Raw genomic sequence first — 55751 nt, forward strand, 5'->3', positions numbered from 1 at the left:
GCGCCGCGTAGTCCTTCAGCTCCTGGGTGATCTTCATAGAGCAGAACTTCGGCCCGCACATCGAGCAGAAGTGCGCGGTCTTCGCCGGCTCGGCCGGCAGCGTGGCGTCGTGGTAGGCCCGCGCCGTCTCCGGGTCGAGCGCCAGGTTGAACTGGTCCTCCCAGCGGAACTCGAACCGGGCCTTCGACAGCGCGTCGTCCCAGGCCTGCGCGCCCGGGTGCCCCTTGGCCAGGTCGGCCGCGTGCGCCGCGATCTTGTAGGCGATCACGCCGGCCTTCACGTCGTCGCGGTCCGGCAGGCCGAGATGCTCCTTCGGCGTGACGTAGCAGAGCATCGCGGTGCCGAACATGCCGATCATCGCCGCGCCGATCGCGGACGTGATGTGGTCGTACGCGGGGGCGATGTCGGTGGTCAGCGGGCCGAGCGTGTAGAACGGCGCCTCGTGGCACCACTCCTGCTGGAGGTCCACGTTCTCCTTGATCTTGTGCATCGGCACGTGCCCCGGCCCCTCGATCATCACCTGGACGTCGTGCTCCCAGGCCACAGTGGTCAGCTCGCCGAGCGTCCGCAGCTCCGCGAGCTGCGCCTCGTCGTTGGCGTCCGCGATCGACCCGGGACGCAGCCCGTCGCCGAGGGAGAACGTCACGTCGTAGCGCGCGAGCAGCGCACACAGCTCACGGAAGTTGGTGTAGAGGAAGTTCTCCTCGTGGTGCGCCAGGCACCAGGCCGCCATGATCGACCCGCCCCGGGAGACGATGCCCGTCACCCGGTCCACGGCCAGCGGCACGTACGGCAGCAGCACGCCGGCGTGCACCGTCATGTAGTCGACGCCCTGCTCGGCCTGCTCGATCACGGTCTCGCGGAACACCTCCCAGCTCAGCTTCACCGGGTCGCCGCCGACCTTCTCCAGCGCCTGGTAGATCGGCACGGTGCCGATCGGCACCGGCGCGTTGCGCACGATCGCCTCGCGGGTCTCGTGGATCCGCTTCCCGGTGGACAGGTCCATCACGGTGTCCGCGCCCCACCGGGTGGCCCAGGTCAGCTTCTCCACCTCCTCGGCCACCGACGACGTCACCGCCGAGGTGCCGATGTTGGCGTTCACCTTCACCAGGAACGCCTTGCCGATGATCGCCGGCTCGCACTCCGGGTGGTTGACGTTGAGCGGCAGCACCGCCCGGCCGGCCGCGATCTCGTCCCGGACGAACTCCGGCGTCACCCCCTCCCGGATCGCCACGAACTCCATCTCCGGCGTGACGGTCCCGGCCCGGGCGTACGCGAGCTGGGTCGGCCGGGTCCCGGCCAGCGGGCTGCCCGCGCCCCGCACCGGCGCGACGTCCCCGCGCTCCGCGATCCACGGCCCGCGCAGCGCGGGCAGGCCCACCTCCGGGTCCGAGCCGGGGCCGGAGGTGTCGTAGAGCCGCACCGGCGGGTTGTCCCCGGTCAGCGTCACCTCGGCGAACGGCACCCGGACGTCCGGCCGGGTCCCCTCCACATACACCTTGCGACGTGCCTGCATGACAGCCTCCCTGTCGCTCAAGCGGACCAACCGAAGTGGTCCAGCGGGCCGCGTCCCGCGCCCAACTCCCAGTCCCGCGCGCCGGTCAGCGCGCGGGTCACGTACTCCTTGGCGGCGGCCACCGCGACCGGCACCGCGTCGCCGGCCGCCAGCCGGACCGCGACGGCCGCCGCGAACGAACAGCCGGTGCCGTGGTTGTGCCGCGTCGCCACCCGGGGCGCCCGCAGCAGCCGCGTCGTGCCACCGCCGGCCAGCACGTCCACCGACTCACCGGCCGCGTCGATGTCGCCGCCGGTGACCACCACGAACGCCGGGCCGCGCGCCGCCAGCGCCTCCGCCGCGGCGACCATCTCCTCGACCGTCTCCACCCGGCGTCCGGTGAGGGCGGCGGCCTCCGCGCAGTTCGGCGTCGCCACCCGGGCGTACGGGAGCAGCCGCTCGACCGCCTCCACCACGCCGAGCCGGTGCCCGCTCGTGGCGACGAGCACCGGGTCGACGACGAGCCGGGGCAGCCGACCGTCCCGGGCCGCCTCCGCCACCGCCTCGGCGACCGCCGGGGTGCCGAGCATCCCGGTCTTCACCGCGCGCACGTCGAAGTCGCCGAGCACGCTGTCGAGCTGGTCGCGCACCGTCTGCGGGGGCAACGGCAGGACCGCGTCCACGCCCCGGGTGTTCTGCGCGGTGACGGCCGTGAGCACGCTTGTTCCGTACGCCCCGAGCGCGGCGAACGTCTTGAGGTCGGCCTGGATGCCGGCGCCACCCCCGGAGTCGGAGCCGGCGATGGTGAGGATGGTCCTCGGCGTCACTGTCTTTCCTCCGGGGTTGCGGTGGGGGGCTCCTCGAAGGCGCTGCCCAGCGTGGCAGCGACGCCCCTCGGGTCGGGGGCGCGCATGAGCGCGCCGAGGACGGCGACGCCTGTGGCGCCCGCGTCGACGCAGGCCCGCACCTGGTCCGGGGTTTCGATGCCGCCGAGGGCGAGCACCGGGACCGGGCTCGCGTCGACAAGCGCGCGCAACCCTTCCGGCCGCAGCGGCGGGCCGTAGCCGGGCTTCGTCCGGGTGGGAAAGGCCGGCGACAGGGTCGCGTAGTCCTCGGTGGTCAGCCGGGCCAGTTCGTCGGCGTCGTGGCAGGAGCGGCCGACCAGCCCGAGTCGCGGCGGCGGGTACGGGCCGGCGGCGGGCAGGTGCACGGCGTCCCCGTCGAGCGGGTCGGGGCCGGCGACGACAAGCGTGCCGCCGACATCGGCGAGCACCGCCCGCAACTCGACGGCGAGGGCGAGGCGCTCGGCACGTGGCAGATCCTTCTCCCGCAGCACCACCCACCGCACTCCCCCACCCACCGCCGAGGCGACCACCTCGACGAGCGCCCCCCGAGCCACCCGCCGATCCGTCAGCAGCACCAACCCGCTCGGACGCCGGCGGACCTTGGTACGCATCCGCCCCTGGAGGGGCGTGCGCATACCAAGATCGCCCTCGATGGGCGGGGGCTCGGCGGGGTTGGTCACAGGTTGGGTCGTCCCTCGTCGGGGGTGGACGGGAGGGCGTGGTCGCGGCGGGGGATGCGGCCCGCGTGGTGGGCCAGGTGGCCGGCCTCGACGGCGTGGCGCATCGCGGTGGCCATCGCCACCGGGTCGACGGCCCGGGTGACGGCGCTGGCGAGCAGCACCCCGTCGCATCCCAACTCCATCGCGAGCGCCGCGTCGGAGGCGGTGCCGATGCCGGCGTCGAGGATCACCGGCACGTCCACGGCCTGCCGGATCAGCCGGATGTGGTGCGGGTTGCCGATGCCCAGGCCGGAGCCGATCGGCGAGCCGGCCGGCATCACCGCCGCGCAGCCCACGTCCGCCAGCCGCCGGGCCAGCACCGGATCGTCCGAGGTGTACGGCAGCACGGTGAACCCGTCGGCCACCAGGTCCTCGGCGGCGCGCAGCAGTTCCACCCCGTCGGGCAGGAGCGTGCGCTCGTCGCCGATCACCTCGAGCTTCACCCAGTCGGTGTCGAACGCCTCCCGGGCCAGGTGCGCCACCTTCACCGCCTCCACCGCGGTCCGGCAGCCGGCCGTGTTCGGCAGCAGCCGCACCCCGCAGCGTTCCAGCAGGTCGAGCAGCCCACCCGGCGTGCTGCCCACCCGGCGCAGCGCCAGCGTCACCAGCTCGGTGCCGGAGGCGTGGATCGCCGCCTCCAGCACGTGCAGGTTGGCCGCGCCGCCGGTGCCGAGCACCAGCCGGGAGCCGAACGCGACGCCGCCGATCTCCAGAGGCATCCCGCTCACCCGCCCTGCGCGGCGCTGAGCACCTCGACGCGGTCGCCGTCGCGCAGCACACTCGCCGGCCAGCCGCCGCGCGGCACCACCTCGCCGTTGACCGCGACCGCGAGGCCGCGCTGCTGCCCGGTGACCGCACGCACCACGTCGGCGACCGTGACGCCGTCGGGTAGCGTCCGCTCCGCGCCGTTGACGATCAGTTCCACGTGCGCTCCTTCCCGAACCGGTCGGGGCTGAAGGGGGCGAGCGCCGGATCCGGCTCGCCGGTGATGATCAGGTCGGTGACCAGGTCGGCGGTGACCGGGGTGAGCACGATGCCGTGCCGGTGGTGGCCGGTGGCGACGAGCACGCCGGGCCGTCCGGGCAGCGCCCCGAGGATCGGCGCGTTGTCCGGCGTGCCGGGGCGCTGCCCGGCGACGGTCTCCACCAGCTCGTACTCGGTCAGCTCCGGCACCAGCTCGACGGCGGCGCGGAGCAGCGTCAGCACCCCGCCGGCGGTGACCTCGGTGTCCGCGCGTTCCTCCACGGTCGCGCCGACCACCACCTCGCCGCTGTCCCGGGGCACCAGATAGACCGGCTCGCCGTCGGCGTACCCCCGGATCACGTGCCGGAAGCCCGGCGGACCGCCGCCGGGCGCGCGGAGCCGGAGCACCTGACCCTTCACCGGCCGCACCGGCAGGCTGGTGAGCGTGGCCGCGCCGCAGCCGGCCGCGACCACCGTGACCCGGGCGTCCACCTCGGACAACGCGCCGACGTGCGCCGGCCGCAGCGTCACGCCGGCCCGCTCGGCCGCCGTGCGCAGCGCGGTGACCAGCCGGCGCGGGTCGACCTGGTGGTCGCCGGGCGCGACCGCGCCGCCGCGTACCCGGGTGGTCAACGCCGGTTCGAGGTCGCGCAGCGCCGACGGGCGCAGCCGGGTGATCGGCAGCCCCAACCCCTGTTGGTACGCCCACAGCCGCCCCGCCACGGCCACGTCGTCGGCGGTGAGCCCGACCACGAGCGTGCCGTCGGTGCGGTGGCCGAGGTCGACGCCGCTCGCCTCGGCCAGCTCGGCGGCGAAGCCGGGCCAGCGCTTCGCGGACTCGACGAGCAGCCCGGTCAGCTCGTGCTCACCGAAGTACGCCTCGGCGACCGGGGAGAGCATCCCGGCGGCCACCCGGGACGCGCCCGACCCGGGCCGGTCGTCGTGCACCACCACCCGCAGCCCGCGCTGCGCGCACCGCCACGCGACCGCGAGTCCCACCGGCCCCGCCCCCACCACCCCCACATCGGTAAGGAAGGGGCCCCGCTTAACGCTTTTGGTAGAGGAAGGGGCCCCGCTTAACACGTCAGCGCCCGCAGCAGCTCGGCGGTGGCGCGCGCCGGGTCGGCCGCTGCGCTGAGCGCGCCGACCACCGCCACCCCGTACGCCCCGGCCGCCCGCAACGCCGGCACCGACCCGGCGGTCACCCCGCCGATGGCGATCACCGGCACGGTCACCGACCCGGCGACGGCGCGTACCCCGTCCGGGCCGATCGGCGCGGGCAGGCCCGACTTGGTGGTGGTGGCGTGGCAGGGGCCCACGCCCAGGTAGGTCGCCCCGGCGTCGACGGCCGCGCGGGCGGCGCCCGGCTCCCGGGCGGTCGCGCCGAGCACCGCGCCGGCGCCGAGCACCCGACGGGCGGCGGCCACCGGCAGGTCGTCCGCCCCGACGTGACCGCCGGCTGCGCCCACCGCGAGCGCCACGTGCAACCGGTCGTTGACCAGGCAGCACGCCCCGTACGGCAGGCACGCCCCGACCACCCGGCAGGCCAGGTCGTACGCCTCCCGATCGGTGGCGTCGTCGGTCACGCGCACCTGCACGACGAGGTCGTCGCGCGCCACCGGCAGGGCGGCACGCAACACGGCGAGCGGATCCCGCCCCGGCCGGGTGTCGGTGATGAGATGCAGTCGTCCCAGGGACGGCACGGCAACGCTCCTCCCTGCGCCGGCATTACCCGGATCAGGTTCGACGGTCGGGGGCTGGCAGCCCCCCTCTCAGCCCGGTCCACACCGGGCTCCCGTGGGTCACTTGCGGCCTACCGTACGACGCGCCCCCGGCCGTACGGAAGACCAGGTGACGTTTTTCCCAGGACCACACCACTCGGCGGACCGGGGCGACGGGTGGGTGTCGCATCCCGACACGCTGTCCTGGTGGCCATCTCCGCTCGCGTCCCGCAGTGCCTTTCCCACCTGCCGTTCCGGGGCAGCCACGCGGTCGCCGCCGGGCTCCTGACCCGCACGATGCTGCGCGGTCCGACGTGGCTGCGGCTGCTACCTGACGTGTACGTGCACCGGGACGCGCACCGCGCCGACGACCACCGGACATGGTGCGAAGCGGTCGCGTTGCGGTTGCCGCCGGACGCGGTGCTCGCCGGCCGCAGCGCGGCCTGGCTGTACGGTGTAGACCTGCTCACCCGGGGTGATCCGGTGACGGTGCTCCTGCCGACGACCGCCCGCCTGCGCCCGCATCCCCGGCTGTCGCTCGTGCGTTCGCCGCTGCCCGAGCCGGATCGCACCCGCTTCGCCGGGCTGCCGGTCACCACCGCGCTGCGTACCGCGTTCGACCTGGGTCGGCACGGTGCCCGCGTCGAGGCCCTGGTCGCCGTGGACGCGCTGCTGGGCCGCCGGGTGGTGGAGCTGCCCGCCCTGCGCGACTACGCCGCGGCACGCGCCCGCTGGCCGGGATCGCCCCTGATACGCGAGGTGCTGGCGCTGGCCGAGCCACTGAGCGAGTCCCCGATGGAGACGAGGCTCCGACTGCTCCTTCTCGACGCCGGTCTCGGCCCGCTGACCGCCCAGCACGAGGTGCGCCACGGCGGGCGCTTCGTGGCCCGGGTCGACCTGGCCTGGCCGGCGCTGCGCATCGCGGTCGAGTACGACGGAGACCACCATCGGGAGCGGGCACACTTCCGGCGGGACGTGGCCCGGCTCAACGCGCTCCGCTCAGCCGGCTGGACCGTGCTCCGGTTCACCGCCGACGACGTGCTGCGCCGTCCGGAGGCGACGGTCGCGTTGGTCCGCCAGGCCCTCGCGGAACGCCACACCACCCCGACGCGCTGACGCACGCCCCGGTTCACGCTGACGCCCGCCCCGCTACGCGCGCTGCCGCGCTCATGCGTACCCGCCGCGCTGAGCGCGCCACGCCGCTCAGGCGGGCACGCCGCGCTGAAGCGGGGCGTCACGCCCCAGATGCCCCGCCGCGCTCAGGTGTGCCCACTGGAACGCCACGGGTGTCAAACCCGCCCGCAGAGACCCCTACCGTTCCACTCATCGACGCCATCGAACTGGAGTGGAACGGTATGGGTGTCTCACCGCCCTTTTGACACCCATACCGTTCCACTCGTCGCCAGCGCCGTCTGCGGGTGGAACGGTATGGGTGCCTCGAGGGCGGATGGGCTGAGGGCGGTCAGGCCAGTGGCGAGGGCGAGCAGCACCACCGCAAGCAGCGCGAGGCAACGCCCGACGCACAACGCGCGGCCGGGCAACCGGGAGAGGGCGAAGGCGGGGGGCGGGGCGGCTAGAGGAGGGCGTCGAGGGCGGTCAGGTCCTCGTCGGTGGGCTGCCAGGTGCCGGCGTCGGCGTTGGCGCGTACCTGGTCGGCCGTGGTCGCGCCGGCGATCACCGAGGTCACCGCGGGTCGGGCGGCGAGTCCGCCAATGGCCACCTTCAGGATGCTCACTCCGCGCTCCGCCGCGTACGCCTCGATCGCCTCGATGGTGTCCCAACGCGCCGCGGCCAGCCGTTCGGCGTACCGGCCGCCACCGGCGAGCCGGCTGCCCGCCGGTGGCTCCTGGCCCCGCTTGTACTTGCCGGTGAGCAGCCCGTTGGCGAGCGGGAAGAACGGCAGCATGCCGAGGCCGAACCGCTCGCAGGCCGGGATGATCTCCTCCTCCACGCCCCGTTCCAGCAGCGAGTAGTGGTTCTGCGCGGAGATGAACCGGGTGCGGCCCGCCGACGACGCGGTCCAGTCGGCGTCGGCGATCTGCCAGCCGGCGAAGTTGGAGTTGCCGAGGTAGCGCACCTTGCCGGCGGTCACCAGGTCGTCGAGCGCGGCGAGCGTCTCGTCGATCGGCGTGCCCGGGTCGGGCTCGTGCATCTGGTAGAGGTCGATGTGGTCGGTGCCGAGCCGGCGCAGCGACGCCTCGACCGCGCGGGCGATGTAGCGGCGGGCGCCCCGGGCGCCGTGGTCCGGCCCGTTCGCCCCGTTCATCTCCATGCCGAACTTGGTGGCGACCACCACGTCGTCCCGGCGGCCCTTGAGCGCCAGGCCGAGCAGTTCCTCGGAGCCGCCCTGAGGCTCACCGTAGATGTCGGCGGTGTCGAAGAAGTTGATCCCGGCGTCGAGCGCGGCGTCCACCACCGCCCGGGTGCCGTCGAGGTCGAGCTTGCGGCCGAAGTTGTTGCAGCCGATGCCGACCACGGACACCACGAGCCCGGAGTCGCCCAGCCGGCGATAGGTCATCTCACTCACGAGATCCACCCTATGCCCGCCGCCGTGCCGTCACCGGGCGAGCGGACCATCGCCGAGCTGAGTCGTCCACGACATCACGTTCCTAGCCGCCACCGCCCACCGTCCGGACGTCGAACCTCCAACCGACGCCGGCCTGCCGGCCGAGACCGTACCGCCGGCCCGCACCAGCAGGCGACGGCGGCTCAGCCGAGCACGTCGGCGGCCAACGTCCGGGCGGCACCGACCGTCGCCGACAGCTCGACGGGGGTACGCCCCACCGCGCCGAGCAGCGCCTGCGCCCGGTCGGTGAAGCCCGTGGGCGCGCCGGGCAGCCGACCCGCGGAGGCGAGCATGCCCTTCTCGTTGACCAGCCACCGGCCGGCCCGCCCGTGCAGCGCCTGCGTCAGCACGCCGACCGCCCGGAACAGGCAGCCGGCCACGTACCCGGCGTCGCCGGAGGCCGCGCCCTTGGCCGCGGCGTCCAGCAGCAGGCCGGTCTCCCATCCGCCGACCAGGAGCGCCGCGCCGAGCGCCGGTGGGTAGTCGACGGTCTCGGCCCGCAGCGTGGTCAGCTCGCCGGTCGGGTCGCCGAGCACCCGGCCGAGCGCCACCTCCCCGGCGTACGCGTGGGAGTAGAACCCGAGCGGATGCCCGGCCTGCGTCGCCACCGTGTAGCGGCCGGCCCGGCAGTCGGCCCAGACCCGGCGTACCCGGTCCAGGTCGCGGTAGATCCAGTCCACCGCGACCCCGCCGACGCGCAGCCATCCGCCGCCGTCGACCCAGGGCCCCCAGCCACCGGGCGCGGTGAGGTCCACCGGGCCGTCGGCGATCGAGGCGGCGACCGCCCGCAGGCCGGCCACGTCCGGCGTACCCCGGTAGTAGAGGCCGATGTCCCAGTCGGAGTCGGGCCGGTGGTCGCCGCGGGCCCGGCTGCCGCCGAGCGCCACCGCGACCACGCCGTCGACCGCGCAGAGCCGGTCGACCAGCTCCTCGTCGATCACCCCACGTCCCAGACCGGCTCCGGCGTCTCCACCACGTCCCCGTCGCCGCGGAACAGCACGAACCGGTCGAAGGTGCGGGTGAACCACCGGTCGTGGGTGACCGCGATCACCGTGCCGTCGAACGCGGTCAGGCCGGCTTCCAGCGCCTCGGCGGAGGCCAGGTCGAGGTTGTCGGTCGGCTCGTCGAGCAGCAGCAGCGTGGCCCCGGACAGCTCCAGCAGCAGCACCAGGAAGCGGGCCTGCTGGCCGCCGGAGAGCGTGCCGAAGCGCTGGTCGCCCTGCCCGGCCAGCTCGTAGCGGGACAGCACCCCCATGGCCGCGTGCCGGTCCATGCCGGCCCGGTGCTCGTCGCCCCGCCAGAGGATCTCGACGAGCGTCCGCTCCATCAGTTCCGGCCGGTCGTGGGTCTGCGAGAAGTGACCGGGCCGGACCCGGGCGCCGAGCCGGACCACACCGTCGTGCGCGACCGGCGTGAGCGCGGCGGCGCCGTCGACCGGGGTGTTGCCCGGGTCGGGGTCGGTGCCACCGCGGGCCAGCAGCCGCAGGAAGTGCGACTTGCCGGTCCCGTTCGCGCCCAGCACCGCGACCCGGTCGCCATACCAGATCTCCAGGTCGAAGGGGTAGGTCAGGCCGTCCAGCTCGAGCTGCTCGGCGATCACCGCGCGCTTGCCGGTCCGCCCGCCGGTCAGCCGCATCCGGATGTCCTGGTCCTTCGGGGGTACGGGCGGCGGCCCGGCCTCCTCGAACTTGCGCAGCCGGGTCTGCGCGGCCTGGTAGCGGGAGGCCAGCCCGTCGTTGTATGCGGCCTTCTGCTTGTACATCAGCATCAGCTCGCGCAGCTTCTGGTGTTCCTCGTCCCAGCGCCGGCGCAGCTCGTCGAGGCGGGCGTGCCGGGCCACCCGCGCGTTGTGCCAGCTCGCGAAGCCGCCGGGGTGCACCCACGCGCTGCCGCCTTCGACGGCCACCACCCGGTCGGCGGTCTGGGCCAGCAGCTCCCGGTCGTGCGAGACGTAGAGCACCGACTTGCCGGACTCGCGCAGCCGGGCCTCCAGCCAGCGTTTGCCCGGCACGTCCAGGAAGTTGTCCGGCTCGTCGAGCAGCAGCACCTCGTCCGGGCCACGCAGCAGCAGCTCCAGGGCGAAGCGTTTCTGCTGGCCACCGGAGAGGGTCCGGACCGGCCGGTCGCGGGCGTCGTCCCACGGCAGGTCGAGCACGATCGTGCTGACGGTGTCGAAGAGCACCTCGGCGTCGTACCCGCCGCTCTCGCCCCAGGCGGCGAGCGCGTCGGCGTACGCGAGCTGGGCCTTGCCGGCGGCGGAGCTGTACTTGCCGCGGACCTCGGCCGTCCGCATGGCCGCCTCGGTCTCGACGAGCCGGTGCCCGGCGTCGCGCAACGCGGGCGGGGCGAGCGACAGGGCCAGGTCGGCGAGCGTCGACTCGTCGCCGATCATGCCGATGAACTGCCGCATCACGCCCAGACCGCCGGAGCGGGCGATCGCGCCGGTGCGCACCGGCAGGTCGCCGGCGACCATCCGGAGCAGGGTCGTCTTGCCGGCGCCGTTGGGGCCGACGAGCGCCACCTTGGCGCCCTCACCGACCCGGAACGACACCTCGCCGAACAGCTCCCGCCCGTCCGGGAGGATGTGCCCGACCCCTGCCACGTCCACGTATCCCACGCCGGCATCCTGCCCGAGTCGGTGGTGCGGGCGACACCCGATTACCGGGTGACCCGGAGCACCCGGTAGCCCTTCTGGCTGGCGTGCCGCTCGACCCGCCATCCCTGCTCGACCAGCCAGCGGTGCAGCGAGTCGCCGCCGAGGTGGCGGGCGACGACCAGCCATGCCACGCCGTCCGGGGTGAGCCGGGGCAGCCAGCGCAGCAGCAGGTCGTGCAGTTCCGCCTTGCCGATGTGGATCGGCGGGTTCGACCAGATCTGGGCGAACGTGACGTCCGGCGGCAGTTGGTCGGGGGCGACGGCCCGGACCCGGTCGGCGGCGCCGATCCGGTCGGCGTTGGCGGTGGTGAGGGCGCGGGCCCGCTCGTTGACGTCGACCGCCCAGACGGTGGCGGCCGGCGCGACGGTGGCCAGGACGCAGGTGATCGGGCCGAAGCCGCAGCCGATGTCGAGCAGCGGGCCGGTGACGTCGGCGCCCGGCAGGTCGGCCTTGCGCAGCAGCACGGCGGTGCCGGGGTCGAGCCGGTCGGCGGAGAAGACGCCGCTGGCCGAGCTGAGGGCGTAGTCGCGCCCGGCGACGGAGAACTCGACCTCGCGCGGGCGGGCCGGGGTGGCGGGTTGAGCGGTGAAGTAGTGGTCGCCGGTCACGCCGGCATTCTCGCACCGGCCGGGCGAGGGGCCGTCGGCGCACGCCACTCTGCCGGAATTTCCCGATATTCCCCCTGAAAGGGACAATCGGCCCTACTCTATCTCGCATGGTGTATCGGTACGAGTCCGATGAGGACGCCTTCCTGGAGTACCCGCAGCCCGGGTCGGCCCCGACCGGGCCCGCGACGCCGCCACCGGCGGGCCCGTCGCCCTCCCGATTCCCCACGCCGTCGCTGCCGCCGGCCCGGGGCGCCGGCCCGGCCCCCGACGGCGCCCGCGCGCCCGCCCCCGCGCCGCCCGCCCCGACGCCGGGCCGACCCGCGCCGCCACCGGCGCCCGCTCCGGTTCCGCAACCCGCGCCGCCGGTGCCGCAGCCGGTGCCGGCGGCCACCGCACGGCCCACCGTGCCGATCCCGGCCAGCCCGTCCTTCCGTGCCACGACCGTGTCCGAGCTGCCCCGCAGCCGACGGGCCGACCGCCGCGGCGGCGGCCTCTGGCGGACGCTCATCGGCGGCGCCGCCGTGCTGCTCCTGCTCTCACTCACCGGGCTGGCCGTGGCGGCGCTGCTCGACGACCGGGCCACCACGCCACCGGCCAGCGCGCCGACCATCCAGCCGGGCGAGGCCGACCCGGACATCGACCGGTCCGACCTGGACTCCCGGGACACCGACCAGGCGGCGCTCACCACCAAGGAACTCTTCCCCGGCAAGCAACTCGTGGTCACCGACGGCAAGCCCGCCTACCGGGTGCTCAAGACCCAGGCGAGTGCGAACTGCGCGGTGTCGGCCACCGGCGAGATCGCCGACCTGCTGACGCGGCTCGGCTGCAACCAGGTCGTCCGGGGCACGCTCCGCTCCCCCGACGACGACCACCTGCTCACCGCCGGGCTGTTCAACCTGACCGACGTGGCCAGCGCCCAACGGGTACGCGACCGGCTCCGGCCGCTGCTCGACGACCGGCAGGGGCGGTTCCGGGGAATGGCCGCGGGTGAGGGCACCGAGGTGGTGGAGAAGGCCGCCGCCCGGGTCGGCTGGCAGGTACGCGGCCACTACCTCGCCTTCTGCCTGGTCACGCGCGCGGACGGGGAGCGGATCCCGACCGACGACGCGACCGCCCGCGAGATCATGTACGACCTGATCGAACTGCACCTCAACCGGCAGGTGCTGGAACGCCGGGCCTCCGGCGGCACGGCCGGCCAGCCCACCGACGGCCCCACCGACGACAGCGCCGGCCAGCAGGGCTCGGACGACTGACCCGCGCCCGCCACGGCCCGTCACCTGATCCGGTGGCGGGCCGCTCGGCGTCACCGGCGCCGTCCCGGGGCGGCGGGCTCAGCCCTCCGCGACCGGCACCCGGAGCCGGCGGGTGAGATCGGCGCGGCGGGCGTACCCGGCCGGGTCGGCCGGGTAACCCACCTCGACCAGGGCCAGGCCGTGCGCGGGCGCCACGGTGACCTCGCTCGACCGTTCCCGGCGGGTGAGCAGGCCGGCCGGCCACCGGACCGGCCGCCGCCCGTCGCCGGCCACCAGCATGGCCCCGACCAGGCTGCGCACCATGTTCTGGCAGAACGCGTCGGCCTGCACGGTGGCGACCAGGATGCCGTCCGGGTCGCGCCGCCAGTCCAGCCGGGTCACCTCGCGCAGCGTGGTGGCGTTCTCCTTGCGCCGGCAGTACGCGGCGAAGTCGTGCTCGCCGACCAGACCGGCCGCGGCCTCGTTCAACGCCGCCAGGTCCAGCGGCTTCGGCCAGGCCAGGGTGTCCCGCCGGCGCAGCGGCTCGGCGCCCCACGGCGCGTCGGTGACCCGGTACTCGTAGCGGCGGAAGGTGGCCGAGAACCGGGCGTCGAAGTCGGCCGGCACCTCGGTCATCGCGCGTACCCGGGCGTCCGGGGGCAGGAGCCGCGCCAGCCGGCGCAGCAGCCGCCCCTCGTGCGCGCGCCACACCTCGGTCGGCAGGTCGAGGTGGCAGACCTGCCCGGTGGCGTGCACCCCGGCGTCGGTGCGACCGGCCACGGTCAGGCCGGTGACCGTGCCGGCGCCGAGGACGAGATCGAGCGTCTGCATGAGCACCCCTGCCACCGTGCGCCGGGTGGGCTGCGGGGCCCAACCGGAGAAGTCGGTGCCGTCGTACGAGACGTCCAGCCGCAGCCGGGTCCGCTCGTCCACCTCGTACCTCCCGTTGACGGCGTCGGGCCCGGCACCCCGCGAGGGGATGCCGGGCCCGACGGTGCTGCCTGCGATCAGGCCTTGTCGTTCTCGGTGGCCTCGTCGCTGTCCTCGCGGGCGGCGGCGGTGTCGCCGGAGGCGGAGACCGGAGCCTCCGCGTCCTGGTCACCGGCGCTCGCCTTCGGGGCCTCCTCGGCCGGGGCCAGGGCCTCGACCTTGTCCTGCTGGGCGGCCTTACGGGCGGCGGTCTTCCGGTTCGCCTTCGGCTCGGCGACGGCAAGCTCCTCCACCAGCTCGATGATCGCCATCGGAGCGGCGTCACCCTTGCGCGGACCGGTCTTCACGATCCGGGTGTAGCCACCGTTGCGGTTGGCGTACCGGGGCGCGATCTGGTCGAACAGGGAGTAGACCACGTCCTTGTCCTTGACGACGCCCGCCACCCGCCGACGCGAGGCGAGGTCGCCGCGCTTGGCCTTGGTGATGAGCTGCTCGGCCAGCGGGCGGAGCCGCCGGGCCTTCGTCTCGGTGGTCTGGATCTTGCCGTGCTGGAACAGCGCGGTGGCCAGGTTGGCCAGCATCAGCCGCTCGTGCGCGGGGCTGCCGCCGAGGCGGGGGCCCTTGGTGGGCGTGGGCATGCTTGGTGCTCCTCAGGTGTGGCGGCAGCGCGGACTAGAGCTGCTCGGTCTCGCGGTAGTCGTCGGTGTCGTAGTCGGCCTCGCCGAAGGCGTCCACGACGTGCGCCGGGTCGAAGTTCGGAGCCGAGTCCTTCAGCCCCAGGCCCATCCCGGCGAGCTTCATCTTGACCTCGTCGATCGACTTCTGACCGAAGTTGCGGATGTCGAGAAGGTCGGCCTCGGTACGCCCGATCAGCTCACCAACGGAGTTGATGCCCTCGCGCTTGAGGCAGTTGTAGGAGCGGACGGTCAGGTCCAGCTCCTCGATCGGCAGAGCCAGGTCCGCGGCCAACTGGGCGTCCTGCGGGGACGGCCCGATGTCGATGCCCTCGGCGGTCTCGTCCAGCTCACGGGCGAGGCCGAACAGCTCCACGAGCGTCGAGCCGGCGGAGGCCAGCGCGGTACGCGGACCCATCGACGGCTTGGTCTCGACGTCGATGATCAGCCGGTCGAAGTCGGTCCGCTGCTCGACCCGGGTCGCCTCGACGCGGTACGTCACCTTGAGCACCGGCGAGTAGATCGAGTCGACCGGGATCCGGCCGATCTCGGCGCCCGCCTGCTTGTTCTGCGCCGCCGTGACGTAGCCCCGACCCCGCTCGACGGTCAGCTCCATGTCGAGCCGGCCCTTGCCGTTGAGGGTGGCGAGCTTCAGGTCCGGGTTGTGCACCGAGACACCGGCCGGGGGCTGGATGTCACCGGCGGTCACGTCGCCCGGGCCCTGCTTGCGCAGGTACATGCTGACCGGCTCGTCGTGCTCGGAGCTGACGCACAGCTCCTTGATGTTCATGACGAGCTCGACCACGTCCTCCTTGACCCCGGGGATCGTGGTGAACTCGTGCAGGACACCGTCGATCTTGATCGAGGTGACCGCCGCGCCCGGGATGGACGACAGCAGCGTACGCCGCAGGGAGTTGCCGAGCGTGTAGCCGAAGCCGGGCTCCAGCGGCTCGATGGTGAACCGGGACCGGGTCTCGTTGATCGACTCTTCGGAGAGAGACGGTCGCTGGCTGATGAGCATCTTTTCTCTTCTCTTCCGGGGCGCCCGCTATTTGACGCCCACGACACAACTGTTCCGGTGGCCCGCCCCGCCGGGGCGGGCCACCGCAACGAGCCCTACTTGGAGTAGAGCTCGACGATCAGCTGCTCCTGGACCTGGGTGTCGATCACCTGACGGGCCGGGAGCGAGTGCACGAGGACCTTCATCTGGCTGGGGATGGCCTCGAGCCACGCCGGAACGGTCTTGGAGCCGGCCTCGGCCTGCGCGACGATGAACGGGGTGAGCTCCTTGCTCTTGCCCCGGACCTCGATGATGTCGTGCTCCTTGACGCGGAACGACGGGATGTCGACCTTCTTGCCGTTCACCGTGAAGTGACCGTGCTTGACGAGCTGACGGGCCATGTCCCGGGACTTGGCGTAGCCGGCCCGGTAGACCACGTTGTCCAGCCGCGACTCGAGGATCTGCAGCAGAACCTCACCGGTCTTGGCCTTCTTGCCCACGGCCTCTTCGTAGTAGCCGCGGAACTGCTTCTCCAGCACGCCGTAGACCCGGCGGGCCTTCTGCTTCTCACGGAGCTGGAGCAGGTACTCCGTCTCCTTCGTCCGGCCACGGCCGTGCTGCCCGGGCGGGAACGGCCGGGACTCGAACGGGCACTTCGGGCCATCGCACTTGCTGCCCTTGAGGAACAGCTTCATCTTCTCCCGCCGGCAACGGCGGCAGTCAGCACCGGTGTAACGAGCCATCTCTCTCTAACCTCTCAGACCCGGCGACGCTTCGGCGGACGGCACCCGTTGTGCGGCTGCGGCGTGACGTCGGAGATCTGCCCGACCTCGAGGCCCGCGGCCTGCAGCGAACGGATGGCGGTCTCCCGGCCGGAGCCGGGTCCCTTGACGAACACGTCGACCTTGCGCATGCCGTGTTCCATGGCCCGACGCGCGGCGGCCTCGGCGGCAAGCTGCGCGGCGAACGGGGTCGACTTGCGGGAGCCCTTGAAGCCCACCTGGCCGGAGGAGGCCCAGGAGATGACCGCACCGGTCGGGTCCGTGATGGACACGATGGTGTTGTTGAAGGTGCTCTTGATGTGCGCCTGCCCGTGGGCGACGTTCTTGCGTTCCTTGCGCCGGACCTTCTTGACAGCGGCTCCGGCACGAGCCTTCGGTGGCATAAGTCTTCTGCGCTCCTAGTTGACTTTCCGGAACGGGTTGCGGCCTGGCCCACCTCTGCGGCGGCCGACCCGTCATCCGGGTAAGAACTACTTCTTGCCGGGCTTCTTCTTGCCGGCCACGGTCCGCTTCGGGCCCTTCCGGGTCCGCGCGTTGGTCTTGGTGCGCTGACCGCGCACGGGCAGACCGCGACGGTGGCGGATGCCGGCGTAGCAGCCGATCTCGACCTTGCGGCGGATGTCGGCGGCGACCTCGCGGCGCAGGTCGCCTTCAACCTTGTAGTTGCCCTCGATGTGGTTCCGGAGCTCGACCAGCTCCTCGTCCGTGAGGTCCCGAACGCGCTTGTCCGGCGAGATGCCGGTGGCGGTGAGGGTCTCCAGGGCGCGGGTGCGACCGACCCCGAAGATGTAGGTGAGCGCGATCTCCATCCGCTTCTCGCGGGGGAGATCGACGCCGACTAGACGTGCCATGTGCGGGCGTGCTCCTCAAATGTGTGCGGAGGTGTGGACCCGTCCCACCCCGCTGCCCGAGCGGGCCCCGGCCTCCGACCGGGGGTCAACCACGAGGGGGTACGCGCGAAGCGCACCGTCCGCGGCTGGGACGAGCTGTGACGTGTGGGGCGTCAGCCCTGGCGCTGCTTGTGGCGCGGGTCGGTGCAGATGACCATGACCCGGCCGTGCCGGCGGATCACCCGGCACTTGTTGCAGATCCTCTTGACGCTCGGCTTGACCTTCACGGTTGCCTTACTTCCCATCCGGCCCGGAACGCGACGAGTCGCGACCCGGACGTCGAAGACGGACACGGGGACGTCCCGGCCGTCGTCAGGCTTACTTGTAGCGGTAGACGATGCGCCCGCGGGTCAGGTCGTACGGCGAGAGTTCGACGACGACCCGGTCCTCCGGCAGGATGCGGATGTAGTGCTGCCGCATCTTGCCGCTGATGTGAGCCAGCACCTTGTGACCGTTCGCGAGCTCCACCCGGAACATGGCGTTCGGCAGGGGCTCGATGACCCGACCCTCGATCTCGATGGCTCCGTCTTTTTTCGGCATGTACTCCGCTGTCCTGACGTCGGTTACTCCGGACGGCTCACAACGTCTTACACGGATCGCCCAATCAAGATCAGTTGATCCGCGCCAGCCGCGGCTCCGACTCCCACCGAAGCGCAGGGTGGGCATGGCGGAGTGGACGCTGTGCGCCGATCAGAAAGTGTACGCCGGCCGCAGCGCTGCCGCCAAACCGGCCGGGCCGCGCGCCCCGCGTACGTCCGATTTCCGCACTTACTGTGACCAGCGGCACAGCGGCGGAAGGCCGCGACCGTCGCCGCACCCCGCTGGCACGCACGCTCAGCCCCGGCGGTCGTGCCGCTTCCGGCCGTGATCCGCACCGATCAGCCCGACCGACTGCATCAGCACCAGGCCACCCCACGGGCCCAGCACCCAGAGCGGCCAGACGCCCGCGACGTGGCCCGACGCGACCACGCTGATCAGCCAGATCGGCAGCAGAATCGCGGCCACCCGTAGCCAGGGCATCCAGAGCCAGAGCAGCCGGGAGCGGGTCTCCGGCGACCCGGATCCTCCGGACGCCGCCGGCGCTCCGGACGGGCCGGGCCCGGTCGAGGTGGCCGGCTCGGAGCCGGCGGGCGCGGCGGGCGGCGGAGTCGGCGCGGTCGGCGCCAGGGCGGATCGCTCGGCGGACGCCACACCCGGCAGGTCGGCGACCAGCTCGTCCAGCTCGCCGTAGGTCCGGGCGCCGTACGCGCGGGCCAGCCGCTCGTCGTACTCGTGCAGACCGAGCCGGCCCTCCTCCAGCGCCACCCGGAGCCGCTCCGCGACGGCCTCCCGGTCGCGGTCGGCCGCTCGCATCTCCCGCCGCCCGTCCATGCCGGCAAGAATGCCACCACCCCGCCACCGCACGAAACCGCCCGGCCCTCCGTGATCCACACCAGTTCGCTGAAGTGGCCGCATCACACCCACCCCGATACCGCCAGAACGCCGAAACGGAGTTGATCACGCAAGCCGAGGCCCGGAAGCCGGACCGAACCAGAACCAACCGGGCCTGGGTGGGCGGGCCCGGCCGGGTCAGCGCGCCGGGGAGTCGGCGGGCTGGCGGGAGGTGACCAGGTCGCCGAGGCGGGCCCGGCCGCCGTCGGCGGCGGTCAGCACCCACACGCCGTCGGGCAGCAGCGCCATCGAGTGCTCGACGTGCACCGCCATCGACCGGTCCCGCGTCACCACGGTCCAGCCGTCGGACAGCTCGACCGTACGCGGGGAACCCGCCGTGATCATCGGCTCGATGGCCAACGCCATGCCGGGCACCAGGCGCGGGCCCTTGCCCGGGCGACCGTGGTTGAGCACGTGCGGATCCTGGTGCATCTCGGTGCCGATGCCGTGGCCGCCGTAGCCGTCGACGATGCCGTACCGGCCGCCCTTGCGGACTGCGGTCTCCACCGCGTGCGAGATGTCGGTGAGCCGGCCCCGGCCGGAGGCCGCCCCCCGGGCCGCGGCGGCGATCCCGGCCCACATCGCGTCCTCGGCCACCTCGGCCATCCGCAGCAGGGCCGGGTCGACCTCGCCCACGGCAACGGTGACGGCCGCGTCGCCGTGCCAGCCGTCGAGCACCGCGCCGCAGTCGATCGAGATCAGGTCACCGGAGCGCAGCACCTGCTCCGGCGACGGGATGGCGTGCACCACCTGCTCGTTGACCGAGGAGCAGATCGACGCCGGAAAGCCGTGGTAGCCCTTGAACGACGGGACCGCCCCGGCCTCGCGGATGGTGGCCTCGGCGATCGCGTCCAGGTCGGCCGTGGTCACGCCGGGCGCGACCGCCTCCCGCATCCGGCCCAGGGCGCGGGCGACCACCAGACCGGCGGCCCGCATCAGCTCGATCTGTTCGGGGGTCTTCAGCTGGATGTCCAGCTGGGGACGGCGCATGACGGCGACACCTTTCTCGTTACACGGAACAGCGGGGCACGTCAGGCGTACCCCGCTGTTCGTACTCTATCCGCCGGGCGGCGGTGGGCGGTCAGCCTCCGTACGACCGCAGCGCGTCGATGGCGCGGACGGTGACGTCCTCCACCGGCCCGGTCGCGTCGATGCCCACCAGCTTGCCCTGGGCACCGTAGTAGTCGACGAGTGGCGCGGTCTTGTCCGCGTACTCCCGCAGCCGGGCGGCGATGGTCTCCGGCTTGTCGTCGTCGCGCTGGAACAGCTCCGCGCCGCACCTGTCGCAGATGCCGTCCCGGGTGGTCGCGTCGAACTCGACGTGCCAGATCTTGCCGCAGCCACGACAGGTGCGCCGGCCGGAGAGCCGCCGGATCACCTCGTCGTCGTCGACGACCAACTCCAGCACCAGGTCCAGCGAGCCGCCCAGGTCGGCGAGGAGCTTGTCCAGCTCGGCGGCCTGCGGCGTGGTCCGCGGGAAGCCGTCGAGCAGGAAGCCCTCACCGGCGTCCGGCTCGGCGAGCCGGCCCCGGACCATGTTGATGGTGACGTCGTCCGGGACCAGCTTGCCGGCGTCCATGTATCGCTTGGCCTCGACCCCCAGCGGCGTGCCCTGGGTGACGTTGGCCCGGAAGATGTCACCGGTGGAGATCTTCGGCACCGAGAGGTGAGCGGCGATGAACTCCGCCTGTGTGCCCTTGCCCGCGCCCGGCGGGCCAACCAGAACGAGTCGCATCTACCGCAGGAACCCTTCGTAGTTCCGCTGCATGAGTTGGCTCTCGATCTGCTTCACGGTCTCCAGACCGACGCCGACCATGATGAGCACAGCGGTGCCGCCGAACGGGAAGTTCTGGAACTGCTGGTTGTCCAGCCAGATGAAGAAGAAGTTCGGCAGGATCGCGACGATGCCCAGGTAGAGCGCGCCCGGCAGGGTGATCCGGCTGAGGATGAAGTCCAGATATTCGGCGGTCGGCTTGCCGGGGCGGATGCCCGGCACGAAGCCGCCGTACTTCTTCATGTTGTCCGCGACCTCGGTCGGGTTGAACGTGATCGACACGTAGAAGTAGGTGAAGAAGATGATCAGCAGGAAGTAGATCGCGATGTGCTCCGGCGCGCTCGCCTTGACGATGTGGTTCTGGATCCACGCCTGGGTCTTGCCCGGGTCGTTCTGATCGAAGAACTGGAGCGCGAGCGTCGGCAGGTAGAGCAGCGACGAGGCGAAGATGACCGGGATGACGCCGGCCTGGTTCACCTTGAGCGGGATGTAGGTCGACGTGCCGCCGTACATCCGCCGGCCGATCATGCGCTTCGCGTACTGGACCGGGATCCGGCGCTGCGCCTGCTCGATGAACGTGACCGCGGTGATGACCAGCAGCACCAGGGCGATGACGAGGAGGAACATCCCCCAGCCCTTGGTGGTCTTGATCTTCCAGCCCTCGCTGGGGAGCCGGGCCGCGATCGACGTGAAGATCAGCACCGACATGCCGTTGCCGACGCCCCGGTCGGTGATCAGCTCGCCGAGCCACATCACCACGCCGGTGCCGGCGGTCATCGTCATGACCAGCACGGTGAGCGTCAGCCAGTCCGGGATGCCGGTGCCCTTGGGCACGATCGGGAACTGGTCGCACTGGTTGTTGAACAACTGCCCGGAACGGGCAAGCGCCACGAACGCCGAGGACTGGAGGATGCCCAGGCCCAGCGTCAGGTAGCGGGTGTACTGGGTGATCTTCGCCTGACCGGCCTGGCCCTCCTTGCGGAGCTGCTCCAGGCGCGGGATCACCACCGTCAGGAGCTGCAGGATGATCGACGCGGTGATGTAGGGCATGATGCCCAGCGCGAAGACCGAGAGCTGGAGCAGCGCGCCACCGGAGAAGAGATCCAGCAGGTTGAGCACGCCGGTGCTGCCCTGGATGGTGTCGAGGCACTTCTGCACGTTGCCGTACGAGACGCCCGGGCTGGGCAGCGTGGCGCCCAGCCGGTAGACCGCGATGATGCCTACTGTGAACAGCAGCTTCTTGCGCAGGTCAGGCGTACGGAACGCACTGAGAAAGGCGGACAGCAACTTCTTCCTCCTGCGCGACGCGGGCCGCCGGTGACGATCCCTGGCGGGGCGGGGTGAATGTCGGGCCCAGTGCCCGATATCCATGGCTGGGAACGGACTCTAACAGCCCGGACCCCGTCCGGGCAGATGTGCCCGGCTACATAAACCGAATCCGATGTTACCCGGCGCACACGTCGCCGGTAGACCATGGCGCCCGCCCAGTCACGAACAACTGAGCGGGCGCCACGAACATGCCTTACAGCTCGGTGACCGAGCCGCCGGCCGCAGTGATCTTCTCCTTGGCCGACGCGCTGAACGCGTGCGCCGACACCTGGAGCGAGACACCACCGAGGTCGCCGGTGCCGAGGATCTTGACCGGGTGGCCCTTGCGGACCGCGCCGGACTCGACCAGCTCGACCGGGCCGATCTCGCCGCCGTTCGGGAACAGCTCGGCGAGACGGTCCAGGTTGACCACCTGGAACACGACCTTGAACTTGTTCTTGAAGCCCTTCATCTTCGGCAGGCGCATGTGGATGGGCATCTGCCCACCCTCGAACGCCGCCGAGATGTTCTTCCGGGCCTTCGAACCCTTGGTACCGCGACCGGCGGTCTTGCCCTTGGAGCCCTCACCGCGACCCACACGGGTCTTGGCGGTCTTGGCGCCGGGTGCCGGACGCAGGTGGTGCACCTTGATCGTCATTACTCGACCTCCTCGACCTTCACGAGGTGGTTGACCGTGAAGATCATGCCTCGGATCTCCGGCCGGTCCTCCTTGACCACCACGTCGTTGATCCGCTTGAGCCCGAGCGAACGCAGCGAGTCACGCTGGTTCTGCTTGCGCCCGATCCCGGACCGGACCTGGGTGACCTTCAGACGTGCCATCAGGACGCCACCCCCGCACGCGACGCCAGCATGGCAGCCGGCGCGACGTCCTCCACCGGCAGGCCACGACGCGCCGCGACCTGCTCGGGGGACTCGAGCCCCCGCAGGGCCGCCACGGTGGCGTGCACGATGTTGATCGGGTTGGACGAGCCGAGGCTCTTGGAGAGCACGTCGTGGATGCCCGCGCACTCCAGCACGGCACGGACCGGACCACCGGCGATGACACCCGTACCGGCCGAGGCCGGCTTGAGCAGCACCACACCGGCGGCGTCCTCGCCCGTGACCGGGTGCGGGATCGACTGACCGATCCGCGGCACCTTGAAGAAGTGCTTCTTGGCCTCCTCGACACCCTTGGCGATCGCCGCGGGCACCTCCTTGGCCTTTCCGTAGCCCACGCCGACGGTGCCGTCGCCGTCGCCCACGATCACCAGGGCGGTGAAGCTGAAGCGACGACCACCCTTCACGACCTTGGCGACGCGATTGATCGCGACGACCCGCTCGAGGTGCGGGGTCTTCTCGACGGGCGCGTTTCCGCGGCCGCCCTCACGGCGGTTGTCGCGGCGACCACCCTCGTTGCCACCGGACCCGCCGCCACGGCGCTGTTGACCTGGCATCAGCAGCCTTCCTTCTCTCTCGTGACGGGGTTGTTAGAACTCGAGCCCGGCTTCGCGGGCGGCGTCGGCAAGCGCGGCGACACGCCCCGCGTACCGGTTGCCACCGCGGTCGAAGACGACCTTCGAGACGCCGGCGGCCTTGGCGCGCTCGGCGAGCAGCGCGCCGACCTTACCGGCCAGGGCGCTCTTGTCGCCCTCCGCGCCACGCAGCGAGGCGTCCATGGTCGAGGCCGACGCCAGGGTGTGACCCTTGGTGTCGTCCACGACCTGGGCGACCACGTGCCGCAGGGAGCGGGTGACGACGAGGCGGGGACGCTCGCCGGTGCCGCTGACGTTCTTGCGGACCCGGAAGTGCCGACGCGCACGCCCGACGGCACGCTTGGCGGCGACGCCGCGGCGGCGCTTGAGCAGCGTGGCGCTCACTTCTTACCTGCCTTTCTCACGGCCTCACGGCCGGCGGACGACCTCGCCCGGGTGTTGATGGCCGCGGTCACTTCTTGCCCGCCTTACCAGCCTTGCGGCGGATGACCTCGCCCTGGTACTTCACGCCCTTGCCCTTGTAGGGCTCCGGCGGGCGGATCTTCCGGATGTTGGCGGCGATCTCGCCGACCTGCTGCTTGTCGATGCCGGCCACGTGGAACAGCGTCGGCCGCTCGACGGTGAAGGTGATGCCGTCCGGCGCCTGCACCAGCACCGGGTGCGAGAACCCGAGCGCGAACTCCAGGTCCTTGCCCTTGGCGGTGACGCGGTAACCGGTGCCGGCGATCTCCAGGCTCTTGCGGTAGCCCTCGGTCACCCCGACGATCATGTTGGCCACCAGCGTACGGCTCAGGCCGTGCAGCTCCTTGGCCTTGCGCTCGTCGTTCGGCCGGTTGACGACCAGCTCGCCGTTCTCGCTGCGCTCCGCCGTGATCGGCTCGGCCAGCACATGGCTCAGCTCGCCCTTGGGGCCCTTGACCTTGACGGTCTGGCCGTCGATCGTGATGTCGACGCCGGAAGGCACCGGGATCGACTTACGTCCAATACGCGACATTTCTACCTGTCTCCCGTTACCAGACGAAGGCGAGGACTTCCCCGCCAACGCTCCGCTTGCGGGCCTGCCGGTCGGTGAGCAGCCCCTGGGACGTCGAAATGATCGCCACACCCAGTCCGCCGAGCACCCGCGGGAGCCCGTCCGACTTGGCGTACACCCGGAGACCGGGCTTGGACACGCGCTTGATGCCGGCCAGGCTCCGCTCGCGGTTCTGGCCGTACTTCAGCTCGACGACCAGTCGCTTGCCGACGGCGCCCTCCTCGGGGTCATCGACCGACCAGGTGGCGATGTAACCCTCGGCCTTGAGGACCTCGGCGATGTTCGCCTTGATCTTCGAGTAGGGCATCGTCACCCGGTCGTGGTACGCCTGGTTGGCGTTACGCAGACGCGTGAGCATGTCTGCGATCGGGTCGGTCATCGTCATGAAAACTCGTCAACCTTTCTCGCCGGGGTTCCCCGGGCCAGGCCCGGGGCCTACGGCGAAGAGACAGTTCAGCTGACGCGCCGGAGCGCGCCGGGCTATTACCAGGAAGCCTTGGACACGCCGGGCAGCTCACCGCGGTGGGCCATCTCCCGGATGCACACCCGGCAGAGACCGAACTTGCGGTAGACCGCCTTCGGACGCCCGCACCGCTGGCAGCGGGTGTACGCGCGAACCGAGAACTTCGGCTTCGCGGCCGCCTTGAGGATCAGCGCCTTCTTGGCCATCTCAGTTCTCCTTGAACGGGAAGCCCAGGAGCTTGAGCAGCGCCCGGCCCTCGTCGTCGGTCGTGGCGGTCGTGACCACCGTGATGTCCATGCCCCGCTGGCGATCGATCTTGTCCTGGTCGATCTCGTGGAACACCGACTGCTCGGTCAGACCGAACGTGTAGTTGCCGTGCCCGTCCAGCTTGCGCCCGTCCAGGCCGCGGAAGTCGCGGATACGCGGCAGCGCGATGGAGAGCAGCCGGTCCAGGAACTCCCACATCCGGTCGCCCCGCAGGGTGACCTTCGCGCCGATCGGCATGCCCTCACGGAGCTTGAACTGCGCGATCGACTTGGTCGCCCGCCGGACCAGCGGCTTCTGGCCGGTGATCGTGGCCAGGTCGCGGACCGCGCCGTCGATCAGCTTGGCGTCGCGAGCGGCCTCGCCGACACCCATGTTGACGACGATCTTGACCAGGCCGGGCACCTGCATGGGGTTGCCGTAGGCGTACTGCTCCTGCAGCTTCGCCACGACCTCGTTGCGGTACCGCTCCTTGAGACGCGGCAGGGTCTTCGTTTCGGTAGCCGTGGTCATCACAGGTCCTTACCGGTGCTACGCGCGATGCGGACCTTCTGGCCGTTGTCGTCGATCCGGTAGCCGACGCGGGTCGGCTTGCCGTCGGAGTCCATGACCATCACGTTCGAGACGTGGATCGGGGCCTCCTGGGTGACGATGCCACCGGTCTTGGCGCCACGCTGGGTGGTGCTGATGCGAGTGTGCTTCTTGACCCGGTTCACGCCCTCGACCAGGACCTTGTCCTGCCGCGGGTAGGCCGCGATGACCTTGCCCTTGGCACCCTTGTCCTTGCCGGCGATGACGACGACCGTGTCGCCCTTCTTGACCTTCACGGTCACAACACCTCCGGCGCGAGAGAGATGATCTTCATGAACCGCTTGTCCCGCAGCTCGCGACCCACCGGGCCGAAGATACGGGTACCGCGCGGGTCCCCACCGTCCTTGATGATGACGGCGGCGTTCTCGTCGAAGCGGATGTACGACCCGTCCGGCCGCCGCCTCTCCTTGGCGGTCCGAACGACGACGGCCTTGACGACGTCGCCCTTCTTCACGCCGGCACCGGGGATCGCGTCCTTGACCGTTGCCACGATGACGTCGCCGATGCTCGCGTAGCGCCGACCGGAGCCACCGAGAACCCGGATGCACAGGATCTCCCGGGCACCCGTGTTGTCGGCGACGCGCAGTCGCGACTCCTGCTGAATCACGTCTATCTCCTATGTCTGCCGGTTCTCCGGCCGCCGAGGGCGGCCGGAGCCTGGCGGAACGTTCGCCCGACCGATACCGGCCGAGCTCGAGCCTTCGCTACTTGGCCTTCTCGAGGATTTCCACGAGCCGCCACCGCTTGGTGGCGGAGAGCGGCCGGGTCTCCATGATCAGGACCCGGTCGCCGGTGCCGGCCGAGTTCTGCTCGTCATGCACCTTCAACTTGCTGGTACGGCGCATGATCTTGCCGTACAGCGCGTGCTTGACCCGGTCCTCGACCTCGACCACGACGGTCTTGTCCATCTTGTCGCTCACCACGAGGCCCTCCCGGACCTTGCGGCGGGCCCGCACGGTGGCGGTCGTGTTCTCGTCACTCATGATGCAGTCACCTCAGTCGGCGCGGCCGAGAGACCCAGCTCACGCTCACGCATGATCGTGTAGATCCGGGCGATCTCCCGACGGATGACCTGCAGCCGCCGGTTGTTGTCCAGCTGCCCGGTTGCGCCCTGCACGCGGAGGTTGAACAGCTCCGCCTTCGCCTCGCGCAGCTTCGTGACCAGCTCCTCGTCGGAGAGCTCACGCAGCTCGGAGGCCTTGACGCCCGCTGCCATCAGGATTCACCCACTTCGCGCGTAACAATGCGGCACTTCATCGGGAGCTTGTGGATCGCGCGACGCATCGCCTCTCGCGCGATCTGCTCGTTCGGGAAGGACATCTCGAAGAGAACCCGTCCCGGCTTGACGTTGGCGACCCACCACTCGGGCGAACCCTTACCGGAACCCATCCGGGTCTCGGCCGGCTTCTTGGTGAGGGCCTGGTCCGGGAAGATCGTGATCCAGACCTTGCCGCCACGCTTGATGTGACGGGTCATCGCGATACGCGCCGACTCGATCTGGCGGTTGGTCACGTACGCCGGCTCGAGAGCCTGGATCCCGAACTCGCCGAACACCACCCGGTTACCACCCTTGGACGCGCCGTGGCGGTCCGGGTGGTGCGGCTTGCGGAAGCCCTTCGGGGGCTTGCGCGGCATCAGCATCTGTCAGCCCTCCTGCTGCGTTTCTGCCGGCTGCTGGGTCGCGGCTGCGGCCACGGCTCCGGCGTCGACCGGCTCACCGGCCGGCGTCTCCGCCTGCTGCGCGATGGTGGTCGCGGCAGCCCGGCCGGCCTCGGTGCCACCGGCGGTCGTACCCGAGGAGCCCGAACGGCCACGGCGCGGCCGGTCCGGCCGGTCGCCACGGTCACGGCGCGGGCCGCGCGACGGGGCGGTCTCGGCCGGAGTCTCCCGACCCGGGACGGCGTCGCCCTTGTAGATCCAGACCTTCACGCCGATCCGGCCGAACGTGGTACGGGCCTCGAAGAAGCCGTACTCGATGTTGGCCCGCAGCGTGTGCAGCGGGACGCGGCCCTCACGGTAGAACTCGGTCCGGCTCATCTCGGCGCCGCCCAGACGACCCGAGACCTGGACCCGGATGCCCTTGCAGGCCGGGTTCTTCATCGCGGACTGCATCGACTTGCGCATCGCCCGACGGAAGCTGACCCGGCTGGAGAGCTGCTCGGCCACGCCCTGGGCGACCAGCTGCGCGTCCGACTCGGGGTTCTTCACCTCGATGATGTTCAGCTGAACCTGCTTGCCGGTGAGCTTCTCCAGCTCGCCGCGGATCCGGTCGGCCTCCGCACCCTTACGGCCGATGACGATGCCCGGCCGGGCGGTGTGGATGTCGACGCGGACCCGGTCCCGGGTGCGCTCGATGTCGACCTTGGAAATGCCGGCGCGCTCGAGGCCCTTGGACATCATCCGGCGGATCTTGACATCCTCGCCGATGTAGTCCTTGTAGAGCTTGTCCGCGAACCAGCGGGACTTCCAGTCGGTCGAGATGCCGAGCCGGAACCCAGTGGGGTGAACCTTCTGACCCATTACTCGGCACCCTCCGTCGTGCTCTGCCCCTCGGCCGGCGCGGCCGACTCGGCCTGCTTGGCCGGAGCGGCCTTCTTTGCCGACTTCTTCGGCGCAGCCGGCGCCACCGCCTCGACCGCCACGGTGATGTGGCAGGTCCGCTTGCGGATCCGGTACGCCCGGCCCTGCGCCCGCGGCCGGAACCGCTTCATCGTCGGGCCCTCGTCGACGAACGCCTCGCTGACGAGCAGCGCGTCGGGGTCCAGCCGCTCGTTGTTCTCCGCGTTGGCGATCGCGCTCGCGAGCACCTTGAATACCTGCTCGCTCGCAGCCTGCGGCGCGAACTGCAGCACCGTGAGCGCCTCCTTCGCGGGCAGGCCGCGGACGAGGTTGACCACCCGGCGCGCCTTCATCGGCGAGATGCGCACGTGCCGCGCAACCGCCCGCGCGCCCGGAAGCACCGGAGCGTCGCCCTTTCCTGGCATCGCTGTAACCCCTTGTTCCTCTATCCGTATGCCCGCGGCGTCAGCGCCGGCGGCTCTTCCGGTCGTCCTTCTCGTGACCCTTGAACGTGCGGGTCAGCGCGAACTCGCCGAGCTTGTGCCCGACCATTGCTTCGGTCACGAAGACCGGAACGTGCTTGCGTCCGTCGTGCACGGCGATCGTGTGACCCAGCATGTCCGGGATGATCGTCGAACGCCGCGACCAAGTCTTGATCACGTTCTTCGAGCCCTTGTCGTTCTGCGTCTCCACCTTCTTGAGCAGGTGGTCGTCGACGAACGGGCCCTTCTTCAGGCTGCGAGGCATGTCTTATCTCCCTCAGCCGCGCTTACGCGTGGCGTAGCGGCGGCGGACGATCAGCCGGTCGCTCGGCTGGCCCTTACGACGGGTGCGGCCCTCGGGCTTACCCTGCGGGTTGACCGGGTGGCGACCACCGGAGGTCTTACCCTCACCACCACCGTGCGGGTGGTCGACCGGGTTCATGGCGACACCACGGACGGTCGGGCGCTTGCCCTTCCACCGCATCCGGCCGGCCTTGCCCCAGTTGATGTTCGACTGGTCGGCGTTGCCGATCTCGCCGACGCTGGCGCGGCAGCGCACGTCGACGCGCCGGATCTCACCGGACGGCATACGCAGGGTCGCGTACGCGCCCTCCCGGCCGAGCAGCTGGATGCCGACGCCGGCCGAGCGGGCCAGCTTGGCGCCGCCGCCCGGACGCAGCTCCACGTTGTGCACGGTGGTACCGACCGGGATGTTGCGCAGCGGCAGGTTGTTGCCCGGCTTGATGTCGGCGCCCGGGCCGGACTCGACACGGTCGCCCTGCTTCAGGTCCTTCGGCGCGAGGATGTAGCGCTTCTCGCCGTCGGCGTAGTGCAGCAGCGCGATGCGCGCGGTGCGGTTCGGGTCGTACTCGATGTGCGCGACCTTCGCCGGCACGCCGTCCTTGTCGACCCGCTTGAAGTCGATCAGGCGGTACTGGCGCTTGTGGCCGCCGCCGTGGTGCCGCGTGGTGATCCGGCCGTGGGCGTTGCGTCCGCCCTTCTTCGGCAGCGGAGCCAGCAGCGACTTCTCCGGCGTCGACCGGGTGATCTCAGCGAAGTCGGCGACGCTGGAGCCACGCCGGCCCGGCGTCGTCGGCTTGTACTTACGGATAGCCATTGTCTACACCCCTCAGCTGACCGGGCCGCCGAAGGCCTCGATACGGTCACCGTCAGCCAGCTTCACCATCGCGCGCTTGGTGTCCTTGCGCTTGCCGAACCCGGTACGGGTCCGCTTGCGCTTGCCCTCGCGGTTGAGCGTGTTGACCGTCAGGACGCGGACGTTGAAGATCTGCTGGATAGCGATCTTGATCTCGGTCTTGTTCGCGTCCGGGTGCACCAGGAAGGTGTACCAGTTCCGGTTCAGCTCGCTGTAGCTCTTCTCCGAGACGACCGGCGCGACGATGACGTCACGCGGGTCGGCGATCGTGCTCACTTGCCACCCTCCTCGGTGGTCTCGGCTGGCACGCCCAGGAACTCGTCCAGGGCCTCCTTGGTGAAGACCACGTCGTCGGCCACCAGCACGTCGTAGGTGTTGAGCTGGCCGGCCTCGAGCAGGTGCACCCGCGGCTCGTTGCGCAGCGACACCCAGTTCAGCTCGTCGGTGCTGCTGAGCACGACCAGGACCCGCCGGGCCTCGGTCAGCTTCGCCAGCGTGGCCAGAGCGGCCTTGGTCGACGGCTTCTCGCCCGAGACGAACGCCTCGACGACGTGTACCTGGCCGGCGCGGGCCCGGTCGGAGAGGGCGCCACGCAGGGCGGCGGCCTTCATCTTCTTCGGGGTCCGCTGGCTGTAGTCACGCGGCACCGGGCCGTGGACCACGCCACCGCCGGCGAACTGCGGCGCGCGGGTCGAGCCCTGGCGGGCACGACCGGTGCCCTTCTGCTTGTACGGCTTCCGGCCACCGCCGGAGACCTCGCCGCGGGACTTGGTCTTGTGCGTGCCCTGTCGGGCCGCCGCGAGCTGAGCCACCACGACCTGGTGCATCAGCGCGATGTTCGCCTGCGCGTCGAAGATGTCGGCCGGCAGCTCGACCGAGCCGCTCTTGCCGCCTTCGACGTCGAGGACGTCAACGGTGGTCACTTGGCCACACCGCCCTTCTTCACCTTCGCCTTGGCCGCGGTGCGGACCAGGACCAGCGCGCCCTTGGGGCCGGGGATGGCACCACGAACGAGCAGGAGGTTCTTCTCGGTGTCGACCGCCTGGACGGTGAGGTTCTGGACGGTGTAGCGCACGCCACCCATCCGACCCGCCATCCGGGTGCCCTTGAAGACGCGACCCGGGGTCGCGCAGGCGCCGATCGAGCCGGGCGAGCGGTGCTTGCGCTCGACACCGTGGCTGGCGCGCAGACCGTGGAAGCCGTGCCGCTTCATCGGGCCGGCGTAGCCCTTGCCCTTGGTCTTGCCGGTCACGTCGATCACGACGCCGGGCGGGAACTCGTCGACCGTGACCTCCTGGCCCGGTGCGTAGTCCGCGGCGTCGGAGGTGCGCAGCTCGACGATGTGCCGGCGCGGCGCGACGTCCGCCTTCGCGTAGTGCCCGGCGATCGGCTTCTTGACCTTGCGCGGGTCGATGGCTCCGTAGGCGAGCTGAACGGCGGCGTAGCCGTCCTTCTCGGCGTTACGAACCTGGCTCACGACGCACGGGCCGGCCTCGACCACGGTCACGGGGACAACCTTGTTGTTGTCCCAGACCTGGGTCATGCCGAGCTTGGCGCCCAGGATCCCCTTGACTTGCCTGTCCATTTGATCGATCCCTACAGCTTGATCTCGATGTCGACGCCAGCCGGCAGGTCGAGGCGCATGAGCGAGTCGACCGTCTTCGGGGTCGGGTCGATGATGTCGATCAGACGCTTGTGCGTGCGCATCTCGAAGTGCTCGCGCGAGTCCTTGTACTTGTGCGGCGAGCGGATGACGCAGAAACGGTTGATCTCCGTGGGCAGCGGCACCGGGCCAGCGACCTGCGCCCCGGTACGCGTCACCGTCTCGACGATCTTCCGAGCCGAGGAGTCGACGACCTCGTGGTCATAGGCCTTGAGCCGGATGCGGATCTTCTGTCCCGCCATGGTGGCTTCTGTTCCTTCTCTCGATGCCGCTGTGTTGCGGGCGCCTGTACCGGCTGGTACCGGCCCACTTCCGCCGACCCCCGCGGTCGGGCGTGTCGCGCCCGTGGACCAAGCTCCGCCCCGGGACTCCGGAGCGATCCTCTTGACCACGCGGTGGGTCATGACGCCGGTCGCGAGAACCGCGACCTGAACGCCGCGCGAGGGTGGTTGACCGCCGATGGCGATCAACCACCCTACGCGAGACTGTCTGTCTCCCGGAGTCCGGCCTCAACCGGACGCAGGTGACCGACCGTCGTTACGCAACCTGACTAGTATGCCGCACGACCGGCGGCGACGCTAATCGGGGTTACCCAGCTCACTTGATGATCTTGGTGACGCGACCCGCGCCGACCGTACGACCACCCTCGCGGATCGCGAACTTCAGGTTGTCCTCCATGGCGATGGGCTGGATCAGCTTCACCGACATCGAGGTGTTGTCGCCCGGCATGACCATCTCGGTGCCCTCGGGCAGCGTGACGACGCCGGTGACGTCCGTGGTCCGGAAGTAGAACTGCGGGCGGTAGTTCTGGAAGAACGGGGTGTGGCGGCCACCCTCCTCCTTGGAGAGGATGTAGACCGTCGCCTCGAACTCCGTGTGCGGGGTCGTGGTGCCCGGCTTGATGACGACCATGCCGCGCTCGACGTCCTCGCGCTTGGTGCCACGCAGCAGCAGGCCGACGTTCTCACCTGCGCGGGCGTCGTCCAGGGTCTTCCGGAACATCTCGATCGCGGTGACCTTGGTCTTGAAGCCCTTCTCGCGGATGCCGACGACCTCGACGTCCTCGTTCGGGAGCAGCACGCCACGCTCGACACGACCGGTGACGACGGTGCCACGACCGGTGATCGTGAACACGTCCTCGACCGGCATGAGGAACGGCTTCTCGGTCTCGCGCTCCGGCTGCGGGATCGCGGTGTCGACCGCGCTCATCAGCTCGAGCAGCTTCTCGGTCCAGACCGGGTCGCCCTCGAGCGCCTTCAGCGCGGAGACCTGGACGACCGGCAGGTCGTCACCCGGGTACTCCTGCGAGGAGAGCAGCTCGCGGACCTCGAGCTCGACGAGCTCCAGGAGCTCCTCGTCGTCGACCATGTCGCTCTTGTTGAGCGCCACGACGATGTACGGCACGCCGACCTGACGGGCCAGCAGCACGTGCTCGCGGGTCTGCGGCATCGGGCCGTCGGTCGCCGCCACCACCAGGATCGCGCCGTCCATCTGCGCGGCACCGGTGATCATGTTCTTGATGTAGTCGGCGTGACCGGGGCAGTCGACGTGCGCGTAGTGACGCGCCTCGGTCTGGTACTCGACGTGTGCGATCGAGATCGTGATGCCGCGGGCCTTCTCCTCCGGCGCCTTGTCGATCTCGTCGAACGGCGTGTACGGGTTCAGGTCCGGGTACTGGTCGTGCAGGACCTTGGTGATGGCCGCCGTCAGCGTCGTCTTACCGTGGTCGATGTGACCAATGGTGCCGATGTTGACGTGCGGCTTAGTCCGCTCGAACTTCGCCTTCGCCACTGGTGTCCTCCTGTGGACTTTCTTGGTTCGTTCGCCCCGGTGCGCCGGTCGGCGCGTAGGACTCTGTCGACAGCCTTTCCGGCCTGACGGCCGGAGAGCCTTTGTGGGTTCTGCGGCGATGAAGCCTACAGGCCCGGATTCACACAACCCGACCGAGGTGGCCGCGGGCGGGAACACCCTCCCGCGACCGCCCTCGGATCATCTCCGCCGGCTCAGGTGAGCGTCACTCACCCGTCGCCTTGGCGATGATCTCCTTCGCCACGCTCTGCGGCACTTCGGCGTAGGAGTCGAACTGCATGCTGTAGCTAGCCCGGCCCTGGGTCTTCGACCGCAGGTCGCCGACGTAGCCGAACATCTCCGACAGCGGCACCAGAGCCCGGACGACGCGAGCGCCGCTGCGCTCCTCCATCGCCTGGATGATGCCCCGACGGGAGTTGAGGTCGCCGATGACGTCACCCATGTTCTCCTCGGGAGTGGTGACCTCAACGGCCATCATCGGCTCGAGCAGTGCGGGGTCGGCCTTGCGGGCCGCCTCCTTCATCACCATCGAACCGGCGATCTTGAACGCCATCTCGGACGAGTCGACCTCGTGGTACTGGCCGTCCAGCAGCGTCAACTTGAGACCCACGAGCGGGAAGCCGGCGAGGATGCCGTACTGCATGGCGTCCTGGGCGCCCGCGTCCACCGACGGGATGAACTCCCGGGGGATGCGGCCACCGGTGACGGCGTTCGCGAACTCGTAGGTCGGCGAGTCGTTGCCGAGCGGCAGCGGCTCGACGCTCACGATGACGCGGGCGTACTGGCCGGAACCACCGGTCTGCTTCTTGTGGGTGTACTCGACCTTGTCCACCTTGCGGCGGATGGTCTCACGGTACGCCACCTGCGGCTTGCCGATGTTCGCCTCGACGTTGAACTCGCGGCGCATCCGGTCGACCAGGATGTCCAGGTGCAGCTCGCCCATGCCGGAGATGACCGTCTGACCGGTCTGGTCGTCCAGCTTGACGCGGAAGGTCGGGTCCTCCTCGGCCAGCCGCTGGATGGCGGTGCTGAGCTTCTCCTGGTCGGCCTTGGTCTTCGGCTCGATGGCCACCTCGATGACCGGCTCCGGGAAGGTCATCGACTCCAGGATGACCGGGTTCGCCGGGTCGCACAGGGTGTCACCGGTGGTGGTCTGCTTCAGACCCTGGACCGCGATGATGTCGCCGGCCTTGGCGGAGCCGCGCTCCTCCCGCTTGTTGGCGTGCATCTGGTAGATCTTGCCGATGCGCTCCTTGCGGTCCTTGGTGGAGTTGACCACCTGGGACCCGGACTCGACCACGCCGGAGTAGACCCGGACGTAGGTGAGCTTGCCGAGGTGCTTGTCGGTCTGGATCTTGAACGCCAGGCCGGAGAACGGCTCGGACGTCGACGGCTTGCGCAGCATCGGCGTCTCGCCGTCGGTGGCCGTGCCCTCGATCGCCGGAACGTCGAGCGGCGACGGCAGGAAGTCGATCACGGCGTCGAGCATGGGCTGCACGCCCTTGTTCTTGAACGCCGAGCCGCAGAGCACCGGGTTCGCCTTGCCCGCGATGGTGGAGCGCCGGATGGCGGCCTTGATCTCCTCGGCGGAGATCTCCTCGCCCTCCAGGTACTTCTCCATCACCGAGTCGTCGACGTCGGCAAGCGTCTCCATCAGCTTCTCGCGCCACTCGGCCGCGGAGTCGGCCAGGTCGGCCGGGATCTCCTCGATCGCGTAGTCCTCACCCTTCTGGGTCTCCCCGCGCCAGGTGAGGGCGCGCATGCCGATCAGGTCGACGACGCCGATGTGGTCGCCCTCGAGGCCGATCGGGATCTGGAGCACCAGCGGGGTGGCGTTCAGCCGGTCGATCATCATCTGCACGCAGCGGAAGAAGTCGGCGCCGGTCCGGTCGAGCTTGTTGACGAAGCACATCCGGGGGACGTTGTACTTGTCCGCCTGGCGCCAGACGTTCTCCGTCTGCGGCTCCACACCGGCCACGCCGTCGTACACCGCGACCGCACCGTCCAGGACACGCAGCGACCGCTCGACCTCGACCGTGAAGTCGACGTGACCGGGCGTGTCGATGATCTGGATCGTGTGGCCCTTCCACTCGCACTTCGTGGCGGCGGAAGTGATGGTGATACCGCGCTCCTGCTCCTGCTCCATCCAGTCCATGACGGCGGCGCCCTCGTGGACCTCACCGATCTTGTACGTGATGCCGGTGTAGAACAGGATTCGCTCGGTGGTAGTGGTCTTACCGGCATCGATGTGCGCCATGATGCCGATGTTGCGTACGTTGGCGAGCGCGTCTGCGGCGGCCACTTCAATCCCTACTTATCGTCGTCTCGACACAACTGGTGGCGGTTCCGGCGCCTCGTGGGCGCCGGAACCTCAGGTGTTACCAGCGGTAGTGCGCGAAGGCCTTGTTGGACTCGGCCATCTTGTGCGTGTCCTCGCGCCGCTTGACGGCGGCACCGAGGCCGTTGCTCGCGTCCAGCAGCTCGTTCATCAGCCGCTCGATCATGGTCTTCTCACGCCGGGCCCGGGAGTAGGTCACCAGCCAGCGCAGACCGAGGGTGGTCGCGCGGGCCGGACGGACCTCGACCGGAACCTGGTAGGTGGCGCCACCGACCCGGCGGCTGCGCACCTCGAGGGTCGGCTTCACGTTGTCCATCGCGCGCTTGAGCGTGACGACGGGGTCGGTGCCCGACTTCTCCCGGCAGCCCTCCAGGGCGGCGTAAACGATGCGCTCGGCGAGCTGACGCTTGCCGCGCAGCAGGATCTTGTTCACCAGCTGGGTGACCAGCGGCGAGTTGTACACCGGGTCAGCGACCAGCGGCTTCCGCGGAGCGGGTCCCTTACGCGGCATGTCAGCTCTTCTCCTTCTTCGCGCCGTAACGGCTGCGAGCCTGCTTGCGGTTGCGGACACCCTGGGTGTCCAGCGAGCCGCGAACGATCTTGTACCGCACGCCGGGGAGGTCCTTCACACGGCCGCCACGCACGAGCACGATCGAGTGCTCCTGCAGGTTGTGGCCGACGCCCGGGATGTAGGCGGTCACCTCGATCTGGCTGCTGAGCTTGACGCGAGCGACCTTGCGCAGCGCCGAGTTCGGCTTCTTGGGAGTGGTGGTGTACACGCGGGTGCACACGCCGCGCCGCTGGGGAGACCCCTTGAGCGCCGGGGTCTTGGTCTTGGTCGTCTTGGCCTGTCGGCCCTTCCGGACCAGCTGCTGAATGGTGGGCACCGGGTTTCTCCGCTCCCTTCGGCCGCTGCGAGGCGACCGCGCCGTCTGCTCTAGCCGGCCTGATGGACGGCTCTCCTACATTTCGACCGGGGCCACGCGGACCCCAGCACCCGCGGTCGGGCGTGTCGCCCGAGTCACGGTCCCCGGTGCCGGTCGCTCGCGCGTCGTCCCGGGTTCTTTGGTCTTGGTGGTGCGACCACGCGATCACCGGGATGACCGGCTCCAGCGCACGCACGCATTGCCCGGGCGAGCCCGGGCGCAAGGGGAAAGAGTACCCACCACAGGCGCGCCGGTCAAAACGGAACGGCTCGCCGGGACTGCTCGCAGCCCCGCCGGCCGGTTTCCGGGTCGCCGTTACGCCCCCGATAGGCACCTACGGTGACAAGTGTACCGGCTGATCCGGCCCACGACCCGGCGGCCCCGACACCCCCGGGGCCGGCGAGACGCGACATTCCGCCAAACGACGACGAATCCGTCGCCGAGTCTCACGTGATCTGCACCACCAGGGCCAGCCCGAGCCCGATCACGCTCAGCAGCAGCCCGACCGCGCCGCAACTGAGCCCGGCCACGGCCAGGCCGGCGCCGGTGAACCGGACCGCGGGCGGCGGCGCCGGCCGCCGGATCTGCCGCCGGGCGAAGAACCAGGCCACGACCGCCCCGACACCGCCGAGCGCACCGAGCACGGTGAAGGCGCCCGCCGCCCAGGCGCCGCCGTAGTTCGGACCCGCGATGCCGAAACAGAAGACCAGCAGCGACACCAGGATCGAGGCGATCCCGGCGATCAGCGAGCCGATGGCCAGCCCGGAGGTGACCGGCGGCACGTCGAGATGGACCACCCCGAACGGGGTGCCCGGCACCGCGTCGACCCGCTTCGGCGGCCGTGGCGCCTCGGGCGGGGGCGGCGGCCCGACGGCCGGTCCCCACCCACCGCCGGGCGCCTGCCCCGGCGTCCCCCACCCACCGCCGTGGCCGGGCCCGCTCCCCGGGTACGCCCCCGGCCCGCCGTACCCGGGCGGCCCCGGGCGGTACGCCGGCGCACCCGGCCCGGACGCCGGAGGGTGCACCTCAGGCGGGTACGGTCCCGCCGGCGGCCAGGGGCCGGGCGGCCCGGAAGCCGGCCCGACGCCCAGGTCCGCGCGCCCTCCACCGGCCGGGTCGGCGCGGTGTCCGACGGCCGGGTCGGCGCGCTCCCCACCGGCCGGCGGGGGCGCCCACGGGCTGGTCGGAGCCGGGTCCCGCGGTGGCTCGGCGGGATCCGACCCGGCACCGGGGCGGGTCGGATCGCCGCCCGGCGCAGCCGGTTCCGTCACGGGGTCCTCCTGTCCATGGCCGCCCGCCGTGCGGCGGACACCGGCCAGGCTACCGTCGCGGGTCACCGCCGGGTGGCCGGCGCGGAGCCCGCTCCCCCACCGGGTCAGTCGATGTTCGGGGCGAAGTCGTGCCCGAACGAGGCATCGGTGTGCCGGACCACCCCGATCACCACCGCGGCCACCACGGCGACGGCGGCGAGCACCAGGCCGACCAGGGCCAGCCGCTCGCCGCGACGCAGCCAGTCCGCGCCGGTCAGATAACCCCCCGAGGCGTACGCCTCCCGGCGGGCCTGCCGGACCAACGTGAGCGCGATCGTCGACGGCACCACCCCACCGACGAAGAGGCCGGTCAGCGCACCGATCAGGCCGAGAGCGAAGACGGCACGGGCCTTCGTGGAGCGGACCGGCTCCGGATCGTGCGGGTGGCGGTGCGCCTGCGGCACGACGGGCACCTGCCCGGGCACGGTCGTCATGCCCTCCATCATGCCTTCCGCCCCGGCGGTTCGACTCGTTGATCCAGAGCCGCCGGCATCCGCCGGAACACGACGAGGCCCCCGGCGGGTGCCGGGGGCCTCGTCGTTCGTGCGGTTTAGCGGTACGACCCGAAGTCGAAGTCGTCAAGCGGCACCGCCTGGCCGCTGGCCGGCCCGAAGCCGTAGTCGGTCTCCGGGTAGCCGGTCATCGAGTAGACCTTGGCCTTCGCCTCCTCGGTCGGCTCGACCCGGACGTTGCGGTACTTGCTGATGCCCGTACCGGCCGGGATGAGCTTACCGATGATCACGTTCTCCTTGAGGCCGATCAGCGAGTCGCTGCGGGCGTGGATCGCCGCGTCCGTCAGCACCCGGGTGGTCTCCTGGAAGGAGGCCGCCGACAGCCAGGAGTCCGTGGCCAGCGAGGCCTTGGTGATACCCATCAGCACCGGACGACCGGCGGCGGGCTCGCCACCCTCGCCGACGAGCCGGCGGTTCTCCGACTCGAACAGCGCCCGGTCGACGAGCACACCCGGCAGGAACTCGGTCGAGCCGGAGTCGATGACCGTCACCCGCTTGAGCATCTGGCGGATGATGATCTCGATGTGCTTGTCGTGGATGAGCACACCCTGCGAGCGGTAGACCTCCTGGACCTCCTGGGTCAGGTGGACCTGGACCGCGCGCGGGCCGAGGATACGCAGCAACTCGTGCGGGTCGATGGTGCCCTCGGTGAGCTTCTCGCCGACCTCGACGTGGTCGCCGTCGTGCGCCCGGAGCCGGACCCGCTTGGAGATCTTGTCGTAGACGATCTCGTCGCTGCCGTCGTCCGGGATGACCACGATCTTGCGGGACCGCTCGCCGTCCTCGATCCGGATCCGGCCGGGGGTGTCGGCGATGGGCGCCTTACCCTTCGGCACCCGGGCCTCGAAGATCTCCTGGACACGGGGCAGACCCTGGGTGATGTCCTCACCCGCGACACCACCGGTGTGGAAGGTACGCATGGTCAGCTGCGTACCCGGCTCACCGATCGACTGGGCGGCGATGATGCCGACCGCCTCGCCGACGTCCACGGTCTTGCCGGTCGGCAGCGAGCGACCGTAGCACGCACCGCAGACGCCCAGCTTCGACTCGCAGGTGAGCACGCTGCGCACCCGCACCGTCTCCACGCCGGCGGCGACGATGGCGTCGACCCCGATGGAGTTGATGTCCTGGCCGCGGTGGGCCACCACGGTGCCGTCCGGCCCCTTGATGTCGTCGGCGAGCGTCCGGGCGTGCACGCTGGTCTCGGCGTGCTCGTGCACGACCAGCTTGCCGTCCAGGTGCTCACCGATCTGCATCGGGATGGCCCGGTCGGTGCCGCAGTCCTCCTCGCGGATGATGACGTCCTGCGAGACGTCCACCAGACGCCGGGTCAGGTAACCCGAGTCGGCGGTACGCAGGGCGGTGTCCGCGAGGCCCTTCCGGGCGCCGTGCGTGGAGATGAAGTATTCCAGCACGGACAGACCCTCCCGGTAGCTGGCCTTGATCGGCCGCGGGATGATCTCGCCCTTCGGGTTGGCCACCAGACCACGGATCGCCGCGATCTGCCGGAGCTGGAGCAGGTTACCGCGGGCACCCGAGTTGATCATCTTCCACAGTGGGTTCTCCTGCGGCAGCGCGGTGTCCATCTCCTTGGCGACCTCGTTCGTCGCCTTGGTCCAGATCTCGATGAGTTCGCCGCGACGCTCCTCGGCGGTCATCAGACCACGCTGGTACTGCTTGTCGATCCGGTCGGCTTCCTTCTCGTACCGCTCCAGGATCTCCCGCTTGCGCGGCGGAGCGATGACGTCCTCCATGCCGATGGTGACGCCGGACCAGGTGGCCCAGTGGAAACCGGCCTCCTTGAGCCCGTCCAGGGTGGCCGCCAGGGCCACCTTCGGGAAGCGCTCGGCGAGGTCGTTGACGATCGCGGACAGCTGGCCCTTGCGGATCTCGTAGTTCACGAAGCGGTAGCCCGGAGGCAGCGTCTCGTTGAACAGGACCCGGCCCAGGGTGGTCTCCACCGTCACCGGCTCGCCCTCGACCCAGCCCTCGGGCGCGGTCCACGGCTGCGCGCCGGCGCCGTTGTCGACACCGATCACGTCGTGCAGCCGGATCTTGACCGGGGTCTGCAGGTGCAGCTCGCCGTTGTCGTACGCCATCCGCGCCTCGGCGTCCGAGCTGAACGCCCGGCCCTCCCCCGTGCCACCCGGAGTGAGGTGGGTGAGGTGGTAGAGACCGATGACCATGTCCTGGGTGGGCATGGTGACCGGCTTGCCGTCGGCCGGCTTGAGGATGTTGTTCGACGACAGCATCAGGATCCGCGCCTCGGCCTGGGCCTCGGCGGACAGCGGCACGTGGACCGCCATCTGGTCACCGTCGAAGTCGGCGTTGAACGCGGTGCAGACCAGCGGGTGGATCTGGATCGCCTTGCCCTCGACCAACTGCGGCTCGAAGGCCTGGATGCCCAGGCGGTGCAGGGTGGGCGCCCGGTTCAGCAGGACCGGGTGCTCGCCGATGACCTCTTCCAGCACGTCCCACACGACCGGCCGCTGCCGCTCGACCATCCGCTTGGCGGACTTGATGTTCTGCGCGTGGTTGAGGTCGACCAGCCGCTTCATCACGAACGGCTTGAACAGCTCCAGCGCCATCTGCTTGGGCAGGCCGCACTGGTGCAGCTTGAGCTTCGGGCCGACCACGATGACCGAACGGCCGGAGTAGTCGACGCGCTTGCCGAGCAGGTTCTGGCGGAACCGGCCCTGCTTGCCCTTGAGCATGTCGGAGAGCGACTTCAGCGGCCGGTTACCCGGACCGGTGACCGGACGACCGCGACGGCCGTTGTCGAACAGCGCGTCGACGGCCTCCTGGAGCATCCGCTTCTCGTTGTTGACGATGATCTCGGGCGCGCCGAGATCGATCAGCCGCTTGAGGCGGTTGTTCCGGTTGATCACGCGACGGTAGAGGTCGTTCAGGTCGGACGTCGCGAAGCGGCCACCGTCGAGCTGCACCATCGGGCGCAGGTCCGGCGGGATGACCGGGACGCAGTCGAGCACCATCCCGAGCGGCGAGTTCCGGGTGTTCTGGAACGCCGCGACGACCTTCAGCCGCTTGAGCGCCCGGATCTTCCGCTGGCCCTTGCCGGAGCGGATGGTCTCGCGCAGGTTCTCCGCCTCGGCGGTGAGGTCCATGTTCTGGACCAGCGCCTTGATCGCCTCGGCGCCCATGCTGCCGGTGAAGTACTCACCGAAGCGGTCCCGCAGCTCGCGGTAGAGCAGCTCGTCGGTGACCAGCTGCTTCGGCTCCAGCTTGCGGAAGGTGTCGAGGACCTCGTCGAGGCGGTCGATCTCGCGCTGGGCCCGGTCGCGGATCTGGCGCATCTCGCGCTCTCCGCCCTCCTTGACCTTGCGCCGGACGTCCGCCTTCGCGCCCTCGGCCTCCAGCTCGGCCAGGTCGGCCTCGAGCTTGGCGGCCCGCTTCTCGATCTCCGAGTCACGGCTGTTCTCGGACTGCCGCTTCTCGGCCAGGATCTCGTTCTCGATGGTCGAGAGGTCGCGGTGACGCGCGTCGGCGTCCACGCTCGTCACGACGTACGAGGCGAAGTAGATGATCTTTTCGAGGTCCTTCGGGGCGAGGTCCAGCAGGTAGCCCAGCCGGCTCGGCACGCCCTTGAAGTACCAGATGTGGGTCACCGGAGCGGCCAGCTCGATGTGACCCATCCGCTCCCGGCGCACCTTGGAGCGGGTCACCTCGACGCCGCAGCGCTCGCAGATGATGCCCTTGAAGCGGACCCGCTTGTACTTACCGCAGTAGCACTCCCAGTCCCGCTGCGGACCGAAGATCTTCTCGCAGAAGAGCCCGTCCTTCTCCGGCTTCAGGGTGCGGTAGTTGATGGTCTCGGGCTTCTTGACCTCGCCGTGGGACCACTGACGGATGTCGTCGGCGGTGGCGAGACCGATGCGCAGCTCGTCGAAGAAGTTGACGTCGAGCACTATGTCCCCTATGTCGTCGTCTGTACTGCTAGCTAACGGGCGGGAGCGGGGGCCGGCGAGCCGACCCCCGACTCACCGCCTCAGACCTCTTCGACCGAGCTCGGCTCGCGCCGGGACAGGTCGATGCCCAGCTCCTCCGCGGCCCGGAACACCTCGTCGTCGGTCTCGCGCATCTCGAGGGCCACACCGTCGCTGGAGAGCACCTCGACGTTGAGGCACAGCGACTGCAGCTCCTTGAGCAGCACCTTGAACGACTCCGGGATGCCCGGCTCCGGGATGTTCTCGCCCTTGACGATGGCCTCGTAGACCTTGACCCGGCCGAGGACGTCGTCGGACTTGATGGTCAGCAGCTCCTGGAGGGCGTAGGCGGCGCCGTACGCCTGCATGGCCCAGCACTCCATCTCGCCGAAGCGCTGGCCACCGAACTGCGCCTTACCACCCAGCGGCTGCTGCGTGATCATCGAGTACGGGCCGGTCGACCGGGCGTGGATCTTGTCGTCGACCAGGTGGTTGAGCTTCAGGATGTAGACGTAGCCGACCGCGATCGGATCGGGCAGCGGCTCGCCGGAACGACCGTCGAACAGCTGCGCCTTGCCGGTGCGCCCGATGAGCTGGTTGCCGTCCCGGTTGGGCAGGGTCGACGCCAGCAGGCCGGAGATCTCCTCCTCGCGGGCACCGTCGAAGACCGGAGTGGCCACGTTGGTGTCCGGCTCGGACTCGTGCGCGTTGATCGACTTGAGCTGGCGCTTCCACTCCTCGTCGTCACCGTCGACACTCCAGCCGGTCTTGGCCACCCACCCGAGGTGGGTCTCCAGGACCTGGCCGATGTTCATCCGGGACGGCACGCCGAGCGGGTTCAGCACGATGTCGACCGGGGTGCCGTCCTCCAGGAACGGCATGTCCTCGATCGGCAGGATCTTGGAGATGACGCCCTTGTTGCCGTGGCGGCCCGCGAGCTTGTCACCGTCCTGGATCTTGCGCTTCTGGGCCACGTAGACCCGCACCAGCTCGTTCACGCCCGGGGGCAGCTCGTCGCCGTCCTCGCGGGAGAAGGTGCGTACGCCGATGACCGTGCCGGTCTCGCCGTGCGGCACCTTCAGCGAGGTGTCACGGACCTCGCGCGCCTTCTCCCCGAAGATCGCGCGGAGCAGCCGCTCCTCCGGGGTCAGCTCGGTCTCGCCCTTCGGCGTGACCTTGCCGACCAGGATGTCACCGGGGACGACCTCGGCGCCGATCCGGATGATGCCGCGCTCGTCGAGGTCGGCGAGCATCTCCTCGCTGACGTTCGGGATGTCGCGGGTGATCTCCTCCGGGCCGAGCTTGGTGTCCCGGGCGTCGACCTCGTGCTCCTCGATGTGGATCGAGGTGAGCACGTCCTGCTGCACGAGGCGCTGCGACAGGATGATCGCGTCCTCGTAGTTGTGGCCCTCCCAGCACATGAACGCCACCAGCAGGTTGCGTCCGAGCGCCATCTCGCCCTCGTCGGTGCACGGACCGTCGGCGACGACCTGGCCGGCCTCGACGCGGTCGCCCTCGAAGACGACCGGCTTCTGGTTGACGCAGGAGCCGGCGTTGGAGCGGCGGAACTTGTGCAGCAGGTACGTCCGGCGGTGGCCGTCGTCCTGGTGGACGGTGATGTAGTCCGCGCACAGGTCCTCGACCACACCGCCGACCTCGGCGACGACCACGTCGCCGGCGTCCACGGCCGCACGGTATTCCATGCCCGTACCGACGAGCGGGGCCTCGGCCTTGACCAGCGGCACCGCCTGACGCTGCATGTTCGCGCCCATGAGCGCGCGGTTGGCGTCGTCGTGCTCCAGGAACGGGATCATCGCGGTGGCGACCGAGGTCATCTGCCGCGGCGACACGTCCATGTAGTCCACGGCCCCGGGCGCCACGTCCTCGGTCTCGCCGCCCTTACGGCGGACCAGGACGCGGTCCTCCGCGAACGTGCCGTCGGACCGCAGCGGCGCGTTGGCCTGCGCCTTGACGAACCGGTCCTCCTCGTCCGCGGTCAGGTAGTCGATCTGGTCGGTGACCCGACCGTCGATGACCTTCCGGTACGGCGTCTCGATGAAGCCGAACGGGTTGACCCGGGCGAAGGTGGAGAGCGCGCCGATCAGGCCGATGTTCGGGCCTTCCGGCGTCTCGATCGGGCACATCCGGCCGTAGTGGGACGGGTGCACGTCGCGGACCTCGAAGCCGGCCCGCTCACGGGACAGACCACCCGGGCCGAGCGCGCTCAGCCGGCGCCGGTGGGTCAGACCCGCCAGCGGGTTGGTCTGGTCCATGAACTGGGACAGCTGCGACGTGCCGAAGAACTCCTTGATCGCCGCCACCACCGGGCGGATGTTGATCAGGGTCTGCGGCGTGATCGCCTCGACGTCCTGGGTGGTCATCCGCTCGCGGACGACCCGCTCCATCCGGGAGAGACCCACCCGGACCTGGTTCTGGATCAGCTCGCCCACGGTGCGCAGGCGACGGTTGCCGAAGTGGTCGATGTCGTCGGCCTCGTAGCCCTCCTCACCGGCGTGCAGCCGGCAGAGGTATTCCACGGTGGCGACGATGTCGTCCTCGGTCAGCGTGCCGGTGTTCATCGGCACGTCGACTTCGAGCTTCTTGTTGAACTTGTAGCGCCCGACCTTGGCGACGTCGTACCGCTTCGGGTTGAAGAAGAGGTTGTCGAGCAGGGTCTGGGCGTTCTCGCGGGTCGGCGGCTCGCCAGGACGGAGCTTCCGGTAGATGTCCAGCAACGCCTCGTCCTGGCCGGCGATGTGGTCCTTCTCCAGGGTGGTCATCATGAGCTCGGACCAGCCGAACTTCTCGCGGATGCGCTCCGCGGACCACCCGATGGCCTTCAGCAGGACGGTGACGGCCTGCCGGCGCTTGCGGTCGATGCGTACGCCGACCGTGTCGCGCTTGTCGATGTCGAACTCCAGCCAGGCACCCCGGCTCGGGATGACCTTGACGCTGGAGAGGTCGCGGTCGGAGGTCTTGTCCGGCTGCTTGTCGAAGTAGACGCCCGGCGAGCGGACGAGCTGGCTGACCACGACGCGCTCGGTGCCGTTGATGATGAAGGTGCCCTTCGGCGTCATCATCGGGAAGTCACCCATGAACACCGTCTGGCTCTTGATCTCGCCAGTGGTGTTGTTGGTGAACTCCGCGGTCACGAACAGCGGCGCGCAGTAGGTCAGGTCCTTCTCCTTGCACTCCTCGATCGAGGCCTTGACCTCGTCGAAGCGCGGAGCGGAGAAGGACAGCGACATGGTGCCGGAGAAGTCCTCAATGGGACTGATCTCGTCGAGGATCTCCGCGAGACCCGAGCGTGCGTGCGGGTCGTCCGCCGACCGGCCCTGCCAAGCCTCGTTGCCGACGAGCCAGTCGAAGGACTCGTTCTGAATGGCGAGGAGGTTGGGGACCTCGAGATGTTCGGTGATCCGACCGAAAGAAACTCGGCGGGGCGCGAAAGCGCTCGACGTACGACTGGTCTTCGCAGGGCGGGAAGCTGCCAAGATGCGTCCTTCCGAGGACCGGTGCTGCAGAACGGCTGGTACGCGTGCACTCCAATGACCCCACCAGAAATATCCACAATCGGACATTTCCGAGCAGGGGTCAAGTCGGAAGGCAGCGCAAACTAGCAGTGTAGCCGAGAGGCTAACCGCTGTCCAGCCCACCCCGCAGGTCGTCGCGGAACAAGCCCTGAACCCTGGGAAAACCGGGTCCACCGGGCCGCTCGGAACGCGACGCTCCTGCCGGTCCGCCCGGGTGCCGTGGCGGCGGTGGTGCCGTCGCCTTTACCCGAGTGGCGGCCGTTGCAAGCGCGGAAGGTCTTGCTGATGTCAGCGTGCCTGCCGGGCCGTGTCGCGTCAAGGGCCGGTTACCGCTCGGGGTGTCTTTCCCCCGACGGGACGACCTGCCCCTGGTCGCTGGGAAATCGGTGCGAGGATGCTGTACGCCCTGCTCACGCGGGTGCCACCGACAGCACGAACACGGCGGGCGGTGATCCGCTTCCGGATCACCGCCCGCCGCGACGCGGTGTGCCCCGGCTCACGTGAGCCGGACGCGCGTCAGGTCAGACCGAGGTCACTTGAGGGTGACCTTGGCGCCCTCGCCCTCGAGCTTGGCCTTCGCCTTCTCGGCGGTCTCCTTGTTGGCCTTCTCCAGGATGGCCTTCGGAGCGGCCTCGACCAGGTCCTTGGCCTCCTTGAGGCCCAGGCCGGTCAGCTCGCGCACGACCTTGATGACCTGGATCTTCTTGCCACCGTCGGCGTCGAGGATGACGTCGAACTCGTCCTTCTCCTCCTCCGCCGGAGCGGCGGCGGCGCCACCGGCACCGCCGGCCGCGGCAACCGCGACCGGAGCGGCGGCGGTGACCTCGAAGGTCTCCTCGAACTGCTTCACGAACTCGGAGAGCTCGATCAGCGTCATCTCCTTGAACGCGTCGAGCAGCTCGTCGGTGCTGAGCTTCGCCATGTCTGGCGTCCTTTCTGCAAGTGGAAACTAAGAATGTGGTGCGCCGCGGGGCCTCAGGCCGCCTCGGCGCCCTCCTGCTCGCGCTTCTTGTCCGCCAGGGCAGCCGCCGCGCGGGCGGCCTTGGAGAGCGGGGCCTGGAACAGGGCCGCGGCCTTGCTCAGGTTGCCCTTCATGGCGCCGGCCAGCTTGGCCAGCAGCACCTCGCGGGACTCCAGGTCGGCGAGCTTCGTGACCTCGGCCGCGGAAATGGCCTTGCCCTCGAAGACACCGCCCTTGATGACGAGCTTCGGGTTGGCCTTCGCGAAGTCGCGAAGACCCTTCGCCGCCTCGACGACGTCACCCGAAACGAAAGTCAGCGCGGTAGGACCGGTGAACAGCTCGTCGAGGCCGGAGATGCCCGCATCGGCCGCGGCACGCTTGGCCAGCGTGTTCTTCGCGACCGTGTAGCTGGTCTCCTTGCCGAGCGTGCGCCGCAGCTGGGTGAGCTGCGAAACCGTGAGCCCGCGGTACTCGGTGAGCACGGTGGCTCCCGACGAGCGGAAGCTCTCGGTCAGCTCGGAGACGGCCGTGGCCTTGTCGGCCCGGATCGGCTTGTCCGCCATGTCCCTCCTCTCTCGTTGCTCGGAGCTGGCACGCCGCGACGAGCGGAGGCTCGCGACGGCGGCGGAGGGACCGCGAACAACGAAAAAGCCCCGGCGCGGGGCGCACGGGGCGAGGGCCGGGATCATGGGGCACAGTCGGCGGACCGTGCGTGACACCGAGTTTCGCTTGCCGCCCTGCGCGGGTCGCCCGTCGTCGCGGGACCTTCGACCGTGCCGGGGCACGGTGACCAGCGGTCTTTGGGTGGAACTACCGCACCAGGTTACGCGACGTGAGCCGGAGCGCCAAATCGCCCCCGGGTGCGCCCGGTCACCCGCCGGTCAGGCCCGGTCGCGCCGCACCCAGGCGTAGCCGGCCAGCACCACCGCGGTCCAGAGCGCCGCCCAGCCGGTGAGCAGCAGGCCGGTGCCGGCAGCGATCGGCCCGTTGACCGCCCGCGCGGTCGCCATCACCGGTGGGACCAGCCACGGCACCACCGAGCCGGACAGCCCGCACACCACCACCCCGACCAGCCCGACCGCCAGCACGGCCGCGCCGTAGCCGGCGCTGCGGGTGATCGCTCGGCTGGCCAGCGCGCCGAGAGCCACCGCGGCGGGCAACCCGAGCAGGTGCGCCCAGACGCCGAGCGCCACCCCGACGAGAGCCGGCCGGCCCTCCGGCCCGCTCGACAGCGACACCGCGCCGAGCGGCCACGGCATCGCCAGCGCGAGCAGCACCAGGACGAGCCCGGCGACGAGCGCCGCGAGCAGGCCGGCGGCCCGTTCCCGGGCCGGCCCGACGGCGACCCGGGCCAACCGACGCTGCACGTCGGGTTCGACGTCCAGCAGGACCTTGGTCTGCCAGGCCAGCACCGGGAAGATCACCACCGCGGAGACGCCGTAGACACCCGCGGGCCGGCCCCCGCCACCGCCGCCGTAGAGGACGCCCAGGGCGAGCAGGCCGGCCAGCATCGGTGCCAGCACCCGCCCGGTCTGCACGAAGCCGGCCAGCCGCATCCGCACCAGCGCGATCACCGGTTCACCTCCGATGTCGTCCCGTCCCGGCCCGTCCGGACGGCCGGGACCTCCCCGGCCGGATCGTCACCCGGCGCGAGGTCGACGGACGGCGTCTCGTCGGACGGAACGCCCGGCGGCTCGGCGAGCGCCGGCTGCGGGGGCGTGGCTGCGGCGGGGACGGCGTGGTCGCGTACCCGAAGGATCTGGTGGCCGTCGGCGCGCAGGCGGGCGACGGTGGTGGCGAGCCTCGCGGCCGGCACCGCCAGCTCGACCACGGCGACGGCCGAACCCCCGGACGGCGCCGTCTCGGCGAGCGTGCCGTCGGCGACCGACCAATGCCGGGCGCCGGGCAGGCGGACGGTCTCCCCCCGATGGTCACTGACCAGCACCGCACCGCCGCCCGCCAGCACCTCCCCGATCAGCTCGGGGACCAGCTCGCGGGCCGCCGCGTCCAGCCCCTCCCAGGGCTCGTCGAGCACGAGCAGGCCGGGCGGGCGCACCAGCGCCTGCGCCAGGCCGACCTTCTGCGCGGTGCCCTTCGACAGTTGAGGCAGGCGCACGTCGTGGAACCGGGTCAGGCCCAACCGGTCCACCCAGTGGCGCACCGCCCGGTCGGCGGCGGGCCCGGGCAGGCCGGCGACCCGGCCCATCGCGGCCAGGTAGGCCCCGACGGTGAACGGCTGGTCGGCCGGAAAACGCTCGGGCACCCAACCGACGGCGGCCGGCCGGTCGACCACCCGGCCCCGGCCCGGACGCAACACCCCGGCGGCGAGCTGGAGCAGCGTGGACTTGCCCGCCCCGTTACGGCCGAGCACGACCACGACGTCACCCGGGTTGATCGCCGCGTCGACCTGCCGCAACACCCACGGGCCTCGCCTGTGGTAGCGGAGCCAAACCCCGTCGAACCGCATGCGCCGAGCCTGCCACACCGGACAGACGGACGGGGCCCCGCCACGGCGTGGTGGCGGGGCCCCGTCCGGGAAGCGCGCGTGCTCAGCTCTCGGCGGAGCCCTCCTGGAGGTTCTTGACCACCTTCGGGTCGACCGGGACGCCCGGACCCATGGTGGTGGTCAGGGTGACCTTCCGGAGGTAGGTGCCCTTGGCCGCGGACGGCTTGGCGCGGAGCACCTCGTCCAGCACCGCGGCGTAGTTGTCCACCAGCTGGGTCTCCGAGAAGGAGGCCTTGCCGATGATCAGGTGCAGGTTGGAGTGCTTGTCCACCCGGAAGGTGATCTTGCCGCCCTTGATGTCCGCGACCGCCTTGGTGACGTCCATGGTCACGGTGCCCGTCTTCGGGTTCGGCATCAGGCCGCGCGGGCCCAGGATCCGCGCGATCCGGCCGATCTTGGCCATCTGGTCCGGCGTGGCGATGGCCGCGTCGAAGTCCAGCCAACCACCCTGGATGCGGGCGACCAGCTCGTCGGTGCCCACCTCGTCCGCACCCGCCGCGGCGGCCTCCTCGGCCTTCGCGCCGGCGGCGAAGACGATCACGCGGGCGGTCTTACCGGTGCCGTGCGGCAGGTTGACCGTGCCGCGGACCATCTGGTCCGCCTTGCGGGGGTCGACGCCGAGGCGCATCGCGACCTCGACCGTGGCGTCGAACTTGACGTTGGTGTTCTCCTTGGCCAGCTTGACGGCCTCGGCGGGGGCGTAGAGCTTGGACCGGTCGATGACCTCGGCGGCCTTGCGGTAGCTCTTGCTGCGCTGCATTTCTGGTGACTCCTGTGGTCTCTGGCGGGCGCGCGGCATCGCGGCCCTCCCACGAACGGATCGGGTGGAGCGGTGGAGCGAGATCAGTCGGCGACGGTCAGGCCCATCGACCGGGCGGTGCCGGCGATGATCTTCTCGGCCTGGTCGATGTCGTTGGCGTTGAGGTCCGCCATCTTCTTCTCGGCGATCTCGCGCAGCTGGGCGCGGGTGACCGAGCCAACCTTCTCCTTGTGCGGGACGCCCGAGCCCTTCTGCACGCCAGCGGCCTTGATCAGCAGCCGGGCGGCGGGCGGGGTCTTCAGCACGAAGGTGAAGGTGCGGTCCTCGTAGACGCTGATCTCGGCGGGGACGACGTCGCCCCGCTGGGACTCGGTCTGCGCGTTGTAGGACTTGCAGAACTCCATGATGTTCACGCCGTGCTGGCCGAGCGCGGGGCCGACCGGCGGCGCCGGGGTGGCCTGGCCCGCCGGCAGCTGAAGCGTGAACGTCTTGACGAGCTTCTTCTTCGGAGGCATGTCTCTTCCTGGGGCTTGGAACCGGGATTTTCGCCGTCCGCGGGCGCGCACGGTCAGCGCGGTGCGGACGGCCGACGTTCAAGAGTAGCGCAGTCCGACACGACACCGGCGGCCGGCCCGCGAAGGCCGACCGCCGGTGCGGACGTACGTCAGATCTTGGCGACCTGGTTGAAGTTCAGCTCGACCGGCGTCTCCCGGCCGAAGATCGACACCAGCACCTTGAGCTTCTGCTGATCGGCGTTGATCTCGCTGATCGTCGCCGGCAGCGACGCGAACGCGCCGTCGGTGACGGTGACGGAGTCACCGACCTCGAAGTCGAGGACCTTGACCTCGGGCTTCGCCTTCTTCTGCTCGGTCTCGACCGCCGGGGCGAGCCACTTGAGCACCTCGTCGAGGCTCAGCGGCGCCGGCCGGTCGGCCCGGTCGGTGGCACCGACGAAGCCGGTGACCCCCGGGGTGTTCCGGACGCAGGAGTAGGACTCGGCGGTCAACTCCATCCGGACCAGGATGTAGCCCGGGAAGACCTTGGCCTGGACCTGCGACCGCTTGCCGTTCTTGACCTCGACCTCTTCCCGGGTCGGCACCTCGACCTGGTAGATGTAGTCCTCCATGTCGAGGGACGTGATCCGGGTCTCGAGGTTGGTCTTGACCTTGTTCTCGTAGCCGGCGTACGAGTGCACCACGTACCAGTCGCCGGGCGCGTAGCGCAGCTTCTGGCGCAGCTCGGCCACCGGATCGAAGTCCTCGTCCGGGGCCGGCTCGGTGGTCGGGAACTCCGGCTCGCTGGCGGCCTCGACCGACTCGTTGCTGTCCGCCGTCGCCACCGCGGACTGCTCGTCCGGGGTCTCGGCGGTCTCGTCGTACTCAGGCACGCTCGCTCACTTCCGTCAGTATCGCTGTCCGCAGGTCAGCTGGGGTTGCCGAAGACCCACAGCACCGCCTTGGCGAAGCCGTAGTCCAGGCCGGCCACGATCGCCAGCATCACCGCGACGAAGGTGACCACCACGGCCGTGTAGGTCAGCAGCTCCTTGCGGGTCGGCCAGATGACCTTACGCAGTTCGGCCACGACCTCGCGGAAGAACCGCGCGATGCGGGCGAACAGCCCGATCCGCTCGGTGTCCTTACGGGTCTTCCGGCCCTCGGCGGGCTCGGCGTGGGCCCGCTTGCGGGTCGCCGTGCCGCCCCGGGAGACCGGCTCGTCCACGTCGGCGGCGTCGTCGGCCACGTCGTCGTCGGCCACGCCGTCGACAGTCGCGTCGTCGTTCAGACGCTCGTCGCCGTCGTCCTCGCCGCGCCGCTTCTTCTCGGCCACTTCGCCCTCCGTGCGGGGTATGGGGTCGCACGCCGGACGGCGTACGCGGCGTGTTGGTCACGCCGGCCGGACCAACCGTCCCGCGACGGGCCGCGGCCGGCGGACCGGTCAGGAGGGCCCCGAACGCCTCGGGACCACCCCACCGATGCCACCACCACGGGCCGGACGCCACCGCTGACGGCGGCGCGACCCACGGGAACGGTCAGGCCTGAGGCGCAGGGGTGACAGGACTTGAACCTGCAGCCTGCGGTTTTGGAGACCGCTGCTCTGCCAATTGAGCTACACCCCTGTGCGACAACTCACCTCCACCCGGACACGTGGTGCCGAGCGGGGGTCACTTGCCCCACGGCGGACCAGTGTACGGGTAGTCGTACGACTTTCCCAACCGGTCCACCCCACGCGCGTCGGGTCGATCCTCAGCGAGACGTGCGGATCAGCGCCCGGGCCTGCGAGAGCACCTTCTCGCCCTGGCACGTCGCGGTGATGTCGAGCCTGGTCAGACCCGCCTCGGTGACCTCCTTGACCACCGCGGCGACCTCGATCTCGGTGCCCTCGTCGGTGTCCGGGACGACCACCGGCCGGGTGAAGCGGACGCCGAAGTCGACCACCGCGTCCGGCGAACCGGCCCAGCCGGCGACCGCGCGGCCGACCAGGGCCATGGTGAACATGCCGTGGGCGATCACCCCGGGCAGGCCCACCCCGGTGGCGGTCCGGTCGCTCCAGTGGATCGGGTTGAAGTCCCCCGAGGCGCCCGCGTAGCGGACCAGGTCCGCCCGGTTCACCCGGTACGTCTGGACGGGCAGTTCCATCCTCACGCCTCCCCGCGTACGACGATCTTGGACCAGACCGCGACCACCGGCTCACCGTCGGAGGTGCGCACGTCGGTGCGGGTGGTCAGGAAGCCGTGGCCGCCCCGGCTGCTGACGTCCTCGATGGTGTTCACGCACACCAGCTCGTCCCCGGCCACCACCGGTCGGGTGTACGCGAACCGCTGGTCGCCGTGGACCACCCGGCTGTAGTCGACGCCCAGCTCCGGGTCCTCGACGATCTGCCGATTGGCCGCCATCGTCACGATCACCGGGAACGTCGGCGGCGCCACCACGTCGGGGTGGCCGAGCGCGCGGGCCGCCTCCGGGTCGTGGTGTGCCGGGTCGGTCGCGCCGACGGCGGTCGCGAACTCGCGGATCTTTTCTCGGCCCACCTGGTAGGGGGCGGTCGGCGGATACGTCCGGCCGACGAAGGACGGGTCCAGGGACATGCCGCGAACCTACACGTAGAGCACAAACGCCGATCCGAGCGGTCGGCTGGCCCTCCAGGGCCGTCGACCGGGCGGATCGGCGTCGGTGAAGCTGCTGCGGGCCGGCGGCGCCGGCCGTGCGTCAGCGGGTCTCGCGGTGGACGGTGTGCTTGCCGTCCCGGGGGCAGAACTTCTTCAGCTCGATGCGGTCCGGGTCGTTACGGCGGTTCTTGCGCGTGATGTAGTTACGCTCCTTGCACTCCACACACGCCAAAGTGATCTTCGGCCGGACATCGGTCGCCTTCGCCACGGCGGAGTGCCTTCCTCGCTCACGGGTATCAACTACGGCGTGTCAGCTTACGTGCTGACGCCGCGGACATGCAAAGTGGGCGCCTGTGGCGCCCATCCCACCGGCCACCGGGCGGGCCCGGAGGACGAGAGTAGCGGTGGCCGGACTTGAACCGGCGACACAGCGATTATGAGCCGCTTGCTCTGCCATCTGAGCTACACCGCCGTGGCGGGTCCAGCCGGACCCTCTGAGCCCCCTTACGGAATCGAACCGTAGACCTTCTCCTTACCATGGAGACGCTCTGCCGACTGAGCTAAGGGGGCCTGCCCGATCACCCCAGGGGGTGTCGCGCAGAGGAAACAGTACACGACCGCGTCGGCGAGGTGAAATCGGATCCCCCCGACAGGTGGCGTACCTGCTCAGGGCACCACACGCAGGCGCGGCAGCTCGCCGGCGACGACCGTCTCGGGGTCGACCTGGGCGCCGAACCACGCCTCCAGGCGCTCGTACGGCAGCGGCCGGCTGAACAGGTAGCCCTGGCCGATCTCGCAGCCGATGTCCTGGAGCAGTTCCAGCGTCAGCTCGCTCTCCACCCCCTCGGCCACCACGGTCAGGCCGAACTGCTGCGAAAGCGTCACCACCGCGTTGACGATGGCCAGGTCACCCGGGTCGGTCGCCATCCCCTGCACGAACGACCGGTCCACCTTGACCTCGTGCACCGGCAACCGGCGGAGCTGGGCCAGGGACGAGTTGCCGGTGCCGAAGTCGTCCACCGCCAGTCGGACCCCGAGGTCACGGAGGCTCCGCAGGGTCGGGATGGGGCGCTCGGTGCCGTCCAGCACGCCGGACTCGGTGATCTCCAGCGTGAGCCGCTGCGGCGGTACGCCGTACTCGGCCAGCAGATCCCGGACCAACGCCGGGAAGTGCTGGTCGTTGAGCGTACGGGCGGCGAGGTTGACCGACACGGAGAGCGCCCGCTCGCCGTGACTCCAGTCGCGGCTGCGCCGCAGGCTCTCCCGCAGCACGAACTCGGTGAGCCGGCCGAGCTGGCCGGTGTGCGCGGCCACCGCCACGAAGTCGTCCGGCGCGACCGTGCCGTGCGCCGGGTGCTCCCAGCGGGCCAGGCACTCCACGCCCACCAGGCGGCGGTCCCCCAGCGTGACCTTCGGCTGGAAGTAGACCTCCAGCTCACCGTCCGCCAGCGCCCGTTGCAGGTCGCCGGCGAGACCGAGCCGGCGCAGCGAGCGCGACTCCAGCGCCGGGCTGTAGAGCTGCACGCTGCCCGGCACCGACTTGGCCGCGTTGGCAGCCAGGTCGACCCGCTGGAGCAGGGCCACCGCGTCGCTGCCGTGGTCGGGGTGGACGGCCACGCCGACGGCGGTGTCCACGTCCAGGGTGAGCGCGTCGAAGACCATCTCGTCCCGGATCTGCTCCCGGAGCCGGGCCGCCAGCTCCAGAGCCGCGTCGGCGCTCTCCAGCCGGAGCGTCACCAGGAACTCGTCGCCACCGGCCCGGCCCACGAGCGCGGACGAGGGAGCGCAGGCCCGCAGCCGTTCGGCCACCTCGATCAGCACCTTGTCACCGGCCGCGTGGCCGAGCGACTCGTTGACCTGGCGGAGCCGGTCGACGTCGAAGAGCAGCAGCGCCACCACCTCGTCCGGCGCGCCGACCTTGACCGCCTCGGCCACCGCGGCGGTGAGCCGCCGGCGGTTCGGCAACTTGGTGAGCGCGTCGTGCTCGGCGTCGTGCCGGAGGCGGTCGACCAGGCGGGAGTTCTCCAGGGCGACGGCGGCGTGCGCCGCCACCGTCTCCAGCAGGGCGATGTCGGCCGCGGTGAAGTGGTTGCCGTCGCCCACCCGGTTGGCCACCTCCAGGGTGCCGATCACCACCTGCCCGGACCGCAGTGGCGTCGCGACCGCGTCCTTGATCCGCCGCTCCCCCAGCTCCGCCCGGAACTCACCGTCCGTGGTCACGCCGTGTCCCACCGCGACCGTACGCCGGGTGCTGCGCACCTTGTCGCGCAACGCCTGCGGGGTGTGCGCCACGTCCAGCAGCCCGGGGTCGTCGGCCCGGGAGGTCAGCAACGTCTCCGGGTGGCGGCTCTGCGCCGGCACCCAGAGCGTGGCGTACTCGGCCTGCATCAGGGCACGGACGCGGACGAGCAGGGCGTCCGCAAGCGTGCCGCTCTGGCCGCTCTCCACCACGGCCCGCGTCAGCTCGTAGAGATCGGTGAGGGTGCGGTGCTGCCGGAAGAACTGGGAGTATGAGCGGTAGACCGGCACCAGGCCGATGCCGAGCCCGGCCAGCAGCAGCACCGACCACCAGTTGCTGCGCACCAGGATCAGCATGATCAGGCCGATGCACACGTTGATCGCGGCGGTCAGCAGCGCCGTCCTGGCGCTGCGCAGCGCACCCCGGCCGGTCTGCCAGCCGTGCAGCAGCGTGTGCACGGCGACCACGGCCGTGATGCTGACCAGCATCACCACACCGACGGCGGCGAA

66 protein-coding genes, 3 tRNA genes and 1 riboswitch (2 of these 70 only partly in view) are annotated in these 55751 nt (G+C 70.6%); of the genes, 2 read left to right on the top strand and 67 right to left on the bottom strand.

Features of this window, described 5'->3' with window-relative positions; all coding sequences use genetic code 11:
* The 7 genes from thiC to O7619_RS29685 all read right to left on the bottom strand — a co-directional run.
* Positions 1–1516 carry the 5' portion of a phosphomethylpyrimidine synthase ThiC gene (gene thiC / locus O7619_RS29655; protein ID WP_282284802.1) on the bottom strand. Its footprint begins 68 nt before the window's first position, so the window shows 1516 of its 1584 coding nt (coding positions 1–1516); its start codon is at positions 1514–1516; its stop codon lies beyond the left edge, outside the window.
* A 17-nt stretch (positions 1517–1533) separates the two neighbouring features.
* Entirely contained in the window at positions 1534–2322 is a 789-nt protein-coding gene (gene thiD / locus O7619_RS29660) for a bifunctional hydroxymethylpyrimidine kinase/phosphomethylpyrimidine kinase (protein WP_282284803.1), read from the bottom strand.
* Positions 2319–2975: a thiamine phosphate synthase gene (locus O7619_RS29665; RefSeq protein ID WP_282284804.1), complete on the bottom strand. Its 657-nt coding sequence runs from the start codon at positions 2973–2975 to the stop codon at positions 2319–2321. Before O7619_RS29665 ends, thiD begins: the two co-directional genes overlap by 4 nt.
* A gap of 41 nt (positions 2976–3016) precedes the next feature.
* Entirely contained in the window at positions 3017–3787 is a 771-nt protein-coding gene (locus tag O7619_RS29670) for a thiazole synthase (protein WP_282284805.1), read from the bottom strand.
* Positions 3784–3984, bottom strand: coding sequence for a sulfur carrier protein ThiS (gene thiS / locus O7619_RS29675; protein ID WP_282284807.1), 201 nt, complete (start codon positions 3982–3984; stop codon positions 3784–3786). Before thiS ends, O7619_RS29670 begins: the two co-directional genes overlap by 4 nt.
* The gene (thiO, locus tag O7619_RS29680; protein WP_282284809.1) at positions 3975–5105 is read right to left on the bottom strand and encodes a glycine oxidase ThiO; all 1131 of its coding nucleotides are present in this window, start codon (positions 5103–5105) and stop codon (positions 3975–3977) included. Before thiO ends, thiS begins: the two co-directional genes overlap by 10 nt.
* Positions 5099–5725 carry a thiamine phosphate synthase gene (locus O7619_RS29685; protein ID WP_282284811.1) on the bottom strand — a complete coding sequence of 209 codons (627 nt, stop codon included), beginning with the start codon at positions 5723–5725 and terminating at the stop codon, positions 5099–5101. Before O7619_RS29685 ends, thiO begins: the two co-directional genes overlap by 7 nt.
* Positions 5720–5831, bottom strand: a riboswitch (TPP riboswitch). (Overlaps the previous gene by 6 nt.)
* A gap of 119 nt (positions 5832–5950) precedes the next feature.
* On the opposite strand from O7619_RS29685, the gene O7619_RS29690 reads away from it, so the two are divergent.
* Complete coding sequence (locus O7619_RS29690; RefSeq protein WP_282284812.1) at positions 5951–6859, top strand: DUF559 domain-containing protein; 909 nt, start codon at positions 5951–5953, stop codon at positions 6857–6859.
* Between the two features lie 457 nt (positions 6860–7316).
* Here O7619_RS29690 and O7619_RS29695 read toward each other — a convergent pair whose 3' ends face one another.
* From O7619_RS29695 to O7619_RS29710, 4 genes are all read right to left on the bottom strand, one after another.
* Positions 7317–8279 (bottom strand): aldo/keto reductase, encoded by a 963-nt coding sequence (locus O7619_RS29695; RefSeq protein ID WP_282284814.1) that lies wholly within the window; start codon positions 8277–8279, stop codon positions 7317–7319.
* A 173-nt stretch (positions 8280–8452) separates the two neighbouring features.
* A complete protein-coding gene (locus tag O7619_RS29700; RefSeq protein ID WP_282284816.1) occupies positions 8453–9250 on the bottom strand; it encodes a nucleotidyltransferase domain-containing protein in 798 nt (265 codons plus the stop codon).
* Positions 9247–10926, bottom strand: a complete 1680-nt coding sequence (locus O7619_RS29705) for an ATP-binding cassette domain-containing protein (RefSeq protein WP_282284818.1) — start codon at positions 10924–10926, stop codon at positions 9247–9249. Before O7619_RS29705 ends, O7619_RS29700 begins: the two co-directional genes overlap by 4 nt.
* Positions 10927–10967: 41 nt before the next feature.
* Positions 10968–11573, bottom strand: a complete 606-nt coding sequence (locus tag O7619_RS29710) for a methyltransferase (protein ID WP_282284820.1) — start codon at positions 11571–11573, stop codon at positions 10968–10970.
* Between the two features lie 107 nt (positions 11574–11680).
* Between O7619_RS29710 and O7619_RS29715 the strand changes: the two genes are divergently transcribed.
* Positions 11681–12826, top strand: coding sequence for a hypothetical protein (locus O7619_RS29715; protein WP_282284822.1), 1146 nt, complete (start codon positions 11681–11683; stop codon positions 12824–12826).
* Positions 12827–12904: 78 nt separating this feature from the next.
* On the opposite strand, the gene truA is transcribed toward O7619_RS29715, so the two are convergent.
* The 56 genes from truA to O7619_RS29995 form a co-directional block, all read right to left on the bottom strand.
* Positions 12905–13738 carry a tRNA pseudouridine(38-40) synthase TruA gene (truA, locus tag O7619_RS29720; RefSeq protein WP_282284824.1) on the bottom strand — a complete coding sequence of 278 codons (834 nt, stop codon included), beginning with the start codon at positions 13736–13738 and terminating at the stop codon, positions 12905–12907.
* A 74-nt stretch (positions 13739–13812) separates the two neighbouring features.
* Positions 13813–14373, bottom strand: coding sequence for a 50S ribosomal protein L17 (gene rplQ / locus O7619_RS29725; RefSeq protein ID WP_281586619.1), 561 nt, complete (start codon positions 14371–14373; stop codon positions 13813–13815).
* A 34-nt stretch (positions 14374–14407) separates the two neighbouring features.
* Positions 14408–15430, bottom strand: a complete 1023-nt coding sequence (locus O7619_RS29730; protein WP_007073009.1) for a DNA-directed RNA polymerase subunit alpha — start codon at positions 15428–15430, stop codon at positions 14408–14410.
* Between the two features lie 95 nt (positions 15431–15525).
* Entirely contained in the window at positions 15526–16152 is a 627-nt protein-coding gene (gene rpsD / locus O7619_RS29735) for a 30S ribosomal protein S4 (protein WP_089155247.1), read from the bottom strand.
* A 14-nt stretch (positions 16153–16166) separates the two neighbouring features.
* Positions 16167–16574: a 30S ribosomal protein S11 gene (gene rpsK, locus O7619_RS29740; protein ID WP_014440747.1), complete on the bottom strand. Its 408-nt coding sequence runs from the start codon at positions 16572–16574 to the stop codon at positions 16167–16169.
* An 87-nt stretch (positions 16575–16661) separates the two neighbouring features.
* The gene (rpsM, locus tag O7619_RS29745; RefSeq protein WP_282284826.1) at positions 16662–17042 is read right to left on the bottom strand and encodes a 30S ribosomal protein S13; all 381 of its coding nucleotides are present in this window, start codon (positions 17040–17042) and stop codon (positions 16662–16664) included.
* Positions 17043–17194: 152 nt separating this feature from the next.
* Entirely contained in the window at positions 17195–17308 is a 114-nt protein-coding gene (gene rpmJ / locus O7619_RS29750) for a 50S ribosomal protein L36 (protein WP_012184307.1), read from the bottom strand.
* 91 nt (positions 17309–17399) lie between these two features.
* Positions 17400–17621 carry a translation initiation factor IF-1 gene (gene infA, locus O7619_RS29755; protein WP_007073013.1) on the bottom strand — a complete coding sequence of 74 codons (222 nt, stop codon included), beginning with the start codon at positions 17619–17621 and terminating at the stop codon, positions 17400–17402.
* Positions 17622–17915: 294 nt separating this feature from the next.
* Positions 17916–18452, bottom strand: coding sequence for a DUF1707 domain-containing protein (locus tag O7619_RS29760; protein ID WP_282284827.1), 537 nt, complete (start codon positions 18450–18452; stop codon positions 17916–17918).
* A 198-nt stretch (positions 18453–18650) separates the two neighbouring features.
* Positions 18651–19502 carry a type I methionyl aminopeptidase gene (gene map / locus O7619_RS29765; RefSeq protein ID WP_282284828.1) on the bottom strand — a complete coding sequence of 284 codons (852 nt, stop codon included), beginning with the start codon at positions 19500–19502 and terminating at the stop codon, positions 18651–18653.
* Positions 19503–19593: 91 nt separating this feature from the next.
* A complete protein-coding gene (locus O7619_RS29770) occupies positions 19594–20247 on the bottom strand; it encodes an adenylate kinase (RefSeq protein WP_282284829.1) in 654 nt (217 codons plus the stop codon).
* Complete coding sequence (secY, locus tag O7619_RS29775) at positions 20248–21573, bottom strand: preprotein translocase subunit SecY (protein WP_281586615.1); 1326 nt, start codon at positions 21571–21573, stop codon at positions 20248–20250. It lies immediately after the preceding gene.
* Between the two features lie 235 nt (positions 21574–21808).
* The gene (rplO, locus tag O7619_RS29780; protein WP_282284830.1) at positions 21809–22252 is read right to left on the bottom strand and encodes a 50S ribosomal protein L15; all 444 of its coding nucleotides are present in this window, start codon (positions 22250–22252) and stop codon (positions 21809–21811) included.
* The gene (gene rpmD / locus O7619_RS29785; protein ID WP_091065818.1) at positions 22252–22434 is read right to left on the bottom strand and encodes a 50S ribosomal protein L30; all 183 of its coding nucleotides are present in this window, start codon (positions 22432–22434) and stop codon (positions 22252–22254) included. The genes rplO and rpmD overlap by 1 nt, the downstream gene beginning before the upstream one ends.
* Positions 22434–23048 (bottom strand): 30S ribosomal protein S5, encoded by a 615-nt coding sequence (gene rpsE / locus O7619_RS29790; protein ID WP_281586613.1) that lies wholly within the window; start codon positions 23046–23048, stop codon positions 22434–22436. The genes rpmD and rpsE overlap by 1 nt, the downstream gene beginning before the upstream one ends.
* 33 nt (positions 23049–23081) lie before the next feature.
* On the bottom strand, positions 23082–23471 hold the full coding sequence (gene rplR, locus O7619_RS29795; protein WP_281586612.1) for a 50S ribosomal protein L18: 390 nt from the start codon (positions 23469–23471) through the stop codon (positions 23082–23084).
* Positions 23472–23538: 67 nt separating this feature from the next.
* Complete coding sequence (gene rplF, locus O7619_RS29800) at positions 23539–24081, bottom strand: 50S ribosomal protein L6 (protein WP_281586611.1); 543 nt, start codon at positions 24079–24081, stop codon at positions 23539–23541.
* A 16-nt stretch (positions 24082–24097) separates the two neighbouring features.
* Positions 24098–24505, bottom strand: coding sequence for a 30S ribosomal protein S8 (gene rpsH, locus O7619_RS29805; protein WP_281586610.1), 408 nt, complete (start codon positions 24503–24505; stop codon positions 24098–24100).
* Positions 24506–24603: 98 nt separating this feature from the next.
* Complete coding sequence (locus O7619_RS29810; protein ID WP_007073023.1) at positions 24604–24789, bottom strand: type Z 30S ribosomal protein S14; 186 nt, start codon at positions 24787–24789, stop codon at positions 24604–24606.
* 1 nt (position 24790) lies between these two features.
* Positions 24791–25360 carry a 50S ribosomal protein L5 gene (rplE, locus tag O7619_RS29815; protein WP_091065804.1) on the bottom strand — a complete coding sequence of 190 codons (570 nt, stop codon included), beginning with the start codon at positions 25358–25360 and terminating at the stop codon, positions 24791–24793.
* Complete coding sequence (rplX, locus tag O7619_RS29820) at positions 25360–25680, bottom strand: 50S ribosomal protein L24 (protein WP_181570334.1); 321 nt, start codon at positions 25678–25680, stop codon at positions 25360–25362. Before rplX ends, rplE begins: the two co-directional genes overlap by 1 nt.
* Positions 25677–26045 carry a 50S ribosomal protein L14 gene (gene rplN, locus O7619_RS29825; protein WP_007465279.1) on the bottom strand — a complete coding sequence of 123 codons (369 nt, stop codon included), beginning with the start codon at positions 26043–26045 and terminating at the stop codon, positions 25677–25679. The genes rplX and rplN overlap by 4 nt, the downstream gene beginning before the upstream one ends.
* Before the next feature lie 97 nt (positions 26046–26142).
* Positions 26143–26421, bottom strand: a complete 279-nt coding sequence (rpsQ, locus tag O7619_RS29830; protein ID WP_281586609.1) for a 30S ribosomal protein S17 — start codon at positions 26419–26421, stop codon at positions 26143–26145.
* Positions 26418–26654 carry a 50S ribosomal protein L29 gene (gene rpmC / locus O7619_RS29835; RefSeq protein WP_161685901.1) on the bottom strand — a complete coding sequence of 79 codons (237 nt, stop codon included), beginning with the start codon at positions 26652–26654 and terminating at the stop codon, positions 26418–26420. Before rpmC ends, rpsQ begins: the two co-directional genes overlap by 4 nt.
* Positions 26654–27079 carry a 50S ribosomal protein L16 gene (rplP, locus tag O7619_RS29840; RefSeq protein ID WP_073834927.1) on the bottom strand — a complete coding sequence of 142 codons (426 nt, stop codon included), beginning with the start codon at positions 27077–27079 and terminating at the stop codon, positions 26654–26656. The genes rpmC and rplP overlap by 1 nt, the downstream gene beginning before the upstream one ends.
* A gap of 3 nt (positions 27080–27082) precedes the next feature.
* Positions 27083–27958, bottom strand: coding sequence for a 30S ribosomal protein S3 (rpsC, locus tag O7619_RS29845; protein WP_282284832.1), 876 nt, complete (start codon positions 27956–27958; stop codon positions 27083–27085).
* Positions 27958–28422: a 50S ribosomal protein L22 gene (gene rplV / locus O7619_RS29850; RefSeq protein WP_282284833.1), complete on the bottom strand. Its 465-nt coding sequence runs from the start codon at positions 28420–28422 to the stop codon at positions 27958–27960. Before rplV ends, rpsC begins: the two co-directional genes overlap by 1 nt.
* Before the next feature lie 40 nt (positions 28423–28462).
* Positions 28463–28744 (bottom strand): 30S ribosomal protein S19, encoded by a 282-nt coding sequence (gene rpsS, locus O7619_RS29855; RefSeq protein WP_091627706.1) that lies wholly within the window; start codon positions 28742–28744, stop codon positions 28463–28465.
* A 12-nt stretch (positions 28745–28756) separates the two neighbouring features.
* Positions 28757–29596, bottom strand: coding sequence for a 50S ribosomal protein L2 (gene rplB, locus O7619_RS29860; RefSeq protein WP_278109425.1), 840 nt, complete (start codon positions 29594–29596; stop codon positions 28757–28759).
* A 12-nt stretch (positions 29597–29608) separates the two neighbouring features.
* Positions 29609–29911, bottom strand: a complete 303-nt coding sequence (gene rplW, locus O7619_RS29865; RefSeq protein WP_013288632.1) for a 50S ribosomal protein L23 — start codon at positions 29909–29911, stop codon at positions 29609–29611.
* Positions 29908–30558 (bottom strand): 50S ribosomal protein L4, encoded by a 651-nt coding sequence (rplD, locus tag O7619_RS29870; protein WP_281586606.1) that lies wholly within the window; start codon positions 30556–30558, stop codon positions 29908–29910. Before rplD ends, rplW begins: the two co-directional genes overlap by 4 nt.
* Entirely contained in the window at positions 30555–31220 is a 666-nt protein-coding gene (gene rplC / locus O7619_RS29875) for a 50S ribosomal protein L3 (protein WP_282284838.1), read from the bottom strand. Before rplC ends, rplD begins: the two co-directional genes overlap by 4 nt.
* Before the next feature lie 11 nt (positions 31221–31231).
* Positions 31232–31540 carry a 30S ribosomal protein S10 gene (rpsJ, locus tag O7619_RS29880; protein ID WP_007073037.1) on the bottom strand — a complete coding sequence of 103 codons (309 nt, stop codon included), beginning with the start codon at positions 31538–31540 and terminating at the stop codon, positions 31232–31234.
* 355 nt (positions 31541–31895) lie between these two features.
* Positions 31896–33089, bottom strand: coding sequence for an elongation factor Tu (tuf, locus tag O7619_RS29885; RefSeq protein ID WP_091426406.1), 1194 nt, complete (start codon positions 33087–33089; stop codon positions 31896–31898).
* A 223-nt stretch (positions 33090–33312) separates the two neighbouring features.
* Positions 33313–35409, bottom strand: a complete 2097-nt coding sequence (fusA, locus tag O7619_RS29890) for an elongation factor G (RefSeq protein WP_282284846.1) — start codon at positions 35407–35409, stop codon at positions 33313–33315.
* Between the two features lie 76 nt (positions 35410–35485).
* Positions 35486–35956 (bottom strand): 30S ribosomal protein S7, encoded by a 471-nt coding sequence (rpsG, locus tag O7619_RS29895; RefSeq protein WP_077938296.1) that lies wholly within the window; start codon positions 35954–35956, stop codon positions 35486–35488.
* A 1-nt stretch (position 35957) separates the two neighbouring features.
* A complete protein-coding gene (gene rpsL / locus O7619_RS29900) occupies positions 35958–36332 on the bottom strand; it encodes a 30S ribosomal protein S12 (protein ID WP_007465318.1) in 375 nt (124 codons plus the stop codon).
* A 485-nt stretch (positions 36333–36817) separates the two neighbouring features.
* On the bottom strand, positions 36818–37189 hold the full coding sequence (locus O7619_RS29905; protein WP_282284849.1) for a hypothetical protein: 372 nt from the start codon (positions 37187–37189) through the stop codon (positions 36818–36820).
* A 557-nt stretch (positions 37190–37746) separates the two neighbouring features.
* Complete coding sequence (locus tag O7619_RS29910) at positions 37747–38115, bottom strand: hypothetical protein (protein ID WP_282284851.1); 369 nt, start codon at positions 38113–38115, stop codon at positions 37747–37749.
* A 116-nt stretch (positions 38116–38231) separates the two neighbouring features.
* Positions 38232–42119, bottom strand: a complete 3888-nt coding sequence (locus tag O7619_RS29915; RefSeq protein WP_282284853.1) for a DNA-directed RNA polymerase subunit beta' — start codon at positions 42117–42119, stop codon at positions 38232–38234.
* Between the two features lie 80 nt (positions 42120–42199).
* Positions 42200–45631, bottom strand: coding sequence for a DNA-directed RNA polymerase subunit beta (locus O7619_RS29920; protein ID WP_282284854.1), 3432 nt, complete (start codon positions 45629–45631; stop codon positions 42200–42202).
* A 571-nt stretch (positions 45632–46202) separates the two neighbouring features.
* Entirely contained in the window at positions 46203–46592 is a 390-nt protein-coding gene (rplL, locus tag O7619_RS29925) for a 50S ribosomal protein L7/L12 (protein ID WP_281586600.1), read from the bottom strand.
* Positions 46593–46645: 53 nt separating this feature from the next.
* Positions 46646–47194 carry a 50S ribosomal protein L10 gene (rplJ, locus tag O7619_RS29930; protein ID WP_281586599.1) on the bottom strand — a complete coding sequence of 183 codons (549 nt, stop codon included), beginning with the start codon at positions 47192–47194 and terminating at the stop codon, positions 46646–46648.
* A gap of 318 nt (positions 47195–47512) precedes the next feature.
* Positions 47513–48205, bottom strand: a complete 693-nt coding sequence (locus O7619_RS29935) for a hypothetical protein (protein WP_282284857.1) — start codon at positions 48203–48205, stop codon at positions 47513–47515.
* The gene (locus O7619_RS29940; RefSeq protein ID WP_282284859.1) at positions 48202–49098 is read right to left on the bottom strand and encodes an ABC transporter ATP-binding protein; all 897 of its coding nucleotides are present in this window, start codon (positions 49096–49098) and stop codon (positions 48202–48204) included. Before O7619_RS29940 ends, O7619_RS29935 begins: the two co-directional genes overlap by 4 nt.
* An 82-nt stretch (positions 49099–49180) precedes the next feature.
* Positions 49181–49897, bottom strand: a complete 717-nt coding sequence (gene rplA / locus O7619_RS29945) for a 50S ribosomal protein L1 (RefSeq protein ID WP_282284860.1) — start codon at positions 49895–49897, stop codon at positions 49181–49183.
* Between the two features lie 83 nt (positions 49898–49980).
* Positions 49981–50412 carry a 50S ribosomal protein L11 gene (gene rplK / locus O7619_RS29950; RefSeq protein WP_091065740.1) on the bottom strand — a complete coding sequence of 144 codons (432 nt, stop codon included), beginning with the start codon at positions 50410–50412 and terminating at the stop codon, positions 49981–49983.
* Between the two features lie 149 nt (positions 50413–50561).
* Positions 50562–51284: a transcription termination/antitermination protein NusG gene (gene nusG / locus O7619_RS29955; RefSeq protein WP_091065737.1), complete on the bottom strand. Its 723-nt coding sequence runs from the start codon at positions 51282–51284 to the stop codon at positions 50562–50564.
* 35 nt (positions 51285–51319) lie between these two features.
* The gene (gene secE / locus O7619_RS29960; protein ID WP_282284865.1) at positions 51320–51724 is read right to left on the bottom strand and encodes a preprotein translocase subunit SecE; all 405 of its coding nucleotides are present in this window, start codon (positions 51722–51724) and stop codon (positions 51320–51322) included.
* A 216-nt stretch (positions 51725–51940) separates the two neighbouring features.
* Positions 51941–52013, bottom strand: a tRNA-Trp gene (locus O7619_RS29965).
* A gap of 127 nt (positions 52014–52140) precedes the next feature.
* Entirely contained in the window at positions 52141–52533 is a 393-nt protein-coding gene (locus O7619_RS29970) for a MaoC family dehydratase (RefSeq protein ID WP_282284866.1), read from the bottom strand.
* Positions 52534–52535: 2 nt separating this feature from the next.
* The gene (locus O7619_RS29975) at positions 52536–52982 is read right to left on the bottom strand and encodes a MaoC family dehydratase N-terminal domain-containing protein (protein WP_282284867.1); all 447 of its coding nucleotides are present in this window, start codon (positions 52980–52982) and stop codon (positions 52536–52538) included.
* Between the two features lie 121 nt (positions 52983–53103).
* The gene (rpmG, locus tag O7619_RS29980; protein ID WP_013288652.1) at positions 53104–53271 is read right to left on the bottom strand and encodes a 50S ribosomal protein L33; all 168 of its coding nucleotides are present in this window, start codon (positions 53269–53271) and stop codon (positions 53104–53106) included.
* 131 nt (positions 53272–53402) lie between these two features.
* Positions 53403–53475: transfer RNA gene (locus O7619_RS29985), tRNA-Met, on the bottom strand.
* A gap of 25 nt (positions 53476–53500) precedes the next feature.
* A tRNA-Thr gene (locus O7619_RS29990) sits at positions 53501–53573 on the bottom strand.
* Between the two features lie 96 nt (positions 53574–53669).
* Positions 53670–55751, bottom strand: the 3' portion of a protein-coding gene (locus O7619_RS29995; protein ID WP_282284868.1) for a bifunctional diguanylate cyclase/phosphodiesterase. It continues 447 nt past the right edge of the window; the window shows 2082 of its 2529 coding nt (coding positions 448–2529); the start codon falls outside the window, past its right edge; its stop codon occupies positions 53670–53672.

It is taken from the genome of Micromonospora sp. WMMD998, assembly GCF_029581235.1.
Taxonomy (GTDB): Bacteria; Actinomycetota; Actinomycetes; order Mycobacteriales; family Micromonosporaceae; genus Micromonospora.

Excerpts from the sequence above, each read along its gene's own strand:
- rpsQ (WP_281586609.1), bottom strand. The coding sequence starts at position 26,421 with ATGAGTGACGAGAACACGACCGCCACCGTGCGGGCCCGCCGCAAGGTC.
- O7619_RS29940 (WP_282284859.1), bottom strand. The coding sequence starts at position 49,098 with ATGCGGTTCGACGGGGTTTGGCTCCGCTACCACAGGCGAGGCCCGTGG.
- rplK (WP_091065740.1), bottom strand. The coding sequence starts at position 50,412 with ATGCCTCCGAAGAAGAAGCTCGTCAAGACGTTCACGCTTCAGCTGCCG.
- O7619_RS29760 (WP_282284827.1), bottom strand. The coding sequence starts at position 18,452 with ATGGACGGGCGGCGGGAGATGCGAGCGGCCGACCGCGACCGGGAGGCC.
- rplV (WP_282284833.1), bottom strand. The coding sequence starts at position 28,422 with ATGCCAGGAAAGGGCGACGCTCCGGTGCTTCCGGGCGCGCGGGCGGTT.
- O7619_RS29810 (WP_007073023.1), bottom strand. The coding sequence starts at position 24,789 with ATGGCCAAGAAGGCGCTGATCCTCAAGGCGGCCGCGAAGCCGAAGTTC.
- rpmC (WP_161685901.1), bottom strand. The coding sequence starts at position 26,654 with ATGGCAGCGGGCGTCAAGGCCTCCGAGCTGCGTGAGCTCTCCGACGAG.
- rplB (WP_278109425.1), bottom strand. The coding sequence starts at position 29,596 with ATGGCTATCCGTAAGTACAAGCCGACGACGCCGGGCCGGCGTGGCTCC.
- rpsJ (WP_007073037.1), bottom strand. The coding sequence starts at position 31,540 with ATGGCGGGACAGAAGATCCGCATCCGGCTCAAGGCCTATGACCACGAG.
- map (WP_282284828.1), bottom strand. The coding sequence starts at position 19,502 with ATGCGCCGTCCCCAGCTGGACATCCAGCTGAAGACCCCCGAACAGATC.
- rplA (WP_282284860.1), bottom strand. The coding sequence starts at position 49,897 with ATGCAGCGCAGCAAGAGCTACCGCAAGGCCGCCGAGGTCATCGACCGG.
- O7619_RS29910 (WP_282284851.1), bottom strand. The coding sequence starts at position 38,115 with ATGACGACCGTGCCCGGGCAGGTGCCCGTCGTGCCGCAGGCGCACCGC.
- infA (WP_007073013.1), bottom strand. The coding sequence starts at position 17,621 with ATGCCGAAAAAAGACGGAGCCATCGAGATCGAGGGTCGGGTCATCGAG.
- rpsD (WP_089155247.1), bottom strand. The coding sequence starts at position 16,152 with ATGGCTCGTTACACCGGTGCTGACTGCCGCCGTTGCCGGCGGGAGAAG.
- O7619_RS29970 (WP_282284866.1), bottom strand. The coding sequence starts at position 52,533 with ATGGAACTGCCCGTCCAGACGTACCGGGTGAACCGGGCGGACCTGGTC.
- rplC (WP_282284838.1), bottom strand. The coding sequence starts at position 31,220 with ATGGACAGGCAAGTCAAGGGGATCCTGGGCGCCAAGCTCGGCATGACC.
- O7619_RS29665 (WP_282284804.1), bottom strand. The coding sequence starts at position 2,975 with ATGCGCACGCCCCTCCAGGGGCGGATGCGTACCAAGGTCCGCCGGCGT.
- rpmD (WP_091065818.1), bottom strand. The coding sequence starts at position 22,434 with ATGGCACGTCTGAAGGTCACCCAGGTCCGGTCCGGGATCGGGCGCAAG.
- O7619_RS29975 (WP_282284867.1), bottom strand. The coding sequence starts at position 52,982 with ATGTCCCTGGACCCGTCCTTCGTCGGCCGGACGTATCCGCCGACCGCC.
- rpsC (WP_282284832.1), bottom strand. The coding sequence starts at position 27,958 with ATGGGTCAGAAGGTTCACCCCACTGGGTTCCGGCTCGGCATCTCGACC.
- rplF (WP_281586611.1), bottom strand. The coding sequence starts at position 24,081 with ATGTCGCGTATTGGACGTAAGTCGATCCCGGTGCCTTCCGGCGTCGAC.
- rpsM (WP_282284826.1), bottom strand. The coding sequence starts at position 17,042 with ATGGCACGTCTAGTCGGCGTCGATCTCCCCCGCGAGAAGCGGATGGAG.
- rpsS (WP_091627706.1), bottom strand. The coding sequence starts at position 28,744 with ATGCCTCGCAGCCTGAAGAAGGGCCCGTTCGTCGACGACCACCTGCTC.
- O7619_RS29730 (WP_007073009.1), bottom strand. The coding sequence starts at position 15,430 with ATGCTCATCAGCCAGCGACCGTCTCTCTCCGAAGAGTCGATCAACGAG.
- rplE (WP_091065804.1), bottom strand. The coding sequence starts at position 25,360 with ATGACCACGGCTACCGAAACGAAGACCCTGCCGCGTCTCAAGGAGCGG.
- rplQ (WP_281586619.1), bottom strand. The coding sequence starts at position 14,373 with ATGCCCACGCCCACCAAGGGCCCCCGCCTCGGCGGCAGCCCCGCGCAC.
- rplP (WP_073834927.1), bottom strand. The coding sequence starts at position 27,079 with ATGCTGATGCCGCGCAAGCCCCCGAAGGGCTTCCGCAAGCCGCACCAC.
- rplO (WP_282284830.1), bottom strand. The coding sequence starts at position 22,252 with ATGACGATCAAGGTGCACCACCTGCGTCCGGCACCCGGCGCCAAGACC.
- rplJ (WP_281586599.1), bottom strand. The coding sequence starts at position 47,194 with ATGGCGGACAAGCCGATCCGGGCCGACAAGGCCACGGCCGTCTCCGAG.
- rpsH (WP_281586610.1), bottom strand. The coding sequence starts at position 24,505 with ATGACGATGACCGACCCGATCGCAGACATGCTCACGCGTCTGCGTAAC.
- rpsK (WP_014440747.1), bottom strand. The coding sequence starts at position 16,574 with ATGCCACCGAAGGCTCGTGCCGGAGCCGCTGTCAAGAAGGTCCGGCGC.
- rpsE (WP_281586613.1), bottom strand. The coding sequence starts at position 23,048 with ATGCCAGGTCAACAGCGCCGTGGCGGCGGGTCCGGTGGCAACGAGGGT.
- rpsG (WP_077938296.1), bottom strand. The coding sequence starts at position 35,956 with ATGCCGCGTAAGGGACCCGCTCCGCGGAAGCCGCTGGTCGCTGACCCG.
- O7619_RS29715 (WP_282284822.1), top strand. The coding sequence starts at position 11,681 with ATGGTGTATCGGTACGAGTCCGATGAGGACGCCTTCCTGGAGTACCCG.
- rplL (WP_281586600.1), bottom strand. The coding sequence starts at position 46,592 with ATGGCGAAGCTCAGCACCGACGAGCTGCTCGACGCGTTCAAGGAGATG.
- O7619_RS29770 (WP_282284829.1), bottom strand. The coding sequence starts at position 20,247 with ATGCGACTCGTTCTGGTTGGCCCGCCGGGCGCGGGCAAGGGCACACAG.